The following is a 56,951-nucleotide window of genomic DNA, read 5'->3' as shown; positions in this document are numbered from 1 at the left end:
GGGGTGACCATGATCAACGACGTGTCGGGTGGGCGCGCCGACGCCGACATGGCCGCGGTGGTCGCCGAGGCAGGGGTGCCGTGGATCCTCATGCACTGGCGTCCCCTCGGCGAGTTCGTCCACGCGGGCGGTTCGACGCACTACGAGGACGTCGTCCGCGAGGTCCGCGACGAGCTGCTCACGCAGGTCGACATCGCGGTGGCCGCAGGCGTGGACTCCGACAAGATCGTGCTCGATCCCGGTTTGGGTTTCGTGAAGGAACCCGACCACAACTGGCAGTTGCTGCAGCGCCTGCCCGAACTCACCGAACTGGGTTTCCCGGTGCTCATCGGGGCGTCCCGGAAGCGATTCCTCGGATCGCTGCTCGCGGCGCCCGACGGCACGGTCCGCCCGCCCTCGGGTCGTGAGGTCGCCACGGCCGTCGTCTCGGCGCTCGCCGCCACACACGGCGCATGGGGCGTACGCGTCCACGACGTGCAGGCATCCCGCGACGCGCTCGCGGTGGTGCGTGCCTGGCAGCGCGGCAGCGCGGAAGGAGTGCACGCGTGAGCGACCGCATCGAACTACGGGGACTGACGGTCCGCGGCAACCACGGCGTCTTCGAGCACGAGAAGCGGGACGGTCAGGACTTCGTCGTCGACATCGTCGTGTGGCTCGATCTCGCGCCGGCCGCGGCATCCGACGAGCTGGCCGACACGCTGCACTACGGCGAACTCGCCGAGCGAGCCGCGGCGATCATCGCCGGTCCGGGCCGCGATCTCATCGAGACGGTCGCGGGGGAGATCGCCGACGAGGTGCTCACCGACCCGCGTGTCGCCCGGGTGGAGGTCACGCTCCACAAGCCGTCGGCGCCGATCCCGCTGACCTTCGGCGACGTCACCGTGGTGATCGACCGCTCCCGCAGCGATGTGACGGGGAGCGCCTGATGAGTCGTGCCGTGCTGTCCATCGGATCGAACATCGGCGACCGGCTCGCGCACCTGCGGTCGGTCGTCGACGCATTGGGCGAGCGGGCCATCGCCGTCTCGGCGGTGTACTCGACGGCACCGTGGGGCGGCGTCGAACAGGAGGATTTCCTGAACGCGGTCGTCGTCGCGGAGGATGCCGCCTTCGGTCCGCGCGACTGGCTGCGGTTCGGCCAGGAACTCGAGGAGGCCGCCGAACGCGTCCGGATCCAGCGCTGGGGTCCGCGCAGCCTCGACGTCGACGTCGTGACCTGCGTCAGCGGCGAGGGTGAGGTGCGCAGCGACGATCGGGAACTGATCCTGCCGCACCCGCGCGCATACCAGCGGGCGTTCGTGCTCGTCCCGTGGCTCGACGTCGAACCCGAGGCCGTGCTCACCGCCGAGGGCCGGCGGCTGGGCATCGGCGACTGGCTAGACGAACTCGACGCCGCCGAACGGGAAGGTGTGCACCGCACCGACCTGACGCTGGCCGGGCCGAAGACCCAGGGACACGCCGAGTGCTGAAACAGACCCGGATCCGAGATCTGCTGGCGCTGGCCGTGCTGGCAGCGATCGTCGCGTGGTTGCTCGTCCGCACAATGTACGGTTCGCTGCCGCCCATCCCCGTCTACGCGGGAGCCTCGCTGTATCCCGTCGCGGTCATCGAGGTGATCCTGGCGTTCATGATCCGGTCGCGGGTCGGCAAGCACGAGATCGGTGAGGGCCCCGGCAGGTTGCATCCCATCACCGCCGCCCGCGCGGTCGCGCTCGCCAAGGCGTCCGCACTGGTGGGTGCCGCGAGCGCCGGAGTGTGGGCCGGTTTCCTGCTGTATCTCGTACCGCAACGCGGCGTCGTGCAGGCCGCCACCGACGACACGTCGGGGGTGCTCGTCGGAGCCCTCGCCGGCATAGCGCTGGCGGCGGCCGCGTTGTGGCTCGAATACTGTTGCCGGACACCGGAAGACCCCGACGAACCGAACGAACCGGCGCTCTGACATCGGATTTCGGGGTGGGGAAGGGCGTGTCGTCCGGCTCCGATCCGAGGACCCACCCAAGTACCCTGATGGTCATGGCAACCTCGGCGCGACCAGACAGGAATCGCCGTCCGTGGCGCAGTACCGGCTCGATGATCGTGGCCGGTCTGCTCGCTCTGGCGATGATCGCCTCGCTGCTGTTGATCTTCAGTGAGAGCGTGCAATTGCTGCGTGTCGCGGTGGTCGTCGCCCTGTGGGCTGCCACTGTCGGAGCCATCGCGATGAACAAGTACCGCCGGGAATCGGCGCTCGATCGGGCGAAGGCCGACGACCTGAAGACGGTCTACGAACTGCAGTTGCAACGGGAGATCGCGGCGCGGCGCGAGTACGAGCTGACCGTCGAGGAGAAGGTCCGTGCCGATCTGAAGCTCGACGCCGGGGAGATGGCGGCCCTGCGCACCGAGCTGGCCACCCTGCGCCGCACGCTCGAGATGTTGTTCGACGGCCGGCTCCCCGACGATGTCGTCGCCCTCGAGGGCCAGGCGGAGAAGCTGCGTGGACTGAGCGAGGCGGCGCGGGTGTCCGCTCCGCGTCCGTCGGGACCGGCCTTCGCCTCTCCCGACGACGAGCCGGTCACCGCGGAGACCGAGTCGGTCGAGGCGGCCATGCGGGCGGCGGAGGCGTCGGAGAAGACGTCCGCGAAGGGTGATGTCGAAGAACCGCGTGCCGAGAAACAGGCGAAGGTTGATTCTGCGACGGGGAAGTCCGCTACCGGGAAGGTCACGGTCGAGAAGGCGACGGCTGGAAAAGCGGCCGCAGGACCGGACGTCGAGGACGCCGAGATCGAGGACGCGGAAGTCGAGGATCAGAAGGTCGGAGACACGAAGACGGGGGACCCGAAGACCGGGGACGCGAAGGTCGCGAGCGCCGAGAAGGCGGCGGACGGGAAGCCGGAGCCGCAGAAGCCCGGTAAGCACGAGCCCGGATCCGATCCCGACCCGCAAACGGACGCAGACGGGGCCGGAGCGAAGACGAAGGGCGATGACCCCGCGGAGGGGAAGGACACCGCCGCGAAGGCCGATGGAGCTGCGGAAACGACCCAGGAGGACGACGAGGACGACCACGAATCGTCCGGACGTCGCTCCCGGCGCCGTCGCGCCGACGGTGAGGGCCGGACGGTCGCGGAGATCCTCGCGTCGTTGTCGGCCGAGCGCTGATCGCGGGGCGATCGCGCGGCAGGTCGCACCCGCCCCACCTCGGACGATGAGGCGTAGATCACTCGGCCCGATCGTGGCGAGCCCCGGAAAACGCGCGCTATTGTCGAGCGGAACGTCCGGTACCCGCTGAGCGGGACTGGAACGAACGAGAGGACTCCCGTGAATTCCTTCGGGATCACCAACGCACCCGCGCCTGCGCGCCTGTCGGTAGGAATCGTGTCCGCCGGACGGGTCGGCACTGCACTCGGCGCAGCTTTCGAACGCGTTGGTCATGTCGTCGTGGCCTGCTCGGCCGTCTCCGACGTCTCGCGGCACCGTGCCGCCACGCGCCTGCCGGATTCGCAGATCCTGCCGGTCGACGAGGTTGCCGGCCGCTGCAATCTCCTTCTTCTCGCCGTTCCCGACACCGAACTGTCGTCCCTGGTCAAGGGCCTCGCAGCCACCGGTTCGGTCGCCGCCGGCACGATCGTCGTCCACGTCTCCGGTGCTCACGGCACCGCGATCCTCGAGCCGCTGACCGAGCAGGGCGCCGTGCCGCTCGCGATCCATCCCGCGATGACCTTCACCGGCCACGACGAGGACATCGACCGGCTCTCCTCGGCGTGCTTCGGCATCACGGCCGCCGACGAGATCGGCTACGCCATCGCGCAGTCCCTCGTCCTCGAGATCGGCGGCGAGCCGGTCCGCGTCCCCGAGTCCATGCGCATGACCTACCACGCTGCGCTCGCGCACGGCAGCAACCACCTGGTCACGCTGGTCGCCGACGCCGTCGAGGCCCTGCGCAGCGCCCTGCAGGGGGAGGAACTACTCGGCCAGCAACTCGTCGACGACGCCCCCGGTGGAGTCGCCGAACGGGTGTTGCAGCCGTTGCTCTCCGCAGCGCTCGACAACGTGCTGCGGCGCGGGCCCTCGGCCCTCACCGGGCCGGTCGCGCGCGGCGATGCCGACGCCGTGGCCGCGCACCTGCGTGCGCTCGAGGCCGTCGACCCGCTGATCGCCGCCGGGTACCGCGCGCTGTCGCTGCGATCGGCGCAACGGACCGGGTCGAAGCCGGAACTGATGGCAATTCTCGAAGGAGCTGAATACGGTGAGTGAAGCAGGACAGCGCGGATACGTGCGAGGTGAACTGACCGTTCACCACGATCCCGCAGGCCTGACCAAGGTCACCCGGGCTCTGCGCGGCGTCGGCCGCACCGTCGCACTCGTACCGACGATGGGTGCGCTGCACACCGGTCACCTCGAACTCGTGCGCCAGGCCAAGCTCACCGGGGCCGTCGTGGTCGTGTCGATCTTCGTCAACCCGCTGCAGTTCGGGAAGAACGAAGATCTCGACGCCTACCCGCGTACTCTCGACGCCGACTTCGAACTGCTCCGCGAAGCGGGCGTCGAACTCGCCTTCGTGCCGACGGTCTCGGCGATGTACCCGCAGGGCCCGCGCACCACGATCCACCCGGGTCCACTCGGGTCGGAGCTCGAAGGTGCTGCGCGTCCCGGTCATTTCGCGGGCATGCTGACGGTCGTCGCGAAGCTGTTCAACATCGTCGGTCCCAACACGGCGTTCTTCGGTGAGAAGGACTACCAGCAGCTCACCCTGATCCGTCAGATGGTCGCCGACCTGAATCTCGACATCCGCATCCTCGGCGTTCCCACCGTGCGCGAACAGGACGGGCTCGCGCTGTCCTCCCGCAACCGCTATCTCGACCCCGAGCAGCGCGAGATCGCGACCACGCTGTCTGCGGCGCTCGTCGCCGGCGCACACGCCGCAGCGGGCGGAGCCGAGGCGATCTTGTCCACGGCACGCGACGTGCTCGCGCAGAGTCCGCAGATCGAGGTGGACTATCTCGAGGTGCGCGGCGCCGATCTGGGGCCGGCACCCGAACGCGGCGACGGCCGACTGCTCGTCGCCGCACGACTCGGCTCCACACGCCTCATCGACAACGTCGGGGTCGCCGTCGGCACCGGCTTCCTCGAACGAGCCACCGGTCCGGTGGATCCCGACGCCGAAGACAACCTGACGAACCGCTGACCCACCGATCGAATTCGGAAACGAGAAAGAAACCGAGGACGAGCATGTTCCGCACCATGATGAAGTCGAAGATCCACCGCGCCACCGTCACCCACGCGGATCTGCATTATGTCGGTTCGGTGACCGTCGACCAGGATCTGATGGACGCCGCGGATCTGCTCGAGGGCGAGCAGGTCTGCATCGTCGACATCGACAACGGCGCCCGGCTCGAGACGTACGTCATCGCCGGTGAGCGTGGATCGGGCGTCATCGGGATCAACGGTGCCGCAGCACGTCTCGTCAGCCCCGGCGATCTCGTCATCCTAATCGCCTACGGCGTGATGAACGAGCAGGAGTGCAAGGACTACGACCCGCGCGTGGTGTTCGTCGACGCCGACAACCGCCAGGTCGAGCTCGGCAACGATCCCGCCCACGCTCCCGAGGGCTCGGGCCTGATCACGCCGCGGATGCTGTCGACTCTCGACTCCCCGTCCCTGGTCTAGAGGTGCTCCTCACCGTCGACGTCCGCAACACCAATATCGTCCTGGGGGTGTTCGCGGGCAGCGGCTCGCACGCGCGGCTGCTGCGCGACTGGCGCGTCCGTACCGACCCCAGGATGACCGCCGACGAGATCGCCCTGCTGTTCCGCGGTCTGCTCGGCGAATCCGCCGAGCAGGTCACCGGGGTGGCGGCGTTGTCGACCGTGCCGTCGGTGCTACGTGAGCTGCGCGTCATGCTCGACCGCTACTGGTCGTCGGTGCCGCACGTGGTGGTGGAGCCGGGGGTGCGCACGGGAGTGCCGCTGCTCGTGGACAACCCGAAGGAGGTCGGCGCCGACCGCATCGTCAACAGTCTGGCGGCCTACCACTTCTACGGATCCCCGTGCATCGTCGTGGATTTCGGGACCTCCACGTGCGTCGACGTCGTGTCGGGCAAGGGGGAGTTCCTCGGCGGGTCCATCGCTCCGGGTGTGGAGATCTCGATGGATGCGCTGGCGTCGCGGTCGGCGGCGCTGAGGAAGGTCGAATTGCTCCGTCCCCGAGGTGTTCTGGGAAAGAACACCGTCGAGTGCATGCAGTCGGGAGCCGTCTTCGGGTTCGCCGGGATGGTCGACGGCATCGTGCGGCGGATCTGCGCCGAGGTGCCCGGTTTCGACGGTGACGACGTGGCCGTCATCGGCACCGGCGACAGTGCGCCGCTGATCATGCCGGAGTCGCGCACTCTCGAGCACCACGAGCCGGATCTGACCCTCGAGGGACTGCGTCTGGTGTACGAGCGGAACCAGGTGAGACGAGCGGCACGCGGAACTGCGGGTTCCGCTGAGCGTCATTCTGTGTAAAGATGTTCCTCGTGATCCGTTGCATGAGCACCCAGGAGTGTTGTCGAGGCTGACCGCCGCCTCGACCGATAACACATTCCTGGGAGTTTTCTCATGCGCGCTGCGCTTCTTTCCACCACTTCTGTTTCCACCGCTGCTCCGGTTGCCACTATTGCTCCGGTCGCCTTCCACCGGCTCGCCGTCGAGCGCACGTACCCCACCGAACTGTCCGCAGCGGTCGCCCGCGGCGCCGTCGTCGTCGACATCCGCTCGAACGCCGAACGTGCCGCTCAGGGAACACTTCCCGGTGCACTGGCCATCTCCGCCGATCTCGTCGCCGAGCGACTCGATCCGAGCGGCCCGGGCCGTCTCGCCCTCGCCGTCGACCGCGACGTCGAATGGATCCTCGTCTCGTCCGACGGCGCGAGCTCGCACGGTGTGGTCACCGAACTGCACGCGCAGGGTCTGCGCCGGGTCACCCACCTCGTCGGAGGCTACGACGCCATCCGCGCGGCCCGCCTGATCGGCGCAGTCGCCGAGGCCCAGCACGTCGCGCAGGACGTGGCGCGGGTCACCGCTCACTGAAAGCGCGCATCTGCAGGAATAGTGACCTCGGGTGTCCGATAGTCTGGTTACCCGTGAGTGATGCCACCGTTCAGCAGCCCGACGACACCCCCGAGCAGATGCGGGTTCGCCGCGAGAAGCGCGAACGGCTCCTGGCACAGGGTTCGGAGGCCTATCCCGTCGAGATCCCGCGCACCCATACGCTCGCGGAGATCCGCGCCGAGTATCCCGACCTCGAGCCCGACACCGCCACCGGCACCGTCGTGGGCGTTGCCGGCCGCGTGATGTTCTCGCGCAACACCGGCAAGCTGTGCTTCGCGACGTTGCAGGAGGGCGACGGCACCCAGCTGCAGGTCATGCTCAGCCTCGCCGGCGTCGGCGAGGAGGTGCTCGCCGCCTGGAAGTCCGAGGTCGACCTCGGCGACATCGTGTTCGTGCACGGCGAGGTCATCAGCTCCCGTCGCGGTGAGCTCAGCGTCATGGCCGACTCGTGGACCATGGCGTCGAAGGCGCTGCGTCCGCTGCCGGTCGCGCACAAGGAGATGAACGAAGAGGCGCGGGTGCGTCAGCGCTACGTCGACCTCATCGTGCGTCCCGAAGCACGTCGCAATGCACGCATGCGTGTCGCGGTGGTGCGCGAGCTGCGCAACGCGCTCGAGCGTCGCGGCTTCCTCGAGGTCGAGACGCCCATGCTGCAGACCCTGCACGGCGGTGCGGCGGCCCGCCCGTTCGTGACGCACTCGAACGCACTCGACATCGATCTGTACCTGCGTATCGCGCCGGAACTGTTCCTCAAGCGCTGCGTCGTCGGCGGTATCGAGAAGGTCTTCGAGATCAACCGCAATTTCCGTAACGAGGGTGCCGACTCGACGCACTCGCCGGAATTCTCGATGCTCGAAACGTACGAGGCGTACGGAACCTACGATGATTCGGCGCGGATGATCCGCGAGATCATCCAGGAGGTCGCGTTCGGGGTCTTCGGCACCCATGTGGTGACGCTCGCCGACGGTACGGAATACGACTTCGGGGGTGAATGGAAAACTCTCGAAATGTATCCCTCGCTGTCCGAGGCGATCGGCACGGACGTGACCCCCGACACCACACTGGAGGAATTGACGGCTCTCGCGGATCGTGTCGGTCTGGAGATTCCCGAGGGCAAGGGCTGGGGTCACGGCAAGCTCGTCGAGGAGCTCTGGGAGCACATGTGCGGCGACCAGCTGCACGAGCCGACCTTCGTGCGTGATTTCCCCGTGGAGACGTCGCCGTTGACACGCGATCACCGCACGGTGCGCGGGGTCACCGAGAAATGGGATCTGTACGTCCGAGGTTTCGAACTCGCCACGGGTTACTCGGAACTCGTCGATCCGGTGATCCAGCGCGAGCGTTTCGTCGACCAGGCGCGTCTGGCCTCGGAAGGGGACGACGAGGCAATGGCTCTCGACGAGGACTTCCTCGCCGCGATGGAACAGGGAATGCCGCCGACCACCGGTACCGGAATGGGAATCGACCGTCTGTTGATGGCACTTACCGGTCTGGGAATCCGCGAAACAATCCTGTTCCCGATTGTTCGACCGAACACCCGTTAATCGGATTTCGCCGCTCCATATTGCGATGCGTTAATCGGCGGGTAGTGTGGTGCCCGTCCCGCGGGGGGAAGCGCATTTGAGAGGATTTACACCACATGGCGAAAAAAGTCACTGTCACCCTGATCGACGATGTGGATCAGGAGTCGGCGGCGGACGAATCGGTGGAGTTCGGTCTCGACGGAGTGACGTACGAGATCGACCTTTCCGAGGACAATGCGGCACGGCTGCGCGAGCAGTTGGAATTCTGGATCGAACACGCTCGTAAGGTCGGCGGCCGCAAGCGGAGCAAGACCGCTGCCGGAACTGCGCCGGCTGCGCGCAAGAGCGGATCCGGAAGTGCCGGTCGCGAACAGACGGCCGCTATCCGTGAATGGGCACGGAACAACGATCTGCCGGTGTCGGCCCGTGGCCGAATCTCTGCGGAGATCGTCGAGGCGTACAACAAAGCGCACTGACGAATCCTCGTCCGTGGGGCGTCGTCCATCAGTGGACGGCGCCCCACAGTCGTCGGTGGACGGGTTGGGTTGTGGCACAGTGGCGCCTGTCACACACGTCGATCGTGCGGACGACCCGGCACGATGCGGTCGGGGAGTAGCATCCGCTCATGGCCGAGACCGTGCTCGAACCAGGTTCCACCTGCTGGCGAATTGCGCGAGCGGAGAGGTTGACCTGCATAGTCGACGCCGCCGACTATTTCCGTCACGCCAAGGCGGCGATGCTCCGGGCGGAAAAACGCATCATGCTGATCGGGTGGGATTTCGACACCCGGATCAAGTTCGAACCCGAGGGTGCAACTCTCGAGGGACCGAACAAACTCGGTGAATTCCTCGAATGGCTTCCCGAACGTCGACCCGGTCTCGATATTTATCTGCTCAAGTGGAACATCGGTGCGTTCAGTGCCCTCGCACGCGGAATGACGCCGGTGTTCGTGCTCGATTGGCTCACCGACCCGAGCCTGCACTTCGAAATCGACGGGGCGCATCCCGTGGGCGCTGCGCACCATCAGAAAATTCTCGTCGTCGACGACAGCATCGCTTTCTGTGGCGGTATCGATATGACCGTCGACCGCTGGGACACCCCGGATCATCCGGACCGGAGCAAATACCGGCGGGAGCCGAGCGGTAAACGCTACGGACCGTGGCACGACGTGACGACCGCCGTCGACGGCGACGCCGCGCGGGCCCTCGGTGACCAGGCCCGCGCCCGGTGGAAGGCGGCCACGGGGGAGGAGCTCGATCCCGTGCCGGAGCCGGAGCCGATCTGGCCCGACGATCTCGAGCCGACCCTCCGCGGTGTGGACGTGGGCATCGCGCGCACGCTGCCCGCCTACGACGGGAAGGACGGCGTCCACGAGATCGAGGCGCTGTACCTGTCGGTGATCGAGAAGGCGCGGCACACTCTCTACCTCGAGAGCCAGTACCTCGCTTCGCGCAGGATCGCGGAGGCTCTCGCCGAGCGACTGCAGGAACCGGACGGCCCCGAGATCGTGGTGGTGATCCCACGCAACGCCGACGGCTGGCTCGAACGCAAGGCCATGGACGGTGCCCGGCGGGCCCTGCTGCACATGCTGTGGGAGGCCGACGTGCACGGCCGTTTCGCCGCCTACTATCCCGTCACCGCCGGCGGGGAGCCGATCTACGTGCACGCGAAGGTCGTCGTCATGGACGAGACGTTGCTGCGGATCGGGTCGTCGAACCTGAACAACCGTTCGATGGGCTTCGACACCGAATGCGACCTGGCCATCGAGTCCGCCGAACCCGGGGACGCGGTCGGCCGCGCCGCCGTCGAGCTGCGCAACATCCTGGTGGCGGAACATCTCGACGTCGACCCCGAGGTGATCGCGGAGGCCACGAAGGACGGTGGTTCGCTCATCTCCGCCATCGAACGGTTGCGCGGTCCGGGACGTTCGCTGCGGCCGTTCGAACCGGGTACGGTGTCGGACGAGGACAGTGTCCTCGCAGAAAGTGCTCTGGCCGATCCCGAACGCGCCTCGCGGAGCTTCGGACGCAGGATCGAGCGATTCTTCGCCCGTTGATCCCCCACAGCCTCTGTTCGCTTGTGGCGTACAGCTTGCGGAAACGTATCCGCCACGTGCAGCGTTGACTTCTGAAACCGGGTTTTCTCGCCGCCTTCCGAAGGGTAGAGGGAAAGCGAGTCGATACCACGGCCACTAGAGTGTGGAGTGGGAGCTTGGAACCTCTGAAAGGTTCCGACGAACGACTCGAGTGCCGGAGCTTAAGAGCGGCAGCAGGGTGCGGGACGATCGGCGTACCGGACCGGCGGCCGGAGAGTGTGAGGGAGTGCGATGTTCGAAAGGTTCACCGATCGCGCGCGGCGCGTCGTTGTCCTGGCTCAAGAAGAGGCCAGGATGCTCAACCACAACTACATCGGCACGGAGCACATCCTCCTCGGCCTCATCCACGAGGGTGAGGGTGTGGCGGCGAAGTCGCTCGAGTCGTTGGGTATCTCCCTCGAAGGTGTGCGCAGCCAGGTCGAAGAGATCATCGGCCAGGGTCAGCAGGCGCCCTCGGGGCACATTCCCTTCACTCCTCGTGCCAAGAAGGTCCTCGAGCTGAGCCTTCGCGAAGCGCTCCAGCTCGGACACAACTACATCGGTACCGAACACATCCTGCTCGGTCTCATCCGCGAGGGTGAGGGCGTGGCGGCGCAGGTGCTCGTCAAGCTCGGCGCCGACCTCAACCGGGTGCGTCAGCAGGTCATCCAGCTGCTGTCCGGTTACCAGGGCAAGGAGCCCGCAGAATCCGGCACGAGCCGTGGCGAGACCGGCACTCCGTCCACGTCGCTCGTCCTGGACCAGTTCGGCCGCAACCTCACGCAGGCAGCTCTCGAAGGCAAGCTCGACCCGGTCATCGGCCGGGCGAAGGAGATCGAGCGCGTCATGCAGGTGCTGTCGCGTCGTACGAAGAACAACCCGGTGCTCATCGGCGAGCCGGGTGTCGGCAAGACCGCCGTCGTCGAGGGCCTCGCGCAGGCCATCGTCAACGGTGAAGTCCCCGAGACCCTCAAGGACAAGCAGCTCTACACGCTCGACCTGGGCTCGCTCGTCGCCGGCAGCCGTTACCGCGGCGATTTCGAGGAACGCCTGAAGAAGGTCCTCAAGGAGATCAACAGCCGCGGCGACATCATCCTGTTCATCGACGAGCTGCACACGCTCGTCGGTGCCGGTGCTGCCGAGGGCGCGATCGACGCTGCGTCGATCCTCAAGCCCAAGCTCGCCCGCGGTGAGCTGCAGACCATCGGTGCGACGACCCTCGACGAGTACCGCAAGTACATCGAGAAGGACGCCGCTCTCGAGCGCCGCTTCCAGCCGGTGCAGGTCGGGGAGCCGACGGTGGAGCACACCATCGAGATCCTGAAGGGTCTGCGCGACCGCTACGAGGCGCACCACCGCGTCTCGATCACCGACAAGGCGCTCGTCGCGTCGGCCACTCTCGCCGACCGCTACATCAACGACCGCTTCCTGCCGGACAAGGCGATCGACCTCATCGACGAGGCCGGTGCCCGCATGCGCATCCGTCGCATGACCGCGCCGCCGGACCTGCGCGAGTTCGACGACAAGATCGCCGACGCCCGTCGCGAGAAGGAATCGGCGATCGACGCGCAGGACTTCGAGAAGGCCGCGAGCCTGCGCGACAAGGAGAAGCAGCTCGTCGCGCAGCGTGCCGAGCGCGAGAAGCAGTGGCGTGCGGGCGATCTCGACGTCATCGCCGAGGTCGACGAGGAGCAGATCGCCGAGGTCCTCGCCAACTGGACCGGTATCCCGGTGTTCAAGCTCACCGAGGAGGAGACCACGCGTCTGCTCCGCATGGAGGACGAGCTGCACAAGCGGATCATCGGCCAGGAGGACGCCGTCAAGGCCGTCGCCAAGGCGATCCGTCGTACGCGTGCCGGCCTGAAGGACCCGAAGCGTCCGTCCGGTTCGTTCATCTTCGCCGGCCCGTCCGGTGTGGGTAAGACGGAGCTGTCCAAGGCGCTCGCGAACTTCCTGTTCGGCGAGGACGACGCGCTCATCCAGATCGACATGGGCGAGTTCCACGACCGCTTCACCGCGTCGCGCCTGTTCGGTGCTCCTCCCGGCTACGTCGGCTACGAAGAGGGCGGCCAGCTCACCGAGAAGGTGCGCCGCAAGCCGTTCTCCGTGGTTCTGTTCGACGAGATCGAGAAGGCCCACCAGGAGATCTACAACACCCTCCTGCAGGTCCTCGAGGACGGTCGCCTCACCGATGGCCAGGGACGCACGGTCGACTTCAAGAACACCGTGCTGATCTTCACGTCGAACCTGGGCACCGCCGACATCTCGAAGGCTGTGGGGCTCGGCTTCTCGGCCGGAACGGGCGAGGCGTCGAACTACGAGCGGATGAAGAACAAGGTCCACGACGAGCTGAAGAAGCACTTCCGGCCCGAGTTCCTCAACCGTATCGACGACATCATCGTCTTCCACCAGCTCACGCAGGATCAGATCATCCAGATGGTCGACCTGATGGTCGGACGTGTGGAGACGCAGCTGAAGAACAAGGACATGGGTATCGAGCTCACCGAGAAGGCGAAGTCGCTGCTCGCCAAGCGCGGCTTCGACCCGGTGCTCGGCGCACGTCCGCTGCGTCGCACGATCCAGCGCGAGATCGAGGATCAGCTCTCCGAGAAGATCCTGTTCGGCGAGATCGGCGCAGGCCAGATCGTCCTCGTCGACGTCGAGGGCTGGGACGGCGAGGGCGCCGGCGAGAACGCGAAGTTCACGTTCACGCCGAGCGAGAAGCCGGCCGAGGTCCCGGACACCCCGGCGGTCGCGCTGGCCAAGTCCAGCGAGGGCGAGTCCGAAGCCGGATAAGCGTCCGCTGCCTGTGGGAGCGGGCACGTGTTGCTGCCTGTGAGAGCAGGCACCTGCTGTACCGAGAGGGGCGGCACCCGAGAGGGTGTCGCCCCTCTCGTCGTCCGACGCACTTGACCTTCAGTCGGCTCGAGGTTGCACGGTGGTGGTGACCGGACGACGACCAGGAGGTACCGCGATGCGGCAAGTACTGCCCGATCTGTGGGAGACGCAGGAGGACAATCCGTTCCCGGGGCTGAGGACGCACGCCTATCTGTGGACCGGGACGAACAACGTGCTCTTCTACTCGGTCGCGGGTGAGGCCGATTTCGACGAACTGGGCCGCCTCGGGGGGATCACCGACCAGTACCTGTCCCACCAGGACGAGGCCGGTCCGATGCTCGGCAAGATCGCCGAGCGCTTCGGGCCGAGACTCCACGCCGCAGCGGCGGAGGCCGACGTGGTCGGCCGGCACGCCCGCATCGACGTCCCGCTGACGGAATGTCATGTGGACGACAACGGGGTGGAGATCGTTCCGACACCCGGGCACACGGTGGGCAGCACCTGCTATCTGGTGCCCGGCGCGGACGGGACCCGCTACCTGTTCACCGGCGACACGCTGTATCGCGGTGCTTCGGGGACGTGGCGGGCCGGCTACATCGAGGGGATGAGCGACGCCCGTGTGCTCGCCGACAGTCTGCGCCTGCTGGCGAAGACGGAACCCGATGTGGTGGTCTCGAGTGCGTTCGCGGGGGAGGCGGGCGTGCATCGGATCGACGCCCGGGAGTGGCCCGCCCACGTCGACCAGGCTCTGAGCGGGTTGTCTGCCGCGGTGCAGGGCTGAGCAGAGATCTTCTTTCCGGCCGATCTGCCCTGCCGCGGGTCGCGGCCGACCTTGCCGCCTGCTTATCTGCCGATGGTCGGCATGTGCGCGGTGAGTGTCGACAGGGTGCTGGCGACGATCTCGGTGAGTTCGTCGGGACGGATGTCGAGCGTGCCGTCGAGCCAGCCGCGGACGAGCTCGACGGCGCCGGCCATGACGACCACCGCACGCAGTTCGGCCTGCCGGGAGTCGAGGCGGGTGCCCACCGCGTCGCTCTGCTTGGCGAGTTCGTCGGCGGCGGACCGGATGAACGCGCTCTTCCGCTCGGCGAGCGGGGGCGCGTCGGAGATGAGGAAGCGACCCTGCTGGGGGTTGCGTTCGACGGCGCCGACGATCGCTCCCACCGCGGCGCGTGCCTTGGCGTGCAGCTCGTCGGGGGCCGCCGCGATGGCGTCGACGGCGCGTTCGAGCAGGGTCGCGCCGAGCTCGTCGTAGGCGGTGGTGACGAGGTCGGTCATGTCGGTGAAGCTCTCGTAGAAGAAGCGCGGGCCGACTCCCGCGGTGGCCGCGACCTTCCGTACCGTCGTCGCCGACCAGCCCTCGTCGGCGACGACGTCGATCACCGCGTTCTGGAGACGCTTGCGGCGTTCGGCGCGCCGGTCGGCCGGGGCGACGCCGCGATACGCGCGGGTGGCTTCGGGCTCGGACACATCGTCGAGTGTGGCACAACACGACCAGACTTCCAGAATCGACCAATTCCGGAATCAAGTGTGTACTAATTGTGGAATCCTCGTCATGGTCGGTCCCCGAATCCGGACGAGGAGGAAACGTGACGATCGATGCATCGTCGATTGCCCACCTGCACGACCGAACCGATCGACTCGCACCGAAGCCGATCCTGCGAGAAGGCGGCCCGCGTCTGGCGATGTCGTTGCTCGTCGGCGACTCGGTGCGGCCCACCAGGGCCCAGTCCCGGGCGTTCGCCAAGTTCGCGCACACCTGCGATCCCGTGGCCGACGATCTGGTCGCCGCGATACGCCGCGACCGGCTCCGCATCCGCACGCAGTTCGAACAGGCACTCGAACACGGCATCGAGACCGTGGAGGATTCCGCGCCCGAGATGGCAGCGTTCATCGCCACCCTCGACGGCGTGCCGTTCCGGGTCGATTACGACAAGCTCGATCTTGCCGCGCGGGCGATCGTGCGGATGCCGATGAGCACCTTCATGGCGTTCACCACCGCCATCGCTTTCCCGGCCAGCTACCCTCTGCGTCTGATCTGGCTGGCGGTCTGGTCGGCGGTCGACCCCGACGACTCGTCCGCCGCTCTCACCGAGGCCGCGCTGAAGGCCGTTCCCTGCATCTACGGGGTCGACGGCCCGGGTGCGCAGAACCGCATCAGGAGCAGGGCGCGCTATCACTTCCACGCCGACCTGGCCCGCCTGTCGCTGGGCTCCGGATACGCCGACGTTGTGGGTGTTCCGCGACTGAACCCGATGGCGGCGCCGTACCCGGTGTGGTTCGCGCGCAACCTCCTACGCGACCGTCTGAATGTCCTGGTGCCCGGAGGCGCCGGACGCGCCGCCCGGCGGGGTCACGCCGAGCGTATGCGGGAGATCGCCGAGGTGAAGCGGCGGCTCGAGGCGCGGCCTTACGAACGGGACGGAGCCGTGCAGTCGATCCGTGAGCGCGACCGCGAACTCAGGGCGCGATCGGCCTGATCCGGACATCAGGAACGCTCTGGCGCGAACGGCCCTCGCCACCACGACGACTCTGCAAGTGTGGTTCGTGAAGCACTGTCTTCGTGAAGCACTGTCGCATGCAGTGCTGTCGCACCCAGAGAAGGAGAGGTCATGCCCACTCGTACCGCACGGACCGCATGGAACGGGGATCTGCAGAAGGGCTCCGGTCAGGTGGAGCTCACCAGCTCGGGCCGTGGCACGTTCGACGTGTCGTTCCCGAAACGCTCGGCGGAGAACGCGGACGGCACCACCAGCCCCGAGGAGCTCATCGCCGCCGCACACTCGTCGTGCTTCGCGATGCAGTTGTCCGCGCTGATCGCGGAGGCGGGCGGCACGCCGCAGAGCCTCGAGGTCACCGCCGACGTCTCGCTGGGGCCCGATCCGGCGGGCGGATTTCGACTCACCGGAATCCGGTTGAAGGTGCGGGGCGAGGTCGACGGCCTCGACGCCGACGGCTTCGTCAAGGCCGCGGAGGACGCGAAGGCCGGATGCCCTGTGAGCAAGGCACTCACCGGCGTCGAGATCTCCCTGGACGCCGCGCTCGAGAGCTGACGGGTTCGTGGACCGATCGGCCGGGAACAGAGCACGTCAGGGCCGGGTTGTAATCGAATATGAGCATGCCTGACGTACTTCTCCCCACCGCTCACATCGAGATCTGGTCCGACATCGCCTGCCCCTGGTGCTACATCGGCAAGCGGCGCTTCGCGGAGGCCCTCGAGTCCTTCGGCGACCGCGACCGGATCGAGGTCACCTGGAGGTCGTACCAGCTCTCGCCCGACACGCCGGTCGGGCGACGGGTCCCCGAGGTGGAGGCGCTCGTCGCGATGAAGGGGATGCCGGCCGAGCAGGTCAGGCAGATGTTCGCGCAGGTCTCGGACACCGCTGCCGACGTTGGACTCGAGATCGACTTCGACAACGTCGTCGCCGCCAACACCTTCGATGCGCACCGACTCGTGCATCTGGCGGGCGACAAGCGCGACGAGGTGCTCGAAGCGTTGTTCCGTGCGCATTTCGTCGACGGCGAGGTGATCGACGACGTGGATGTCCTCGTGAAGGTCGCCGCCGAGGTCGGGCTCGATCCGGAGTCGACGCGCGCGGCGCTCGACGGCGACGATCCCGCCGGTGAAGCGGCGGCCGACGCCGTGACCGCCGATCTCTTCGACGCGCGACGGATCGGCGTGCAGGGGGTGCCGTTCTTCGTGGCCAACCGCGCCGTCGCGGTGTCGGGTGCGCAGCCTGTGGACGTCTTCCGTCAGTTCCTGCGCAGGGCCGTCGACGATGTGACGGTCAAGCTGTGAGTGCCGCGAGATAACGTCGCGCGATCTGCTGCTGGAGCAGGTGCCCGACGGGACCGGCCAGCTTCGTGTACCAGCGGGCGGGGCGGGAGAACGCGAGCACCGTTCCCCGCACCCGTCCGTCCACGGTGCGCTCGACGACGAAGGTCTCCTCGCCGCTGGCGGGATGACCGGGGAGTGTGCCGTAGGTGAACCCGCGTATGTCCGGGGTGTCGACGATCTCGATCACGCGGCACCGCGCCGACGCGCGCACCGGTCCGAGACCGAAGCCGAGATCCACTTCGACGCCGGGTACTGCGAGGGGCGTGCCGGGCGGGATCCGTATGCCCGCGCCGCGGTGCATGTCCCACGAGAACAACTGGGCAGCGGCGACCTCGAACACGGTGTCGCCGCGGCCCAGTTCGCTCTCGACCCTCAGATGTCGATAACCGGAGGGGAGCGGTGCCTCGTCCCGGAAGGCACGCAGGCTCGCTCCCACCTCCGCATAGGTGAACTCACGCCCGGACCCGCCGGACGCGGACATCTCAGGACTTCTTGACGTCGAGGACGACCTCGAACTCGAGCAGCGATGCGCCGGTCGCGACGGGCTTCTTCGCCTCACCCGCGTGGGCAGCACGTGCGTCGCCGTCGCGCCACGCGGCGAAGTCCTCCTCGGACTCCCACTGAGTCACCACGAAGTACCGGTTCTCGCCCGCGGTGGGGCGGAGCAGCTGGAAGCCCAGGAAGCCGGGGGAGTTGTCGACGGTGTGCGCCCGATTGGCGAATCGCTTCTCCAGCTCGGGGCCGGCGCCTTCGGGAACTTCGATTGCGTTGATCTTCACGACTGCCATGCGCGAGAGCCTACTCCGCTAACTTGGTCGATTGTGTTGCACGACGAGGGCGGAACCGGACGACCCATCCTGCTGTTGCACGGTCTCATGGGCAGCGCCCGCACGTGGCGTCGTCACGTGCCGTGGCTGCGCGAACACGGACACGTGTACACCTTCGACGCCGCCGGTCACGGTCGTCCCGCTCCCGACGAACTCACCACCGAGGCGTTCGTCGCCGATCTCGAAACCCATCTCACCGGGATCACCGAACCGCTCGTCGTGATCGGGCATTCGATGGGTGCCCTGCACGCGTGGTGCTTCGCTGCGACCCATCCCGAGCGGGTCACCGCGCTGGTGCTCGAGGACATGGCGCCCGACTTCCGGGGACGCACGGCCGCGAACTGGGCGGCGATGATCGCGCAGTGGCCGCAACCGTTCCCCACCGGGGATGCGGTGTTCGACTTCTTCGGGCCCGTCGCGGGTCGCTACTTCCTCGACTCGTTCGTCCGCCGCGATGACGGCTGGTATCTGCACGGCGAGGTCGAGACCTTCCGCGACATCTCGGAAGAGTGGGGGTCGCGGCACTTCTGGGACGAGTGGAACTCGATCCGCGTGCCCGCGCTGCTGCTCGAAGGCGAGTTCACCATCACCCCCGAGGGGCAGATGCGGCGGATGGTGACGCGACCCGGCACCGACCACGTCCTCGTCGACGGCGCCGGGCATCTCGTGCACGACGACCGGCCCGACGAGTTCCGCACCGCAGTGGAACACTTCCTCACCGCGCACGCACTGTCGGCGAGCCGACTCGAGTAGCACTGTCGGCGAGCCGACTCGAGTAGCACTGTCGGTAAGCCGGATCTAGGAGGTCGATCCCTCGCCGGCGAGCGCGAAACGGCCGTCGTCGGTCTGCTCGACGAGACCGTCCACGAGCAGTGAATGCAGGGCGCGGTCGCGCTGGCCCGGATCCGTGGTCCACACGCTGTCGAGGACGGGACGCTCCACCGGGACGCTGCTCTCGCGCAGCACCGCCATCAACCGGCCGCGCACCTGCCGGTCGGTACCGGCGAACTTCTGCACCTTCCGGGGTGGTCCGTCGTGGGCGGGCCGCCCGGCCTGTACCCATGCGCACTCGGGCAGCGGGCAGCGTCCGCAGTCGGGCGTGCGAGCGGTGCACACGGTCGCACCGAGTTCCATCAGCGCCGCGGAGAAGGTCGCCGCACGTGCACGCTGACGCGGAAGGATAGCCTCGACGTCGGCGAGATCCCTTGTGGTCGAAGGGTTTCCCGGCTCCGCCCGACCGTGGACGGCGCGGGCGACGACACGACGCACGTTCGTGTCCGCCACCGGCACACGCTGTCCGTATGCGAAGCACGCCACGGCGCGGGCGGTGTAGGCGCCGACGCCGGGCAGGGTCAGCAGGACGTCGACGTCCTCGGGAACCCGGTCGTCGTGCTCGGCGGCGAGTACGCCGGCGCACTCGTGCAGGCGCAGCGCGCGGCGCGGATAGCCGAGCTTGCCCCACGCCCGCAGCACCTCGGCCTGGTTCGAGGCGGCCATCGCGGACGGCACGGGCCAGCGCCGCACCCACTCCTCCCAGATCGGAGCGACCCGGGCGACCGGCGTCTGCTGCAGCATGACCTCGGACATGAGGATCTGCCAGCCCGTCACCCCGTCGCGGCGCCACGGCAGGTCGCGCGCCTGCGCGGCATACCAGCGCAGCAACGACGGTGCGTCCACGGACATCTCGGGTCTCCTCCGGTCACGGGGTCGGGTGTGGGGATCCGCTGAGGAGATGTCGAACGAAATCGGACATGTGCGCAGGTGAATAATGTAGGCATGCCGAACTCCAATCCCATCTCCGCCTGGAAAGCCCTGACCGAGGGTAATCATCGTTTCGTCAGCGACACGCCGCTGCACCCGAGCCAGGGAATCGATCGTCGCGCCGAACTCGTCAACGGCCAGCACCCCACCGCCGTGCTGTTCGGCTGCGGAGACTCCCGCGTCGCCGCAGAGATCATCTTCGACCAGGGGCTCGGCGACATGTTCGTGGTCCGCACCGCGGGTCACGTCATCGACAGTTCCGTCCTCGGTTCCATCGAGTACGCAGTCGACATCCTCAACGTTCCGCTCATCGTCATCCTCGGTCACGACAGCTGTGGTGCCGTGGCGGCGACCATCGATGCCCTCGACAAGGGCACGGTGCCGGGCGGCCACATCCGCAGCCTCGTCGAGCGTGTCGCTCCCTCGATCCTCATGGGCAGGGCCGAGGGTCTGTCCACCGTCGACGAACTCGAGGGGCGCCACGTCGTCGAGACGGGCAAGCTGCTCACGGATCGTTCGCGGATCATCGCCGACCGCATCGCCGACGGCCGCTGCGCCATCGTGGGCGTCACCTACAAGCTCGAGGACGGCAAGGTGAGTCTGCGGGGCCACTTCGGAGACATCGGCGAGGTCTCCGACAACTGAAGGCGGGTGCACCTGCGGTCACAACGATGTGACTGCAGGTCACAGCGACACGCCGACGGCGGTGTAGCCGTGCGCAGCCTGTGGCACATACCGTGGGGGGCGTGCTTGAACCGACCGGTCCTCTGCCCCCCGAGATCTACTGGCGACGACGCATTCTCGCGATCGGAGTCTCGGTGGTCGTGCTGGCTCTGGTCATCTGGCTCGTAGTGGCGCTGACCGGCGGCGACGACCCCGATCAGAATCCCGAACCCGCAGCAGCGGAGGTGACGACCTCCGCCACCACGACGGCGGCCGATGCGTCCGCCGACGCGGCGTCCGCGAGCACCACCCGGAGCGGTGGATCCTCGGGTTCGTCCGGGACGCGTAGTGCAGGGGATTCGGCCTCGGAGGACGCGGACGACGAGGACAACACGTCCACGTCCGCCACCACCTCCGCTGCTCCGGTTCCGCCGGGGCAGTGCTCCGATCAGTCGCTCGCCGTGCGGGTGACGGCGGACGAGCCGAACTACAGGGTCGGTTCCGAACCCGATTTCACGATCGTCATCACCAACATCGGCACGTCGCAGTGCGAACGCGACCTCGGTGCGGGCCTTCAGCAGGTGCTCGTCTACAGCCTCGACGGCAACGAGCGACTCTGGGCGAACACCGACTGCTTCCCCGAATCGACCGCCGACATCCGGTCGCTCGCTCCGGGCGACCAGGCCGCCTATTCCGTCAAGTGGTCGGCGACGACCTCCGAGCCCGGCTGCCAGGCGCCGCGCGAACCGGTCGGTCCCGGCGCGTACACCGTGGTCGGGCAGCTCGGCGGCCTGCGCAGCGCGCCCGAGCCGTTCAATATCACGCCCTGACCTGCTGCTCGTCCGGTAGTTGTTCAGTCGTAGTGGTTGATCGCGGCTTCGGCGAGCCGCGACAGTCCCTCGCGGATGTACCGGGCCCACAGGGCGCCGACCCCGTCGACCGCCTGCAGATCGGCAGCGGTGGCCGCGAGCAGGCCCTGCAGTGTGCCGAACGCACCTACGAGCCGGTTGATCTGCCGGGCCTGCAGGCGCGGCACCCGATGGAGCACGCGATAACCGCGGGGACTCATCGAGGTGTCGAGGGCCTCGATGGTGCCCGAATAGCCGAAGGCGCGGGCGAGGCTCGTCAGGTCGAGCAGGTCGACGTCGGTCAGGTGTGCGAGACGCTCGAGCGCCTGCTCGACCTCCTGCTGGGTGGGGACGTGCTCGCCCGCAAGATAGTCCCGCACGATGAGCTGCCGGGCGAGCTGGTTGTCGCCGACGAGTTCTTCGAGCTGGAGGGCCAGCTGGCGACCGTCGGTCCCGAGTTCGAGCACGTCCTGCTCGATCTCCACGGACAGGCGGTGCATCATCTCGAGCCGCTGCGCCACGGTGAGCGCGTCGCGCAGCGTGACGATGTCCTCGATCTCGACCACGGACAACTGCCGGGTCACCTCGTCGAGGCGGGCCTTGTAGCGCTCGAGTGTCGCGACGGCCTGGTTGGCCCGGGACAGGATGGTCGCGGAGTCGTTGATGACGTGGCGGCGACCGTCGACGTACACGCTGACGATGCTCATCGACTGGCTGACCGAAACCACCGGATATCCGGTCTGGATTGCGGTGCGTTCCGCGGCGCGGTGCCGGGTGCCGGACTCCACGGTGGGGATGCTCGGATCGGGCACGAGTTGCACGTTGGCACGCACGATGCGCGAACCGTCGGTGGACACGACCACGGCGCCGTCCATCTTCGACAGCTCCCGAAGTCGGGTGGGGGCGAACTCGACGTCGAGTTCGAAACCGCCGTCGCACAGCTCGGCGACCTTGTCGTCGAAACCGAGGACGATCAGGCCGCCCGTGCGGCCGCGGAGGATGCGTTCGAGACCGTCGCGTAGCGCGGTGCCGGGCGCCAGACGAGCGATGGTGTCGCTCAGCGTCGATGCCGGCGCCGACTCGGTCATCTGGACTTCCTTCCCCTGTGCGGTCTGCGGTCGTCGTCACAATGCGCGGACTCGTGGATCGGCGCCCCGACCGCGCAACTACATTACTTGCTTATGCGCAGCACCTGGACTTTGCCCGACGACCTCGGCGTTCCCGATCTGCCGGAAGATCATCCCGGCCCGGGTGCGCCGGTACCGCAGCATTGGAACAAGTGCTTCGGGTGTGGTGACGACCAGCCCTCCGGCCTCGCGATGGAGTTCACGATCGGCGAAGGCCTCGAGGTGCTCGGCCGTCTCGACGTCGCCACGCGCTACCAGGGCGGACCGGGATTCATCCACGGCGGCATCCTCATGACGGCCTTCGACGAGGTCCAGGGAATGGCGTGCAACGCCGCCCTGCGGACCGCCGTCGTCACCGGGCACTTCGAGACGGACTTCGCCCGTCCCATCCCCCTGGGCTCGGTGCTCGAGTTCCGCGCCCGCGTCGACGGCTTGGTGCGGCGCAAGGTCTACACCAGTGCGGAGGCGCGCATCGTCGCCGGTCCGCCGGCCGATCCGGACGTCGTGGTGGCGTCGTCGGTCGGGTTGTTCGTCGTCGTCGGGCACGAGCACTTCGCGAAGGGCCGCGACTACGCCGACGGCATCCCGCAGAGTGAACACGACATCTCCGCCGTCTGACATCTCCGCCCTCCGGGTTTTCGCGTTCAGGTCTCCGGTCCGTCGGGGAGCAGCGGAACACCCGGCCGGTGGTCGCGTCCGAGCAACGCCGCGGAAGTGACCGCGCCCGCGCCGTAGCGGGAGTGCAGATCGTCCAGGACGGCATCGAGGGCATGCCGGTCGACGGCGCGGTGCTGCGTTCGCGTGTCTCCAGTACTGTCCCCGGCGGCCTCGACCGGCTCGTCGAACGGCAGCTCGAGTTGCTCGACGCCTTCACCGACGAGATTCGTCACCGCGATCCCGATGAGCGTGAGACCGCGCTCGGCGATGAGCGGTCGGGTCTGCTCGAGCAGGTCGTGCGCCGCCGCCGACAGCAGATCGGTGCGTGCGGTGGCCCCGGGCAGCGTGTGAGAGCGTGTCGCGCGGGTGTAGTCGGCGAAGCGCATCCGCAGGACCACCGTGCGGCCGAGGCGTCCGGCCCGGCGCATCCGCCGGCCCACGCGGTCGACGAGCAGTTGCAGCGTCTCGCCGACCGACTCGAGGCTGTGGGGTCCGCGGCCGAGCGCGTGCTGCGCGCCCATCGAACTGCGCCGCCGATGCCGGACCGGACGCGGATCGTGACCGATCGCGAGCGCGTGCAGGTGGCGTCCCGCCGTGCGTCCGAGCAGCGAGACGAGATCGGACTCGGAGTGGGCGGCGACATCGGCCACGGTCCGCAGACCGTGCGCGTGCAACTTCGCCGCCGTCACCTTGCCGACGCCCCACAACCGCTCCACCGGCAACGGATGGAGGAACTCGAGTTCGGCGTGCGGAGGGACGAGGAGCAGTCCGTCGGGCTTGGCCACCCCGCTCGCGACCTTGGCGAGGAACTTGGTGCGCGCGACACCGACGGTGATCGGCAGCCCCACCTCCTCGGCGACCGTGCGGCGCAGGCGTGCGGCGATGTCGACGGGTCTGCCGGCGATGCGCCCGAGACCGGAGACGTCGAGGAACGCCTCGTCGATGGAGATCCCCTCCACGATCGGTGTGGTGCGATCGAAGATCGCGAAGACGTCGCGCGAGGCCTGCGCATAGGCCTCCATGCGGGGAGGCACCGAGATCAGTCCCGGGCACAGGGCGCGGGCGGCTCGGCCCGACATCGCGGTGACGATGCCGTGAGCCTTGGCCTCATAGCTCGCCGCGAGTACGACGCCCCCGCCCACGACGATCGGTTTGGCGCGCAGCCACGGATCGTCGCGCTGCTCCACCGACGCGTAGAACGCGTCGAGATCGGCATGCAGCACCGTCGCATCGGACACGAACACATGTTCGCACCGGCCGCCGACACCTCGGCAGATCGGCGCTGCCGACATGTCCGCAGGTCAGCGTGTGAGGGTCGACAGTGCCTGCGCCACGTTGGACACCTCGAACTTCTTCATGCCCTTCGGGACACCCTCGACATCGCGCGGAACCACCCCGCGGTCGAAGCCGAGCCGGTTCGCCTCCGCGAGTCGGCGACCCGCACCGACGACACGACGGACCTCCCCGGCGAGACCGACCTCGCCGAGCAGCACGGTGCCGGCCGGGACGGGCTGGTCGCGTACGGCTGAGGCGACGGCGAGTGCGAGCGCGAGGTCGGCGGACGGATCGGTGATCCGCATACCGCCGACGGTGGAGGCGTAGACGTCGCAGTTACCGAGCCGGCCGAGCCCGCAGCGACGCTCGAGTACCGCGAGCACCATCGCCACCCGCGCCGAGTCGAGACCGCTCACGGCGCGTCGCGGTGAAGGATTGTGCGTGGGCACCACGAGCGCCTGGACCTCACCGAGGAGCGGGCGTTTGCCGTCCATCGTGACCGTGACGGCAGTGCCGGGCACGGCCTCGTCGCGGTGCTGCAGGAACAATCCCGACGGGTCGCTGACGCCGACGATCCCGTCCTCGGCAAGTTCGAAGCAGCCCACCTCGTCGGCGGCTCCGAACCGGTTCTTCACCCCGCGCACCATGCGCAGCGTGGAGTGCTTGTCGCCTTCGAAGTGCAGCACCACGTCGACGAGGTGCTCGAGGGAACGCGGACCGGCGACCGCGCCGTCCTTGGTGACGTGGCCGATGAGCAGCACCGGGATGCCGCTGGACTTCGCGAGGGAGGTCAGGGCGCTGGTGACTGCGCGGACCTGCGTGACACCGCCGGTCACGCCGTCGACGTCGGCGGCGAGCATCGTCTGGACGGAGTCGACGACCAGCAGCGTGGGCTTGACCTGCTCCACGTGCCCGAAGATCGTCGCGAGGTCGTTCTCGGCGGCAAGATAGACCCGGTCGTGCACGGCGCCGGTGCGGTCGGCGCGCAGGCGCACCTGACCGGCCGACTCCTCGCCGGTGACGTAGAGCGCGCGATCGGCTTCGCCGCGCAACGTCCAGCGGTGCACCACCTCGAGGAGCAGCGTGGACTTGCCGACACCGGGTTCGCCGGCGAGCAGGACGACCGAACCGGGTACGACACCGCCGCCGAGGACGCGGTCGAGCTCGGGGATGCCCGTGGGCTTCGCGTGGGTGGCCTTGCCGTCGATCTGCGACAGCGGGGTGGCCGGGGTGCTCGGCAGCACGGCGGCGGCACCGGCGCGGGCGAGCGAGGTACCCGACCGCGAGGCGACCGCGACCGGTTGGACGGGTGCTTCGTCCATCGACCCCCACGTTCCGCATTCGGGACAGCGCCCGACCCACTTCGCGACGGTGTGCGAGCAGTCGGAACAGCGGTAGAGGGTCTTGGTCTTTGCCACGGCCGGAGGATAGTCGGTCGCACCGACACCGGAGCGGATGCGAGGAGGGCCCGGCCGAGCTGTGCTCGACCGGGCCCTCCAGCAGGAAGTCCTAGTGTGCTTCGCCCACGATCGGCGAGAGCTCCGACTCGTCGCGGGGGAGCTCCGGGCCGGCGTCGATCGGCACGGACAGGGTCACGTCGCCGGCCTCGGCGAAGGTGAAGGTCACGGGGATGGTCAGGCCCGGGCGGACACCCTCGGAGAGGTTCACGAGCTCGACGTTGTTGACGACGCCTGCCGGGGCCGGGGAGGGGGTCTCCTCGGTGCTGTTCGGACGCGGCGACTCGTCGACCTCCTCGACGAGGGCGGCGTTCTCCTCGGAGACGCCGGCGACCACGGAGGACTGCGGAGGGACCTCGATGGGAGTGCCCGTGACCGAAGCCGCGAAATCGGTGGAGATACCGGTGAGGTTGTCGCCCACGTACGGGTCGAGGTTGACGATCGTGAAGCCGAGCTGGGCGGTGCCGCCGGGCTCGATGCTGTACTCCTCGGAGTTCGGGTAGATCACGTGCACGTTGCGCAGCGCGAGGCTGCCGGCGTCCACGTTGGAACCGTTGATGGCCGCGACCTGGGTCGAGGTCTGGGTGATCTGACCGGCGCTGCACGCGGACATCGTGAGCGCCGCTCCCGCGGCAAGGGCGAGAGCGGTCACGACTCGGCGAGTCGGCGCTTTGAGAGCAGTCACGGGTTCCTCCACTCGAGTAAGGCTCGCAATCCACTAGGCAGAGTAGTAGTTCCCGTGTGCGCTGTGTACGTCGGGGCCGGATCTCGTGTGGATTCGCGCGCGGAAGACGAGATCGACAGGCGCCCACGGGCGGGTGTGTCGGAGGTCACCCGATACACGGAAGCAACTGCCTGTCAAGCCCTACGCTCAGTGCTCGGTGCCCCTGACCTGCATCGTTGACGGGAGGGTGATGTGGTCACGTGTTAAACTGGGAGAATCGAAAGGGGCACGGGACACATGATTTTCAAGGTCGGAGACACCGTCGTATACCCCCACCACGGTGCGGCGCTGATCGAAGCAATCGAAACACGCACCATCAAGGGTGAGCAGAAGGAATATCTGGTTCTGAAAGTCGCGCAGGGCGACCTGACGGTCCGGGTACCTGCAGAGAACGCGGAGTACGTCGGAGTGCGCGACGTCGTCGGGCAGGAAGGCCTCGACAAGGTTTTCCAGGTGCTGCGCGCACCCCACACGGAAGAACCCACCAACTGGTCACGGCGGTACAAGGCCAACCTCGAGAAGCTGGCCTCCGGCGATGTCAACAAGGTCGCAGAAGTTGTGCGCGACCTGTGGCGCCGGGAGCAGGACCGCGGCCTGTCCGCAGGTGAGAAGCGGATGCTCGCCAAGGCACGTCAGATCCTCGTCGGTGAGCTCGCGCTCGCCGAGGGCACCGACGACGTCAAGGCGGAGACCATGCTCGACGAGGTTCTCGCCGCCGCTTCCTGACGCGCGAGACATCGGCAAACTGCACATGAGCGATCGCAACGGGCCGGTCGTCGGAATCCTTCCGGCGGCCGGCCGCGGTGTTCGCCTGGGAGAACCACTGCCCAAGGCGTTCGTGGAACTGGACGGCCGCACGATGCTCGACCGCTCGGTCGAGGCGATGCTCGCTTCAGCGGTCATCGATCGAGTGGTGATCGTCGCGCCGCCCGAACTGGCTGCGACGCCCGCGGACCGGCTCGTCGGCGAGTCGTTCGCCGACCGGGTCACCGTCGTCGCGGGTGGCGCCGAACGCGCCGACTCGGTGCGCGCCGGTCTTGCGGCGGCATCGGGCGCGCGGTTCGTGCTCGTCCACGACGCCGCGCGTGCGCTCACCCCGGCCGAGCTGTTCGTCCGGGTCGTCGACGCGTTGCGGGCCGGCAGCGACGCGGTGATCCCCGTCCTGCCCGTCGTCGACACCATCAAGAGTGTCGACAAGGACGGAGTCGTCACCGGGACTCCCGACCGGTCGACCCTCCGCGCGGTGCAGACGCCGCAGGGATTCGACGTCGAATTGCTCGAGCGGGCCAACCGCGACGCCGCCGACGCGACCGACGACGCGGGACTCGTCGAGCGGTTGGGGGAGCGGATCACCACCGTCGTGGGAGACCCTCTCGCTTTCAAGATCACCACCCCACTGGACCTGGTGCTGGCACGGACCGTGCTCGCGTCCGGCGTCCGCACCGAGAAGGAGATGTGAGCATCGTGCGTGTCGGCATCGGAACGGACGTGCATCCCGTGGAGGCCGGACGGCCGTGCTGGATGGCCGGTCTGCTGTTCGAGGGCGCCGACGGGTGCGCGGGTCACTCCGACGGGGACGTCGCTGCGCACGCGCTGTGCGATGCGGTGCTCTCGGCCGCCGGTCTCGGCGACCTCGGATCGGTCTTCGGCACGGGCCGACCGGAGATGGCCGGCGCCTCCGGTGTCGCGATGCTCGGCGAGGTACGTCGCCTGCTCGACGACGCCGGCTGGGTGGTGGGCAATGCCGCCGTCCAGGTGATCGGGAACCGCCCGAAGATCGGGCCGCGGCGCGAGGAGGCACAGGCGGTGCTGTCCGAGGCGCTCGGCGGTCCGGTCTCCGTGTCGGCGACCACCACGGACGGACTCGGGCTCACCGGCCGGGGAGAAGGTGTGGCGGCGGTTGCGACCGCACTGGTCCTGGCCCAGCAGGACGAGCGGTAGGATAGACGGTCGTGACCTTGCGCTTATACGACACCGAATCGCGGGCCGTGCGGGATTTCGAACCGCTGGTCCCCGGCCAGGCCTCGGTGTACCTGTGTGGGGCCACCGTCCAAGGCGAACCCCATATCGGGCACGTACGCAGCGGCGTTGCGTTCGACGTGCTCCGCCGGTGGCTCGCTACCAAGAGTCTCGATGTCTTGTTTGTGAGAAATGTCACAGACATCGAGGATAAGATCCTCCGCAAGGCGGCAGAGGCAGGTCGGCCGTGGTGGGAGTGGGCCGCGACCTACGAGCGGGCCTTCAACCGCGCCTACGATGCGCTCGGTGTGCTTCCTCCCTCGGTGGAACCTCGCGCGACCGGCCACATCACGCAGATGGTCGAACTCATCCAGCGCCTCATCGACGCCGGGCACGCCTACGCGGCCGACGGCGACGTCTACTTCGACGTGCTGAGCTACCCCGAATACGGTGCCCTCTCCGGACACCGCATCGAGGACGTCCACCAGGGTGAGAGCGCCGGACTCGGCAAGCGCGACCCCCGCGACTTCACGCTGTGGAAGGCCGAGAAGCCCGGTGAGCCGTCCTGGCCCACCCCGTGGGGACGTGGTCGCCCCGGCTGGCATCTCGAGTGCTCCGCGATGGCCGGCTTCTATCTCGGCGGCACCTTCGACATCCACTGCGGAGGCATGGACCTCGTCTTCCCGCACCACGAGAACGAGATGGCGCAGTCCCGCGCCGCCGGCGACGGCTTCGCCCGCTACTGGTTGCACAACGGCTGGGTGACGATGGGCGGCGAGAAGATGTCGAAGTCGCTCGGTAACGTGCTGTCGATCCCCAACGTGCTCGCCCGCGTCCGGCCGCAGGAACTGCGCTACTACCTGGGCAGCGCCCACTACCGTTCGATGCTCGAATACTCCGACGACGCGCTCGCCGAAGCGGCCGCAGCGTACCGGGGACTCGAGTCGTTCGTGCTCAAGACCCGCGACCGCGCGGGCGAGGTGCCCGTGGGCGAGTGGACCGAGGCCTTCGCCGAGGCACTCGACGACGATCTCGGTGTGCCCAAGGCGCTCGCGGAAATACACCGCAAGCGCAGCAAGGGCAACAAGGCGCTCGACAACGGCGATCTCGACACGGCCGTGCAGATCGCCTCGCAGGTCCGGAGCATGCTCGGCATCCTCGGTGTCGACCCGCTCGACGAGCACTGGTGCTCCACCGACGATTCAGGGTCGGCCGCACTCGCGGCACTCGACGTGCTGGTCGGCGCGGATCTCGAACGCCGCGCGACCGCCCGGGCCGAGAAGAACTGGGCGGTGGCCGACGAGGTGCGGGACCGCCTCACAGCCGCGGGGGTCGAAGTGACCGATACGCCCAACGGACCCGAGTGGTCTCTGAAAGCAGGACAGTGATGGCAGGCAATTCCCAGCGTCGCGGCGCTATTCGTAAGGGCGGCACGAAGAAGGGTCAGGTCGTCGGGTCCGGCGGGCAGCGGCGACGCGGGCTCGAAGCGCGTGGCGCTACCCCCAAGGCCGAGGACCGGCCCTACCACCCCGCCGCACGGCGTGCCCGGGCCGCGGCCAAGGCCGCCGACCCGCGCGGTGGCGGTCGTCGTCCCGCGGCCGGTCGCAAGGCCGAGGACGGGCCCGAGATGGTGCTCGGCCGCAATCCGGTCGTCGAGTGCCTACGTGCCGGTGTGCCCGCGACCGCTCTGTACGTCGCCCTCGGCGCCGAGGCCGACGAGCGGCTCAAGGAAGCCGTGCAGCGCTCGGCCGAGATGGGCATCTCGATCCTCGAGGTCTCGCGTTCCGAACTCGACCGTCTGTCGTCGAACGGGATGCACCAGGGCATCGGCCTGCAGGTGCCGCCGTACCGCTACGCGCACCCCGACGACCTGCTGGCCCGCGCCGCGGAGAACCACGAGCGTCCGCTGCTCGTGGCCCTCGACAACATCTCCGATCCGCGCAATCTCGGCGCGGTGATCCGTTCGGTCGCGGCCTTCGGCGGCCACGGTGTGGTCATCCCGCAGCGCCGTTCGGCGTCGGTGACGGCCGTGGCATGGCGCACGAGCGCCGGTGCCGCAGCGCGACTGCCCGTCGCGCGTGCCACCAACCTCACGCGCACGCTCAAGGACTGGCAGTCCCGCGGTGTCCGCGTCGTCGGTCTCGATGCCGGTGGCGACACCAACCTCGACGATTTCGACGGCACCGATCCCGTCGTCGTGGTCGTGGGGTCGGAGGGCAAGGGACTCTCGCGCCTGGTGCGGGAGACCTGCGACGCCGTTCTCTCCATCCCGATGGCCGGAGACGTCGAGTCGCTCAACGCCTCCGTCGCGGCGGGCGTGGTGCTCGCGGACATCGCGCGGCAGCGTCGGGTCTGATCGAGTCTGCCCGAGCTGCGGTCGCGAGGGCCTAGTCTGTCCTCGTGGTCGCATCCCTGCCGTTCCGTACGAAGGTGTTCGCCTTCCTCGAACGCTTCGCCGACAAGTCCATTGCCGACGCGTCCGTCGACGAGATCCCGGCACGTCGTGCTGCGCGCACGAAGCTCCTGTCGTCCCCGGTCGGACGGCTGATCTCGGGCCGGACGCATCCCGGCGTGCGGATCGAGGACCGATGGGTCGATCTCGAGCACGAGGTGATCGACGATCTCGCCCCCGAGGACTCCCCGGTCCGGACCCGTCTGCGGATCTATCGGCCCTCGGCGCGAACGAGCGGTCCGCTGCCGGTCGTGCTGCTGTTCCACGGCGGCGGGTGGGTGCTCGGCAATCCGGAGCAGAACGAGTGGTGGGCGAGCCACACCGCCGTGCGGACCCCGAGCGTCGTGGTGTCGGTGGACTACCGGCTCGCCCCCGAACATCCCTATCCCGCAGCGGTGCTGGACTGCTGGGCGGCGTTCCGGTGGGTCGTCGCACACGCTGCGGAACTCGACGGTGATCCGTCCCGCGTCGTGGTCGCCGGTGACAGTGCCGGAGGCAACCTCGCCGCGGTCGTCGCCGACGTGGCCGGCCGCTCGGGTGGTCCGCTGCCGGCCGGTCAGGTGCTGATCTATCCGGCGACGGAGATGGAGGAGGAGTTCCCGTCGGAGCGGCAGTTCGCGAACGCTCCCGTGCTCACCTCCCGCGGTATGCGGGCGTTCGTGCGCCTGTATCTGGCCGGAGCCGATCCGTATGCGCCGACCGCGGCTCCCCTGCGCGGCACGCTCGCCGGTGCCGCCGTACCGGCCCTCGTCCAGATCGCCGGGCACGACCCGTTGCGCGACAACGCCGTTCGATACGCCGAAGCATTGCGGGCCAAGGGCGGCGACGTCGCGGAGACCGATTATCCCGACACCGTGCACGGCTATCTCAGCCTGCCCGGCATCTCTCCGCCCGCGACACACGCACTCGACGAGGCGATCACCTTCGTACGTCGGGTGACGGCTACCGACCCGACCGACGAGGACGACACCTCCGTGCCGTCACGCGCCTGACGGTCACCCAGCAGCGATCACCGTACCGGCACGAACCGCACCCGCTGTCCGGGACGCAGTTGCGCCGCGACCGGCAGATCGGCGGCGACCGCCACCGCGGCCACCGGATAGCCGCCCGTGACGGGATGGTCGACGAGGAACAGCACCGGATGCCCGTCCGGCGGTATCTGCAGCGAGCCGGGAACCATGCCCTCGCTGGGCATCTCCTCGTGCCGTGCCCGGTGCAGTCGGCCGGGACCGTGGAACCTGATACCCACCCGGTCGAGTTCCGGTGTCACCGTCCACGTCTCGTGGAACAGCGCCCGCAGTGATCCGGGCGTGAACCAGTCGTCGCGCGGGCCGGACCGTACCCGGATCTCTACGGGGTCGTCCATCGGCGGTGGTGGTGGGAACTGCTCCTCGTCGGGCAGGTGACCCGACATCGCCCCGACGAGCAGACTGTCGCCGGCGCGAACGGGTGCCGGTCCGGTGTGCGACAGGATGTCGGTGGATCTACTGCCGAGCACCTCCCGCACGTCGATGCCGCCGCGTACCGCGAGGTAAATCCGCAGGCCTTCGTTCGGGACGCCGATCCGCAGCACGTCGTCGTTGCGGAGGGTGATGCGCGCCCAGTCGCCGACCGGCCGGTCGCACACGGTCACGTCGGCGCGGGCACCGGTCACGGCCACGATCGTCTCGCCGACGCTGCGGACGGCGAGACCACCGCCGGTCACCTCGAGTGTCGCCGCGTCCGGCTGGTTCCCCACGAGCCGGTTCGCGGCGTCGTGTGCGCGCCGGTCGGCGGCACCGGACCGGGTGAGGCCCGAGGAACCGTAACCGGGACGTCCGCGATCCTGGACCGTCGTGAGCATTCCGCCGGAGAGCACCTCGAACCACGCCACGATGTTCATTCTCACTCACCGGCTTCGATCGCACGTCCGCACTCCGGCCGAACGATCGCGTTAGGTTGAAGATCATGAGGAAGGAGGTGACGATCATGGATGAAGCAGACGTCCGGGCGGCGACGACGCGACTGATCGAGAAGGCCGTCGAGGCCGACGACCTTCAGGCCGCGCACGACGCTGTCGCGGAACTGAGCGTCGAACAGGTCGTCGACGTGCTCGAACGGCTCGGTCGGACGGATCGAGCAGTGCTCTACCGGTTGCTGCCCAAGGACCGGGCGATCGACGTCTTCGAACAGCTCGACCCGAGCATGCAGAGCGAACTGCTCCGCGGGTTGCGCGACGATCAGGTGGCCGCAATCTTCGCCGACCTCGAACCCGACGACCGGGTGGAACTGCTCGACGAACTGCCCGCGACGGTCGCGTCGACCCTCATGCGCGGCCTGCCGCCCGCCGACCGCGAGGTGACCGCCACGATCCTCGGCTATCCGCAGCGGTCGATCGGCCGGCGGATGAGCCCGGCCTTCGTGTCGCTGCGGCAGGACATGACCGTCGAGCAGGCGATGGACGCCGTGCGTCGTCGGCTCGACGACGCGGAGACGGTGTACACGCTGCCGGTGGTGGACGACGGTCGTGTGCTCGTCGGGGTGGTCGGTCTGCGCGAGCTGATGACTGCGGCGCCGGGAACGGTGCTCGCCGACATCATGAACGAGCCCTACTGGGCGCGCGTGACCGACGACGCCGAGGAGTCCGCGCGCCGCTGCGCCGAACTCAAACTGCTGGCGTTGATCGTCGTCGACAGCGAGACCAGGTTGGTGGGCATCCTGACCGTCGACGACGCCCTGCGGATCCTCGAAGCCGCCGACAGCGAGGACCAGGCGCGCATCGGCGGTACCGAGCCGCTGCGCCGGCCCTATCTCGCGACACCCGTCGGGCAGTTGGTGCGCTCGCGGGTGGTGTGGTTACTCTTCCTGGCACTCGGCGCGACCCTCACGGTCCAGGTCCTCGAGGTATTCGAGTCGACCCTCGATCAGGTGGTCACCCTGGCGCTGTTCGTGCCGCTGATCATCGGCACCGGGGGCAACACCGGAAACCAGGCCGCCACCACGGTCACCCGCGCATTGGCGCTCGACGACGTGACGCCACGCGACATCGGCGGGGTGATCGCCCGCGAGCTCCGGGTGGGTCTGTCCCTCGGTGTCCTGCTGGGCTCGGTCGCGTTCGTCCTGACGTCCCTGGTCTACGACTCGTCGGTGGGCGCGGTGATCGGGCTGACGCTGGTGAGCATCTGCACCCTCGCAGCCACCGTCGGTGGTGCGATGCCGTTGGTGGCCAAATCGATCCGCGCCGACCCCGCGGTCTTCTCCAATCCGTTCATCACGACCTTCGTCGACGCGACCGGCCTGGTGATCTATTTCCTCGTCGCGAAGGCCGTGCTCGGTATCTGAGCGCAGCGGCGCAGTGGATCCGGGGACGGTTCAGATCGCGACGAAGCGCACCGCACATCCCGGTCGCAGCAGCGCCGCAGGAGTCCGGTCCGGTTGCCACAGCGGGGCATCGGAGGTTCCGATGAGTTGCCATCCTCCGGGCGACTTCCGCGGGTAGACGCCCGAGAACTCACCCGCCAGTCCCACGGCGCCGGACGGGACGGAGGTGCGCGGTGAACTGCGACGCGGCACGTGCAATCGAGAATCCCCGCCGGTGAGATACGCGAAGCCGGGCGCGAACCCGCCGAAGGCGACCGTCCAGAGGCCGCCGGTGTGGGCGGCGATCACGCCGTCCGCGCCGAGGCCGGTCAACTCGCCGACCTCTTCGAGATCGACGCCGTTGTACCGGACTTCGAGCGTCACCTCCTCGATGTCGACGTCGTCCCCGGACACCGGTGGGGTGGTGGTGACCCACTTGTGCACGACCTGCGCGCCGGTCTCCGACGGATCGAAGCACACCAGCAGTGTCCGCGCCGCCGGCACGAGATCGACGACGCCACGCGGCCGCTCGCGGTCGAGTGCCCGGAAGTGGGCGAGAACCTCGTCGAGGGAATCGAATTCGGCGAGCAGGGCGCTGTCTCCGGCACGAAGGATTTTCATCGGTGGACCTCGCGATGTCGGGCGTTCACACGAACGCCCGGATGTCGATCTTCTCGGCGTCGAGCCGGCGGCGCACGGCGACGGCCATCGCCGTGGCGTCGGGGGAGTCGCCGTGGATGCACACCGACTGCGCGTTCACGCGTATGTCGCTGCCGTCGATGGCGGTGACCACCCCCTCGGTGACCATGCGCAGGACCCGCTCGGCGACCTCCTCCGGATCGTGCAGTACCGCACCGGGTTCGCGTCGGGAGACGAGCGTGCCCTCGGGGGTGTAGGCGCGGTCGGCGAACGCCTCGGCGACCACCTTCAGTCCGGCCCGTTCGGCCTCCTCGAGGAAGACGGAGCCGGGCAGTCCGAGGACGGGCAGCGAGGCGTCGTAGGCGCGTACCGCATCCACGACCGCACGGGCCTGTTCGCGGTGATGGACGATCGCGTTGTACAGCGCGCCGTGGGGTTTGACGTAGCTCGCCGACGAACCGGCCGCCCGGGCGAGACCGTCGAGCGCGCCGATCTGGTAGATGATCTCGGCGGTGAGATCCGCCGACGGCACCTCGATGAAGCGGCGGCCGAAACCGCCGATGTCGTTGTAGCCGACCTGGGCACCGATCCTTACCGCGCGCTTCGCGGCGCCGTGGCACGTGTGCAGCAGTGTCGCCGGGTCGCCGGCGTGGAATCCGCACGCCACGTTGGCGCTGGTGACGATGTCGAGCATGGTCTCGTCGTCGCCGAGACGCCACCGGCCGTAGCTCTCGCCGAGGTCGCTGTTGAGGTCGATGCGGGTCACGACCCGAGTCTATGCCCGCTCAGAAGACCGTTCCGACGTCGCGGACGACGATGTCGTCGAGGGCGCGTTCGACGACGGCGGCGATCGTCATCGACGGGTTGCACGCGGCGGTGTTGCCCGGCATGAGGGCTCCGTCGAGCACGTACAGCCCGCGCTGGCCGAACACCCGGCCCTCGAGATCGCACACCGTGCTCATGCTCGCGCCGCCGAGCGGGTGCCAGGTCGACGGGACGATCGAGTTGGTGTCGGTCAGGATGCTGCGTTCGCCGGCGATGCGGCGCACGGTGGGGTCGATGTGACCCGTCTGCAGCACCGCGTCCCCTTCGTGCGGCCAGCGCAGGACGGCGTCGTCGCGAGCGGCGTCGTAGACGAAGTGCCCGCGACCCTCACTGACGCCATAGCCCACCAGTACGGTGCTGCGCATGTCGATCCCGTAGAAGCCGGGAATGGAGGCCTGGATGACGGTGGACGCGGAGTTCGGGTCGTCCCAGTTCTTGCTGCCGTAGACGACGGGGCCGCCCTGCACCGCGCCGAACTCCTCTTCGAGGTTCGTCCAGAGGTAGATGCGGTCGGCGTTCGAACCCCAGCCATGTCCGACGCCGTCGGGCAGGTCGGAGATGAGATCCTTCGCGACGGTGACCAGACCGGTCGCCTCGGCCTCCGCGATGTAGGTGACGTCGACGGAGTGCTTGCCGCCGTTGTTGACACCAATCGCACCCGAACCGTCGGTGTAGGCCGGGGCCATCTCGTCGCGGAGTTCGGCGAGCGCGTAGTCCCAGTCGATCGGCATCGGGATCTTGTCGATCGGGAAGCCGGCCTTCCGCGCACGGTCGGCGAAGATGCGCGAGGTCGCGTAGTTGGGGCTGTCGACGAGTTCGTCGGGCGCCACGGCCAGGTGCAGCATCTGCGCGACGCGCGGGTAGTGGACGCGGTCCATGCGCGCCCAGTCGAGTTCGTTCGGGAAGTGGGCGTTGAACACCGCTTCGTCGGGTTGCAGCGTCATGCCCTGGTAGACGAGCGACCCGCCGCCGACACCGGCGGCGCACAGGGCCGTCATGTTCTCGCCGACGCACGCCTCGACCAGACCGGTGTAGGGCTCGAAGGCGAGGTGACGACCGAACACCTCGGGGTTCGACCGGTGCCACAGGAACCGCTTGTCGGGGTTGTCGATGCGAAGGAACGACGCGTGACGTGCTGCACTCTCCACCCCCGATGTCTGTGACGTCCCGTTACTGGAGCAACCTCGGGAAACTGGGCGGATGTCGAGGAGCGCGTCAAGATCACGTCCCGACGGGCCGTGAATCAGGCAGTTGCGGCGACCCGCCCGGAACCACGTCGGTTGCGGGCGGTGCCGATCACGCGGCAGATCATGTAGATGACGAACGCGATCGTCGTGATGAACGCCGAGACCGGCACGCCCGGCGCCAGCGCGAGCAGGATGCCGCCGACCGCCGAGATCTCCGCGAAGACCACAGACAGCACCGTGGCGGCGAGCGGCCCGCTGACCACCCGGGCCGCCGCGGCGGCCGGGGTGATGAGCAGTGCCATCACCAGCAGCGCGCCGACGATCTGCACACCGAGTGCGGCGGTGACACCGACGAGCACCGCGAACACGATCGACAATGCGCGCACCGGGACGCCGCGTGCAGCCGCGACCTCCGGGTCGGTGCTGGCGAACAGTAGCGGACGGTAGATCACCAGCAGCGTGAGGATCACGACGGCAGCGCACGCGGCGAGCAGGGCGATGCCGGTACCGCCGGGCGCCACGATCTGACCGGTGAGCAGCGAGAAGGCGGCGCCGGTGCGTCCGTCGTAGGCCCACAGCAGCAGGACGGCGAGACCGAGTCCGAAGGCCATCACCACGCCGATGACGGAGTCGCGTTCGCGGGCACGTGTCCCCAGGACCCCGAAGAGGATCGCGGCGATCACGGCACCCGCGACCGCACCGATCCCGACGGAGACCCCGATGATGAGCGCCGCCGCGGCACCGGTGAGCGACAGTTCGGAGGTGCCGTGGACGGAGAACGCCATCTGACGGCTGATGATCAGCGGGCCGATCACGCCGGCGAGCAGACCGAGGATCGCACCGGCGACGAGCGCCTGCTGCACGAAGTCGTACTGCAGGAGTTCGACGGTGGTCTCCACGTCGAACATCCGCCCGAGGGCGTCGGTGAACTTGCTGCTCATTCGTGATCCTCGTGATCGTGGTGGACGCCTTCCCCGGGGCGCAGTCCGCCGGCGCTGCCGAGCGCGTCGATGGCGTCGCCGGTGCCGACGACCACCAGGCGGCCGCGCATCTCGAGCACCTCGACGTCGGTGCGGTAGAGCTCGGAAAGCACCTGCGAGGTCATCACCTCGGCGGGGGTGCCGATGCGGAACTGGCCGTCGACGAGGTACAGCACGCGATCCACCAGCGGCAGGATCGGATTGATCTCGTGGGTGACGAACAGGACGGAGGTGTCGTGGTCGCGGCGGCGGCGGTCGATGAGCGCCGACACCAGGTGCTGGTTGGCGAGATCGAGACTGAGCAGCGGCTCGTCGCACAGGAGTACGCGCGGATCTCCCACGAGCGCCTGCGCGATACGCAGCCGCTGCTGCTCACCACCGGAGAGCGTGCCGATCGGGGCTCCGGCATAGGTCTCTGCGCCGACCTGAGCGATCGCGTCGTCGACCGCGACGCGGCGCCGCCGGCGCGTGCGCAGGCCGGTGCCCCAGCGATGTCCGTCCATGCCGAGGCCCACGAGATCGCGTCCCCGCAGCGGGACGCCCTCGTCGAGAGACTTCTGCTGCGGCACGTATCCGACGTGCGAGTTCCCGGTCCGGACGGCCTGCCCGGCGATGGTCGCGGTTCCGGAGGTGAGCGGGAGCTGGCCGAGCAGCACCTTGAGCAGCGATGTCTTGCCGGCACCGTTCGGTCCGAGCACCGCCAGGAACTCGCCGGGTTCGACGACGAGGTCGAGTCCGTCCCAGAGGACCCGATCGCCGAATGCCAGCCGGGCATCGCGGAGTTCGACTGTGGGCGTGCGGTCGGATGGAGGAGGTGTCACCGGAGTCCGTGTTCTCGATCGGATGGTCAGGAGGCGGTCTCGAGCGCGGCGGCGAGGGTCTCGGCGGTCCGGGCCTGCCACTGAATGTAGTCGACATCTTCGGGCAGGGTTTCGAAAACCTCGACCACGGGGACGCCCGACGACTCTGCTGCCGTGCGCATCTCGCGGCTGATCCGGTCCTCGGTCTGCGGGTTGTAGATCAGGACGCGAACCTGCTTGTCGACCAACAACTGCCGTGTCGCCGCGATCGCCGCCGGGGACGGATCGGTGCCGTTCTCGATGGCGTTGGTGAAGTCCGGGGGAGTGATGTCGTCGAGCGTCGCGGCCGAGACGAGGTAGTGGCCGATCGTCTCGGTCTGGGCGACGGGTGCGTCGCCGTGTGTGTCGGCGAGCTTGTCGACAACATCCGCGACGTAGTGCAGGTTCTCGTGGAAGCCCGCGGCGTTGGCCTCGTAGACGGCGGCGCCGTCGGGGTCGAGTTCGGCGAGCTGCTCGGCGACGGCGTGCGCGACGGCGTCGGCGGTCGCGAGGTCGTACCAGACGTGCTCGTTGATGCCGCCGTGGTCGTGACCCTCGTGCGAGTGCCCGTCGCCGGCGTCGGACACCTCACCGCTCTCGTGCGAGTGGTCCTCGGAAACGGTTGTCTCCGAGTCGCTCTCGATGGCGTCGTCGGTGCCGTCCTCGTCGCCGTGATCGTGTCCGGCGTGCAGATCCGAGTACGCGCCGGATTCGAACAGGGCGAAGGCCTCCACGACTGCAGGCTTGTCCCCGGTGGCGCCGAGGATGTCGTCGACGAATTGGTCGTAGCCACCGCCGTTGTAGACGACGAGCGAGGCGTCGGAGATCGCCGCGGCGTCGAGGGGGCTGGCCTCGTAGGAGTGCGGGTCGGCGTTCGGTTCGGTGATGAGCGAGCGGACCTCGATGCGGTCTCCGGCCACCGCCTGCGCGATCGACCCCCACACGTTCGTGGAGGCGACGACGCTGATCTCGTCGTCGTCGGCGCCGGAGGTATCGGTGCCGCACGCGGCGAGGGCGGTCGCGCAGGCTACGGCGGCGGCTGCGAGGGCCGTGCGGGAGGACAGTCGCACAGTTCTTCTCCTGAGGATCGGCGGTCTTCGACGAACGGGGTCCGGAACGACCGAGCGACCGACCCAAACGTTATTGGTAACCGTTACCGTTCCACTTTAGCGGACGACACCGAGCCCTCCTACCATCCCTGGGTGGTCGTGACCATGGACACAGGACTACGGTCCTCTCATGTCCAGGTCTCGTCAGCCGCGCCGACAGGCGACCCTGGCGTCGATTGCCGCCGAGTTGAAGATCTCCCGCACCACGGTCTCGAACGCGTACAACCGCCCCGACCAGTTGTCCGCCGAGCTACGCGAACGTGTCCTCGAAGTCGCCAAACGACGCGGATATGCCGGCCCGGATCCGATGGCGCGGTCGCTGCGCACCCGCAAGGCAGGAGCCGTGGGGGTCCTGCTCACCGAAGCGTTGAGCTATTCCTTCCGGGATCCCGCCGCCATGAGTTTCCTGTCGGGACTGTCCGAGGCCTGCGAAGCGGCCGGACAGGGACTACTGCTCATCCCCGCCGGACCGGGCCGGACCGACGACGAGGCCGCACAGGTCGTGCACCGCTCGTCCGTCGACGGCTTCGTCGTCTACTCGGTCCCCGCCGAGGACCCCTATCTCGCTGCCGTGCTCGAACGGCACCTCCCGATCGTCGCGTGCGACCAGCCGCGCGGGTTCGAGAACACCCCGGTGGTGGGCATCGACGACCGGCGGGCGATGCGCGATCTCGCCGCCCACCTCATCGAACTCGGCCACCGCCAGATCGGCATGTTGTCGATGCGCCTCGGCCGCGAACGGCACGACGGGGTCGTCGACCTGTCGACCCTCGAATCCGGCGCCTTCCACGTGCAGCGCGAACGCATCCGCGGCGTCCAGGACGCCATGAGCGCCGCAGGGCTGGCCCCCGAATCGCTCACCGTCGTCGAGCGCTACACCCACACCGCGGAGGACGGCCTGTCCGCCGCGGCGCAGATCATGCGCATGAACCCGCGGATCACCGCGCTCGTGTGCACCACCGACGTGCTCGCGCTCGGCGCTCTCGCCTGGGCCAATCAGATGGGTCTCGACGTGCCCGGCCACCTGTCGATCACCGGCTTCGACGGCATCGACGAAGCGATCCGCGAAGGCCTCACGACCGTGAGGCAACCGCAGAAGGACAAGGGGCGGCGCGCAGGCGAACTGCTCCTCGCCGCCCCCTCGCACTCCGGTGTGCCCGCGCTCGAGACCCTGGGGACCCAGCTGTGGTTCGGTGCCACCTCGGGTCGGGTCGAGAGCGAGTGGTACGCCGAGTGACCGAGCGGCCCCGCTCGTAGCTCAGTGCTGCCGGTCGCCCGTGGCCTTCGCGCCCGACAGCAGCTGGGCGCAGCGCAGCAGACCGATGTGACTGTACGCCTGCGGGTGGTTGCCCAGCGCACGCTCCGCGACGGGGTCGTACTCCTCGCTGAGCAGCCCGGTCGGTCCGGCCGCCGCGACCAGCTGCGCGAACAGCGCCTCGGCGTCGTTGCGCTGCCCGACCAGCAGGTAGGCCGCGACCAGCCACGCCGCGCACAGGTGGAAGCCGCCTTCGGCGCCCGGCAGGCCGTCGTCGCTGTGATAGCGGTAGACGGTCGCGCCGCTGCGCAACTCCCGTTCGGTGGCCTGCACGGTCGCCCGGAACCGCTCGTCCTGCGGGTCGACGAGTCCGGTGAGGCCGATGAACAGGGTGGCCGCGTCGAGATCGGTGCCGTCGTAGGCCGAGGTGAACGACTGGACCTCGTCGTTCCAGCCCTTCTCGGTGACCTCCTCGGCGATCTCGTCGCGCAGCGCCGCCCAGCCCTCGCCGGCGGTCCGGCCGAACTTCTCGGCGAGCGTCAGTGCCCGGTCGACGGTCAGCCACCCCATGACCTTCGAGTACACATGGTGGCGGGGTGCGTGGCGGATCTCCCAGATGCCGTGGTCCGGTTCGAACCAGCGCCGTTCGACCGCGGTGACCATCGAGCAGACGAGCTCCCAGTCCCGGTCGGTGAGGGCACGGTCGTGGGACACGCCGCGCGACTCGCGGCTGTGCGCGAGGTCGGCGATCAGGTCGACGATCGGGCCGAAGACGTCGAGTTGCACCTGCTGGTTCGCCGCGTTGCCGACCCGCACGGGCCGCGAACCGGCGTATCCGGGAAGTGAGTCGATCACGGCCTCGGGCGGCAGCGGTCCGCCGGCGAGCGTGTACAGCGGGTGCAGACGTTCGGGGCCCGGCACGTTCTCGAGGACGCGGTGGACCCAGTCGAGATAGTTCTCGGCCTCCTCGAGGGATCCGACCCGCACGAGCGCCTGCGCCGTGAGCGCGGCGTCGCGCAGCCAGCAGTAGCGGTAGTCCCAGTTGCGGACACCGCCGATCTCCTCGGGGAGCGAGGTGGTCGCCGCGGCGAGGATCGAGCCCGTCGGACCGTGGACCAGCCCCCGCAGGGTGAGCGCCGAACGCTTCATGAGATCGGGCTTGAGCGGCGGCAGCTCGAGCTGGGACGCCCACGTGTGCCAGTAGGCCTCGGACTGTGCCCGACGCTCGACCTCCGGCACCGGGTGCTCATCGAGATCGTCGGTGCCGCAGCGGAGTTCGAGGATGATGTCGTTCTCGGTGGGGTCGACCACGGCGTGGGCCGTCTGGTGCACGCCGTCCGTGGTGATGTCCCACCGCACGCCGGGGGAGCGCAGGACGTAGGGCTCGTTGAAGCCCATGACGCGGATGCCGTCGTCCTCGACCTCGAGGGTGACCTGTCCCTGTCCGAACTCCGGTCGCGGGGCGAAGGTCACCACCGCGCTCGCGCGCCCGGTGATCACGCGCGTGAGGTCGGTACGGCCGGCCTCGACGTCGTGCGGGAGGTAGTCGATCACCGCGAGCGACGCCCACCGGGTCACCACCGTCATCGTCGAGTCGACGTAGCGCTGGCTGAGCGGCAGTGCCTGGCGGGTCGGGCCGATGGTGAAGTGACCGGCTGCGTCACCGCCGAGGAGGTGGGCGAACACCGCCGCGGAATCGGGTTCGGGGTGGCACAGCCAGGTGATCGTGCCGTCGGGGGTGACGAGTGCCTTCGAGCGGGGGCTCGCGAGCATGGTCAGGCGTTCGATCGGCGCGACGTGGGCGCCGGACAACCAGGTGCGACGTTCCTCGAGCAGGAACGCGAGTGCGGCGATGACCTCTTCGCTGGTGCGGACGCGGTACTCGGCGGCGGTGTCGCCGTCGCCGATCTTCACCCCGACGTCCGGGCCCTGCAGCGAACGGAAGGCCTTCTCGTCGGTCACGTCGTCGCCGAAGAAGACCGCCGCGCTGGCGGCTTCCTGGTGGCGGATGACGTCGAGCGCCTTGCCCTTGTCGGTGGGCACCACGGACAACTCGATGACTGCCTTGCCCTCGGTGACCTGCACACCGGGCTGGAGCGCGAGGCCGCTGCGCACGAGATCGAGGGCCTGCTCGGCATCGGCGGGAGAGGCGTTGCGCACGTGCAGCGCGGCGCTCGCGGGCTTGGCCTCCACCTGCACGCCGTCGAACCGGGATGCCACCGAGTGCAGTCCCTCGACGATCGTGGCGAGGAGGTCCCTCGCGTCGGGATCGATCTCGTGGACGAATCCGATGTCGAACTCGGAGCCGTGGCTGCCGACGAGTTTGACCTCGACCGGCAGGCGCGACAGGGCGGCGAGATCCTTGAGAGCGCGTCCCGAGATGACGGCAGCGGCCGTCGACGGCAGAGCGGCGAGGCCCCGCAGCGCCCGCACCGCATCGTCGTGCGGGTAGGCCTTCTCGGGATCGCTCACGATGGGGGAGATGGTGCCGTCGTAGTCGGTCGCCACGAGCAGGCGGGGCGTCCGCGCGACAGCCACCAGAGCACGTCGAAGGTCAATCGGAAGATCGTGGGCACTCACCTGCTCCACGTTAGGTCAGAGTGGGGCACGAATCCGACCCGGTGGGTATCGCGACCACGTGTTTCCGGTTACAGGAAGCGGCGGATCGGACGTCGGGCTTCCGGCGCGAGCGCCGCGGGGCTTCGGACGCGAGCGCCGCGGGGCTTCGGACGCGAGCGCCGTCAGGCTTCCGACGCGACCGTCTTCGGCACGCGCGAGCCGTCGCCGAGCAGCAGCTCCACCGTCAGTTCGAGCCGGCGGGCGACATCGGTGGCCGACGAACGGCGCGTGAGCCAGGCGACGAGATTCGACAGCCACACGTCGCTGATGACGCGTGCGATGGCGAGTTCTTCCTCGGTGGGCTCGCCGTCGTTCATGGCCCGTGCGAACAGTCGGTCCATGAGGGTGCCCACCTGGTCGACCTCGGCGGCGGCGGAAGCGTCGGCGAACATGAACGCCCGTGTCATGGCCTCGGTGAGCAGGGGATCGCGCTGCATGGCCTTGGTGATCAGGCCCAGGATGAGGTGCATGCGCTCGAGGGGGCTGTGGCCGGGTGGGATCCGGCCCTTGCCTTCGATGCGGGCGAATTCACGGCCGAGGGCGGAGACCAGCAGGTGGACCTTGGACGGGAAGTATCGGTAGAGGGTGCCGACCGCGACGTCCGCGCGTTCTGCCACCGCCCGCATCTGCACGGCCTCGTAACCACCCTTCGACGCGAGCGCCAGGGTGGCGTCGAGAATCCGCTTGCGCCGTTCCTTCTGGGCATTGGAACTGAGATCGTCCTCGGTGAGGGCGGTCAGAGTTCCGTGTCCGTTGGCACGGGAGCGGGACGGGGTGGCCATAGATTCGTTTCCTCACGCCTTGACTCTGAATCGGTGCCATATTAGAACACGTTCTAGCAATGATGTCATTCGGAAGGGCGGAAACCGCTGTGAGTATCGCCACGACCGAGGAGCAGCGGGCCGTTCAGGCATCTGTCCAGGCCTGGTCACGTGCCGTAGACGCCATGTCGACGATACGTCGCGCAAGCGACGCGACGTGGCGCGACGGCTGGTCCTCCCTCGCAGAACTCGGAGTCTTCGGCGTCGCCGTCCCGGAGGAGGCGGGCGGCCTCGGCGCGACCACCGTGGACCTGGCCGTCATGCTCGAGCAGGCCGCCTACGAACTCGCACCGGGCCCGATCCTGACCACCGTCGTGGCCGCCCTCGTGTTCGGCCGTGCCGGTGAGACCGTCGCCAAGACGACGGAACGGCTCGCCGAGGGTGAGGTCCCCACCGCGCTCGCTCTCGACTCGGCCGTGACCGCGGAGCCGGCGGGTGACGGAGTCCTGCTGCGCGGTGAGGCCGGACCGGCCGTGGGTGCCGAAGCCGGGGTCGCCGTGCTCGTCCGTGTCGCGGGTGAAGGTGATCCGGCCGTCGAGAGCTGGGCGCTCGTCGAGGCCGATGATCCGGGTCTGCACATCGAACCGCTCGAGACCATCGACGCCTCCCGCGCGGTGGCCCGCGTCCGCCTCGACGACGCGACGGTCCCGGTCGATCGGGTCGCGACCGTCCCGGCCGGCTTCGTGCGCGACCTGACCGCCGGCCTCGCCGCCGCGGAGCTGGCCGGTCTCGCCGGCTGGGCGCTGACCACCGCCGTCGAGTACGCGAAGATCCGCGAACAGTTCGGAAAACCGATCGGTTCGTTCCAGGCCGTCAAACACATCTGCGCCGAAATGCTCTGCCGCACCGAGAAGATCCGGGCCGTGGCCTGGGATGCGGCGGTCACCGTCGACGCGCAGCCCGACGAACTGCCGATCGCGGCGGCGGCCGCCGCAGCGATCGCACTCGATGCCGCGGTGCAGACTGCCAAGGACGCGATCCAGGTGCTCGGCGGCATCGGGTTCACATGGGAACACGACGCACACTTCTATCTCCGCCGTGCGGTCGCCACCCGCCAGGTGCTCGGCGGTTCCACCGCGTGGCGCTCGCGGCTGACGACCCTGGTCCGCGACGGCGCGCGCCGTCATCTCGGTATCGACCTGTCCGATCACGAGGAGAAACGCGCGCGGATCCGTGCGGAGGTCGAGAAGATCGCCGCCGCACCCGAATCCGAGCGCCGTGTCGCCCTCGCCGAGTCGGGCCTGCTCGCGCCGCACTGGCCGCCGCCCTACGGTCGCGGAGCCGGCGCCGCCGAACAGCTCGTCGTTCAGGAGGAGCTCGCCGCCGCCGGCATCGAACGTCCCGACCTCGTGATCGGCTGGTGGGCGATTCCGACCGTCCTCGCACACGGAACACTCGGGCAGATCGAGCGTTTCGTGATGCCCACCCTGCGCGGCGACGTGGTCTGGTGTCAGCTGTTCTCCGAACCCGGCGCCGGCTCGGACCTCGCGTCGCTGCGCACGAGTGCCGAGAAGGCCGACGGCGGATGGGTGCTGCGCGGACAGAAGGTGTGGACCTCGCTCGCACAGCAGGCGGACTGGGCGATCTGTCTCGCCCGCACCGACCGCGACGTCCCCAAGCACAAGGGCATCACCTACTTCCTCGTCGACATGAAGTCGGCGGGCATCACGATCTCGCCGCTGCGCGAGATCACCGGCGACGCGTTGTTCAACGAGGTCTTCCTCGATTCGGTCTTCGTGCCGGACGACTGCGTGGTGGGCAATCTCGGCGACGGCTGGAAGCTGGCCCGCACGACCCTCGCCAACGAACGCGTCGCAATGGGGGGCAAATCGTCGCTGGGGCCGCGCATCGAGGAACTGCTCGAACTGTCGACCCCCGGCGATCCCGTCGCCGAGGACCGCATCGCGACGCAGATCGGGGAGGCGACGGTCGGTTCGCTCCTCGATCTGCGGGCGACCCTCGCGCAGCTCGAAGGGCAGGATCCGGGCGCCGCGTCCAGCGTCCGCAAGCTCATCGGTGTGCGGCAGCGGCAGGACACCGCCGAGCTCGCCATGGATCTCGCGGGCGAGGCCGGCTGGGTGGAAGGTCCGCTCACCCGGGAGTTCCTCAACACCCGGTGCCTGACGATCGCCGGCGGAACCGAGCAGATCCTGCTCACCATGGCGGCCGAGCGACTCCTGGGCCTGCCGCGCGATTGAGCGGTCCTTCCGCAGGGCGCCGGGGAGTGCTACAACTGGAACACGTTCTATTCGAAGGTGGGTGACCGTGGACTTCGCACGTGACGAGACACAGGAGGAAATCGCCGGTGTGGCGGCCGGTCTCCTGAAACGCGGCCTCACCGACGACGCGTTGTGGGCCGCGCTGGCCGACGCCGACCTGCTCTCGCTCGCTCTGCCGGAGCGTCTCGGCGGGTCGGGCCTCGGGCTCGGCGAGGTCGCCACCGTGCTCACCGAGATCGGACGCGGAGCCGCGCAGACCCCGGCCCTGGCCACCCTCGGCCTGGGCGTGCTGCCGATCCTCGCGCTCGCCTCCGAACAGCAACAGGACGACCTGCTCGCCGGCGTCGCCGAAGGAGCCGTGCTCACGGCCGCGCTCGGCGAACCGGGGCGCGCCTTCCCGGAGCAACCGGCCGCCACGGCGGTCGCCACCGACGGGGGCCACGCGGTCACCGGTTCGTTCGTCGCCGTGCCCTACGCCGATCGGGCACGCGTGGTGCTGCTGCCCACCGACGCAGGCGTGGTCGCGGTGGCTCCCGACGCCGTGGGCATGACCCTGCGTTCGAGCCCCACCTCGACCGGCTCTCCCGAGTTCTCGGTGCGCGCCGACGGCCCCGTGGGTGTCCTGCTCGCCGAATCCGGCACCGACGCTGTGGCGATGCTCCACCGGATCGCGCTCGCCGCCGTGGCGGCCTTCGCCGACGGACTGCTCTCCGGGGCAACCGAACTCACGGCGAAGCACGTCAGCGAGCGGCACCAGTTCGGCAAGCCGCTCGCGACCTTCCAGGCCGTCGCACAGCAGATCGCCGACGTCTACGTCACCGCCCGCACCCTGCACGTCGCGGCGCTGTCGTCGGTCTGGCGCCTGGCCGAAGGTCTCGACGCCGCGGACGATCTCGACATCACCGCCTACTGGATCGCCGCCGAACTGCCGCCGGCCATGCGGGTGCTGCACCACCTGCACGGCGGCGTGGGTGTGGACGAGACCTATCCGCTGCACAAGTACTCGTCGACCGCCAAGGACCTCGCCCGGTTGCTCGGCGGCGCCTCGTACCGACTCGACCTCGTGGGGGCCCGGTGTTCATCGATCTGACCGACGACCAGCGCGCACTGCAAGCCGAACTGCGGCGCTACTTCAGCAGCCTCGTCTCACCCGAGGAGGCTGCGATCATGCGCACGGAGCGGCACGGCCCCACCTATCGCGAGGTCGTGCGTCGCATGGGCAAGGACGGTTGGCTCGGCGTAGGCTGGCCCGTCGAGTTCGGCGGCCGCGGCTTCGGCGACGTGGAACAGCAGATCTTCGCCAACGAGGCCGTCCGCGCCGACGTGCCGTTGCCGAGCGTCACCCTGCAGACCGTCGGCCCGACCCTGCAGGTCTACGGGACCGACGAACAGAAGCGAAAGTTCCTGCCCGCCATCCTCGCCGGCGAGGTGCACTTCGCCATCGGCTACTCCGAACCCGAGGCCGGTACCGACCTCGCCGCCCTGCGCACCACCGCCGTCCGCGACGGCGACCACTACATCGTCAACGGACAGAAGATCTTCACCACCGGCGGGCACGACGCCGACTACATCTGGCTCGCCGTCCGCACCGGCCCCGCCGACTCGCGTCACCGCGGCATCTCCGTGCTCATCGTCGACACCAAGGATCCCGGCTTCAGCTGGACGCCGATCATCACGTGCGACGGTGCCCACCACGTCAACGCCACCTACTACAGCGACGTACGCGTTCCCGTCGAGATGCTCGTCGGCGAGGAGAACAAGGGCTGGAAGCTCATCACCACCCAACTCAACCACGAACGCGTCATGCTCGGCCCGGCCGGTCGCGTCGCCGGCATCTACGACCGGCTCGTCGAATGGGTCCGCGCCCACGAACTCCGGGACCGCCCCGAGGTGCGACGCGCACTCGGCGAGATCCACGCGACCTGGCGACTCAACGAACTGCTCAACTGGCAGGTCGCGGCGAGCAGCAACGACGCCGTCGACATCGCCGATGCCTCGGCGACCAAGGTGTTCGCCACCGAGCGGATCCAGCGCGTCGGGCGCCTCGCCGAGGAGATCGTCGGTGCCTTCGGCGATCCGGCCGACGACGACACCGCCGATCTGCTCCGCTGGCTCGACATGATGGCCAAACGCAATGTCGTCATCACCTTCGGCGGTGGCGTCAACGAGGTGATGCGCGAACTGATCGCCACCGCCGGTCTGGGCATGCCGCGGGTCCCGCGGTGAGGCAGGAGAATTCGGTGACACGAGATTCGGTGACACAAGGTTCGGTGACACGAGATGCTCGGGGGAGGATCCCCGAGGAGATCCGGCAGGCGGCCGAGAAGGTCCGCGGCGACGGCCCGTCCGCGCCGCGACCCGGCCGCGATCCGGTGAACATGCCGATGATCCGCAACTGGCTCGAGGCGATCGGCGACGACAACCCGATCTACACCGACGAGACCGCGGCGATCGCAGCCGGTCACGGTGGTCTCGTGGCCCCGCCCGCGATGGCGCAGGTGTGGACGATGCGCGGCCTCGGCGCCGAACGCGAGAAGGACGACCCGCTCGGCCGGATGACGCAGATCCTCGACGACGCCGGCTACACCTCGGTGGTCGCCACCAACTGCGACCAGATCTACCACCGCTACCTGCGCCACGGCGAGCAGGTGACGATCGAATCCACCCTCGAGGACGTCGTCGGCCCGAAGCGGACCGGGCTCGGAGAGGGATGGTTCTTCACCACCCGCAACCTGTGGAAGGTCGGCGACGAGGTCGTCGCCGAGATGCTATTCCGCATCCTGAAGTTCGCACCGCCGTCGAAGGACGAGCGCGCGGAGACGTCGGAAGACCGGCCCACATCCGCGGTACCCGACGATCTCGACCCCACGCGGATGCTCCGCCCGTCCGTCTCCCGCGACACGCAATTCTTCTGGGACGGCGTGGCCACCCACGAACTGCGCATCCAGCGACGCCCCGACGGCACCCTGCAGCACCCACCCGTCCCGGCGCTCTGGCTCGACAAGTCGGAAACCACCGACTACGTCGTATCCTCCGGTCGCGGAACGGTGTTCAGCTTCGTCGTCCACCACGCGCCCAAGGTGCCGGGGCGGCAGGTGCCCTTCGTCGTCGCGCTCGTCGAACTCGACGAGGGTGTCCGGATGCTCGGTGAACTCCGCGACGTCGACCCTGGACAGGTACGCATCGGGATGCCGGTCGAGGTCACCTTCCTCGACTTCCCCGGCGACGACGAGACCGGCGGGCAGCCGTGGACGCTGTACGCCTGGAAGCCCCTCGAGGAGGACGTGTGAGCACCCCGACCGTCACGACGGGCGAGAGCCTGCCCTCCCTCGAGATCCACGCCGATCCCACCTTCATCGTGTCGACGGCCCTGGCCACACGCGACTTCCAGGACGTGCACCACGACCGCGACAAGGCACAGCAGCGCGGATCGAAGGACATCTTCGTCAACATCCTCACCGACACCGGCCTCGTGCAGCGCTACGTCACCGACTGGGCCGGCCCCCGCGCGGTGGTGAAGTCGATCTCGCTGAGACTGGGTGTGCCCTGGTACGCCTACGACACCCTGACCCTCTCGGGTACCGTCGCGTCCGTCGAGGACGGACTGGTCACCGTCGACATCACCGGCACCAACAGTCTGGGCAAACACATCACGGCCACAGCCACTGTCGTGATCGGAGGCACCGCATGAGCGGCCTGTCGGGTGCAGCGGCGATCGTCGGCATCGGCGCGACCGACTTCTCGAAGGACTCCGGCCGCAGCGAACTCCGCCTCGCGGCCGAAGCGGTGTGCGCCGCCCTCGACGACGCGGGACTGACCCCGGCCGACGTCGACGGTCTGGTCTCGTTCACGATGGACACCAACACCGAAGTGGCCGTGGCCCGTTCGGTGGGCATTCCCCACCTGAAGTTCTTCTCCCGCATCCACTACGGCGGCGGTGCGGCGTGCGCGACGGTGCAGCAGGCGGCGATGGCCGTCGCGACCGGCGTGGCCGACGTGGTGGTCGCGTACCGGGCGTTCAACGAGCGGTCCGGCGCGCGGTACGGGCAGGTCAACATTGACCTTGCCGCACAGGTGAATTCGTCGGGAACCGACAACGCGTTCTCCTACCCGCACGGGCTGAGCACACCGGCCTCGTTCGTCGCGATGGTCGCGCAACGCTACATGCACGTCTCCGGTGCGACGAGCGCCGACTTCGGCGCCGTGGCGGTCGCGGATCGGGCGCACGCCGCCACGAACCCGAAGGCGTTCTTCCACGGCAAGCCGATCACGCTCGAGGACCACCAGAACTCGCGGTGGATCGCCGAGCCGCTGCACCTGCTCGACTGCTGCCAGGAATCGGACGGCGGCGTCGCGATCGTCGTCACCAGCGCCGCGCGGGCGAAGGACCTGAAGCAGACCCCAGCGATGATCGCGGCCGCGGCGCAGGGGAGCGGACCCGATCAGTACATCATGACCAGCTACTACCGGGACGGGCTCACAGGCCTGCCGGAGATGGGCATCGTCGGCGACCAGTTGTGGGAGCAGGCGGGCATCGGGCCGCAGGACATCGCCACGGCCGTGCTCTACGACCACTTCACCCCGTACGTGCTCATGCAGCTCGAAGAACTCGGTTTCTGCGGCCGCGGTGAGGGCAAGGACTTCGTCGCCGACGGCATCCAGGTGGGCGGACGGCTACCGATCAACACGCACGGCGGTCAGCTGGGCGAGGCCTACATCCACGGCATGAACGGCATCGCGGAGGGCGTACGGCAGATCCGCGGCACGGCCGTCAACCAGGTCGACGACGTCGACCACGTCCTGGTCACGGCAGGAACAGGAGTTCCGACCTCAGGGCTGGTGCTGTCGCGGTCCTGACGCCGTTTCCCTCCCAGGGGACCGCAGGCCTGCCTACTATGAAGGCCCACACTCCGGTGGTATCCCCGTGGGAGGACCCATGTCGGCCACGGACGGACATGTCGTGCATCCGACTCGCGAACAGCGGGTCCAGAACGGTCTCGCCGCTCGGAGGGGCACTCCCGTCGAGTCGCTGGCCGATCTCGGGGAGTCGTCCCGGGATCCGATCGCGCTGCTCGAGAGTCAGGCGCAGTCGCGCGTCCCCCAGCTCGTTCCGGTCCGGTACGGCCGCATGGCGACGTCGGCGTTCGCGTTCTTCCGCGGTGCTGCACTGGTGATGGCCGACGATCTGTCGCGCGCATCCGACAGTGGTCTGCACACACAGCTGTGCGGCGACGCCCACGCGAGCAATTTCGGCCTGTTCGCGACTCCGGAACGGAGAACGGCCTTCGACGTCAACGACTTCGACGAAACCTATCCGGGGCCGTTCGAATGGGACGTCAAGCGCCTGGTCGCAAGCCTCGAGATCGCCGGTCGCGACAACGGGTTCACCGCGAAGGAACGCCGGAAGATCACCCGGGCATGTGCCGCAGAGTACCGCGAGACGATCTGTAGGCAAGCGCAACTCGGAAATCTGGCCGTGCGGTACTCCCACCTCGATCCCACGACCGAGATAGCGGGGTTGGGTGGCCTGCTGGATGCGAAGATGGAGAAACGCACGCGGAAAGCGCTCGACAAGGCCTCGCGCCGCGACAGCCTCCAGGCACTGGAGAAGCTGACCACCATCATCGACGGTCACCGCCGGATCATCAGCGATCCGCCGCTCATCGTGCCCGTCGAAGAGGTCTTCGCCGACCTCGACGCCGAGGCGATCTACGACGAGTTGTACGGCCGTGTCCGTTCGTACCGGGCGACACTACAGTGGGACCGCCGAGTCCTCCTCGAACAGTTCGAACTGGTCCAGGCCGCGCGGAAGGTCGTCGGAGTGGGCAGTGTCGGCACGCGGGCGTGGATCCTCCTGCTGCGCGGTGCGGACGACGACGATCCGTTGTTCCTGCAGGCGAAGGAGGCCCAGCGTTCGGTGCTGTCGTACTACGTCGACGGTCCGACCTTCCGGAACGAGGGCGAACGGGTCGTCAACGGTCAGCGGCTGATGCAGTCGGCGAGCGACATCTTCCTCGGCTGGCAGCAGGGCGCCGGGGCCGACGGGGTGAACCGGGATTTCTATATCCGTCAGCTCCGCGACGGCAAGGGTTCGGCGGTGATCGAGGAGATGGTGCCCAAGGGCCTGAAGCTCTACGGCCGACTCTGCGGCCGAGTCCTCGCCTTCGCCCATGCGCGGGCCGGCGACCGGATCGCACTGGCGGCCTATCTCGGCACGGACGAGGAGTTCGACGAGGCGGTCTCGTCGTTCGCGGTGGCCTACGCGGACCGCAACGAACGCGACCTGCAGGCGCTGCACGACGCCATCGAACAGGGACGGGTGAAGGCCCGGACCGGGCTCTGATCCCCGTCTGATTCGTGCCTGCTCCCCGGGCATGTCCGCTGTCCGGGAATCACCCATCCGTCCTTTCGCTCGGCGCGGTACAAGGGAGGTGATCACGCGCCGACGGAAGGACGTCATGATGGGTTTCGAGGGCAAGGTCGCATTCGTGACGGGAGCGGCGCGGGGCCAAGGACGCTCGCACGCCGTCGCATTCGCCGAGGCAGGCGCCGACGTGGTCGTCTGCGACCGGTGTTCCGACTCACCGGTGGTGGGATATCCGCTGGCGACCGAGGAGGACCTCGCGGAGACGGTGCAACTCGTCGAGGCGACCGGTCGCCGCGCCGTCTCTGCGACACTCGACACCGCCGACCGTCCGGCGATGGACGCGCTGGTGGCTCGTGCCCACGCCGAACTCGGGCGGATCGACATCGCGGTCGCCAATGCCGGGGTGTCGGTCGCGGCACCGGTGTACCGCATGCCGCAGGAGATGTGGGACGAAGCGATCGCGTCCAATCTCACCGGGGTGTTCAACACCGTCGCCGCGGTCACGCCGGGGATGATCGAACGCGGCTACGGTCGTATCGTCACGGTGTCGTCGATGCTTGGCCGAGCGGGCAACACCAACATGGCCGCGTATGCGGCGTCGAAGTGGGGCGTGATCGGCCTGACGAAGAGCGCCGCCCTGGACCTCGCGCAGAACGGCATCACCGTCAACGCCGTCGCCCCGGGCAACATCTCCACGCCGATGATCCACAACGACGCGCTCTACGGGATGCTGCGGCCCGACCTCGAACATCCGACCGCCGACGATGTCGCTCCGGTGTTCACCTCCCTGCACGCACAACCGGTGCCGTGGCTCGACCCGGCCGAGGTCACCCGTGCGGTTCTGTTCTTCGCCGACGAGGCGTCCGCACACATCTCCGGCACCGTGCTGCCGATCGACGCCGGCAACGCCGCCCGGGTGACGGGCTGAGCGATCCTCCCGGCGGAGCGATGAGAAAACCCGTCGAACCGTGTCGGTCTCTTCGTGCACACTGTGCTCACCACCACAGTCAGGGGAGAAACTGATGGCCGACGCCATAGTTGCAGAAGGACTGATCAAGACATACGGGCAGCTCAGAGCGCTCGACGGGGTAGATCTGCGAGTGCCGGAGGGGACGGTCACCGCGCTGCTCGGGCCCAATGGGGCCGGAAAGACCACCACGGTGCGGGTGTTGACGACACTGCTCGTCCCCGATGCCGGTCGCGCCGAAGTGGCGGGATACGACGTCCTCACCGAGGCGCGAAAGCTCCGCTCCAGGATCGGAGCATCGGGGCAGTACGCGGCGGTCGACGAATATCTCACAGGCTTCGAGAACCTCGAGATGGTCGGCCGGCTGTACCACCTCGGCGCCAAACGCAGTCGCCTCCGGGCACGCGAGTTGCTCGAACAGTTCGATCTCGAAGAAGCGGGCGATCGCCCGGTCAAGGGTTATTCGGGCGGTATGCGACGCCGCCTCGACCTCGCCGGTGCGCTCGTCGCCGATCCTCCGGTGCTGTTCCTCGACGAACCCACGACGGGTCTCGATCCGCGGGCCCGCCTCGGGTTGTGGGACGTCATCGACACCCTCGTGCAACGCGGCACGACGCTGCTGCTGACGACGCAGTACATGGACGAGGCCGAACGCCTCGCCGACGACATCGTCGTGATCGATCGGGGCACGGTCATCGCCCGCGGCACGGCCGACGAGCTCAAGAGCCGCGTCGGTGGCGAACGCATCGAACTCGCCGTGACCGACACCGATCAGCGCGACCGCGCGGTTCGCGAGCTCGAATCGGTGGCGTCCGGGGAGGTCAGGGTCGAGCGCAGTACCGGCCGCATCACCGTGCCGGTCAGCGGCGACTCGGGCGGCGGAACCGACGGGCTCGTGATGGCGCTCGGGAAGCTGTCGGCCGCGGGCATCCGGGTCTCCGACGTCGCACTGCGGAAACCGACCCTCGACGACGTGTTCCTCACGCTCACCGGTCGCGGCACGGACGAGAAGGTCGAGGAGGCGGTGTCGTGAACACACTCGAGATGGTCGCATCCGACGGCCTGACCATTGCCAAGCGCAACATGATCAAGATCAAGCGTGTGCCGGATCTGCTGGTCTTCACGACGCTGTCGCCGATCATGTTCGTGCTGCTCTTCGCATACGTCTTCGGCAGCGCGATCGACGTTCCCGGCGTCTCGTACCGGGAGTTCCTCATCGCAGGCATCTTCACCCAGACGGTCATCTTCGGATCCACCTGGACGGGCCTCGGGATGGTCGAAGACCTGCAGAAGGGCATCATCGACCGGTTCCGGTCGCTGCCGATGGCCCCGTCCGCGGTGCTCATCGGACGCACCAGCACCGACGTGCTGATCAATGTGCTCAGCCTCGTGGTGATGTCGTTGACCGGTCTTCTCGTGGGGTGGCGGATCAACACCTCGGTCGGTGAGGCGCTCGCCGGCTACCTGTTGCTGTTGTTGTTCGCCTACGCCCTGTCGTGGGTGATGGCCGTGATCGGCATGTGGATCCGCACACCCGAGGTCTTCAACAACGCGAGCTTCATGGTGATCTTCCCGCTGTCGTTCATCGCCAACACGTTCGTCGACCCGTCGTCGATGCCGACGGTGCTGCGCGTCATCGCCGAATGGAATCCCATCTCGGCCGTCACGCAGGCGGTCCGCGAACTGTTCGGCAACACCAATCCCATGGTGCCGCCCCCCGACGTGTGGCCCCTGCAGAATCCGGTCCTCGCGTCGCTGATGTGGACAGCGTTGATGCTGATCGTGTTCGTGCCATTCGCGATCCGCAGGTACCAGAAGGCCGTCAGTCGCTGACCGTCGGCGTTCGGCCGGCGGGTGGGTTCATCCCGGGTAGGGCGCGTACTGGCGCTGACGCAACAGCGTCGCCAGGTGTACGGCGTTGCGGGCGACGGATTCGGTGGTCGAGCGCACCGCTTCGGGGATCTCGTCGAGATCCTTGAAGTCGGTGCCTGACATCGCCTCGCCGTTCCAGTAGGTCGAGCTCTGCGCAGGGATCGAGAAACCGATGTCGTTGAGGCTCTGGAACAGGTCGGCGACGATCTTGTGCGCGCCGTCCTCGTTGCCGACGACTGCGGCGATCCCGACCTTGCCCACCATGCGTGGACGGTTCTCGTCGTCGGTGTTCGACAGTTCGGCATCGAGCCGCTCGAGGACGCGCTGGGCGACGCTCGACATGTGTCCCACCCAGGTCGGTGTGGCGACGAGCAGGATGTCGGCCGAGACGATGCGCTCGACGATCTCCGGCCATTGATCCCCATCGCCCATGTCGGCTTCGACACCGGGCTTGACGTCGAAGTCGACGACCCGGACGGTTTCGACGCTGACGTCGTGCTTCGACAGTGCGTCGAACACGTGCGCCACCATCTTGTCGGTGCTGGACTCGGCGGGGGACGGCTTGAGCGTGCAGTTCAGGGCCACGGCGTGCAGTGCTGTCATGTGCCCGGGATACCCGAGTTACACCACGACAATCACCTACAACACGACAGTCAGCGACCGCGTGCGGCCGCCCAACTGTCGATCGCCGCCGAGAACTCGAACGAGGTGGGCAGCAGCGCCACCTGGTCGGCCGGGCCGGGCTGCAGCGGGCCGAGTTCCTCGAGACTGTGGTTGGCGGTGGTGAAGTGCTCGAACTGCAGGTCGGTGTGGGCGAGGGCGTTTCG

58 protein-coding genes and 1 pseudogene (2 of these 59 running past the window's edge) are annotated in these 56,951 nt (G+C 68.5%); 40 read left to right on the top strand and 19 right to left on the bottom strand.

Annotation, left to right across the window (positions count from 1 at the left end; all coding sequences use genetic code 11):
- The 15 genes from folP to BLV31_RS23385 all read left to right on the top strand — a co-directional run.
- Positions 1–549: the 3' portion of a dihydropteroate synthase gene (gene folP, locus BLV31_RS23455; protein ID WP_170318478.1), read on the top strand. The gene continues 273 nt to the left of window position 1, outside the view; 549 of the gene's 822 nt are visible here — the last part of the coding sequence; the start codon falls outside the window, past its left edge; its stop codon occupies positions 547–549.
- Positions 546–926 (top strand): dihydroneopterin aldolase, encoded by a 381-nt coding sequence (gene folB / locus BLV31_RS23450; protein ID WP_064061082.1) that lies wholly within the window; start codon positions 546–548, stop codon positions 924–926. The genes folP and folB overlap by 4 nt, the downstream gene beginning before the upstream one ends.
- Positions 926–1,468: a 2-amino-4-hydroxy-6-hydroxymethyldihydropteridine diphosphokinase gene (gene folK / locus BLV31_RS23445; protein ID WP_064061081.1), complete on the top strand. Its 543-nt coding sequence runs from the start codon at positions 926–928 to the stop codon at positions 1,466–1,468. Before folB ends, folK begins: the two co-directional genes overlap by 1 nt.
- On the top strand, positions 1,462–1,938 hold the full coding sequence (locus BLV31_RS23440) for a DUF3180 domain-containing protein (protein ID WP_019290198.1): 477 nt from the start codon (positions 1,462–1,464) through the stop codon (positions 1,936–1,938). The genes folK and BLV31_RS23440 overlap by 7 nt, the downstream gene beginning before the upstream one ends.
- A gap of 74 nt (positions 1,939–2,012) precedes the next feature.
- Positions 2,013–3,134 carry a DUF6779 domain-containing protein gene (locus BLV31_RS23435; RefSeq protein WP_248846256.1) on the top strand — a complete coding sequence of 374 codons (1,122 nt, stop codon included), beginning with the start codon at positions 2,013–2,015 and terminating at the stop codon, positions 3,132–3,134.
- A 159-nt stretch (positions 3,135–3,293) separates the two neighbouring features.
- Entirely contained in the window at positions 3,294–4,229 is a 936-nt protein-coding gene (locus BLV31_RS23430; protein WP_024102843.1) for a Rossmann-like and DUF2520 domain-containing protein, read from the top strand.
- Entirely contained in the window at positions 4,222–5,160 is a 939-nt protein-coding gene (panC, locus tag BLV31_RS23425; RefSeq protein ID WP_006550511.1) for a pantoate--beta-alanine ligase, read from the top strand. The genes BLV31_RS23430 and panC overlap by 8 nt, the downstream gene beginning before the upstream one ends.
- A 44-nt stretch (positions 5,161–5,204) precedes the next feature.
- Positions 5,205–5,642: an aspartate 1-decarboxylase gene (gene panD, locus BLV31_RS23420; RefSeq protein WP_006550510.1), complete on the top strand. Its 438-nt coding sequence runs from the start codon at positions 5,205–5,207 to the stop codon at positions 5,640–5,642.
- Between the two features lie 2 nt (positions 5,643–5,644).
- Positions 5,645–6,478 (top strand): type III pantothenate kinase, encoded by an 834-nt coding sequence (locus BLV31_RS23415; protein WP_006550509.1) that lies wholly within the window; start codon positions 5,645–5,647, stop codon positions 6,476–6,478.
- A 93-nt stretch (positions 6,479–6,571) separates the two neighbouring features.
- On the top strand, positions 6,572–7,042 hold the full coding sequence (locus tag BLV31_RS23410; protein WP_006550507.1) for a rhodanese-like domain-containing protein: 471 nt from the start codon (positions 6,572–6,574) through the stop codon (positions 7,040–7,042).
- A 98-nt stretch (positions 7,043–7,140) separates the two neighbouring features.
- Positions 7,141–8,607 carry a lysine--tRNA ligase gene (gene lysS, locus BLV31_RS23405; protein WP_230826494.1) on the top strand — a complete coding sequence of 489 codons (1,467 nt, stop codon included), beginning with the start codon at positions 7,141–7,143 and terminating at the stop codon, positions 8,605–8,607.
- A gap of 95 nt (positions 8,608–8,702) precedes the next feature.
- Positions 8,703–9,062 carry a histone-like nucleoid-structuring protein Lsr2 gene (locus tag BLV31_RS23400; protein ID WP_006550504.1) on the top strand — a complete coding sequence of 120 codons (360 nt, stop codon included), beginning with the start codon at positions 8,703–8,705 and terminating at the stop codon, positions 9,060–9,062.
- Between the two features lie 149 nt (positions 9,063–9,211).
- Positions 9,212–10,642 (top strand): phospholipase D-like domain-containing protein, encoded by a 1,431-nt coding sequence (locus BLV31_RS23395; RefSeq protein ID WP_039584532.1) that lies wholly within the window; start codon positions 9,212–9,214, stop codon positions 10,640–10,642.
- Positions 10,643–10,912: 270 nt separating this feature from the next.
- Entirely contained in the window at positions 10,913–13,456 is a 2,544-nt protein-coding gene (locus BLV31_RS23390; protein ID WP_006550502.1) for an ATP-dependent Clp protease ATP-binding subunit, read from the top strand.
- Positions 13,457–13,634: 178 nt separating this feature from the next.
- Entirely contained in the window at positions 13,635–14,279 is a 645-nt protein-coding gene (locus tag BLV31_RS23385; RefSeq protein ID WP_064061079.1) for an MBL fold metallo-hydrolase, read from the top strand.
- A gap of 62 nt (positions 14,280–14,341) precedes the next feature.
- On the opposite strand, the gene BLV31_RS23380 is transcribed toward BLV31_RS23385, so the two are convergent.
- Positions 14,342–14,968 carry a TetR/AcrR family transcriptional regulator gene (locus BLV31_RS23380; protein ID WP_024102849.1) on the bottom strand — a complete coding sequence of 209 codons (627 nt, stop codon included), beginning with the start codon at positions 14,966–14,968 and terminating at the stop codon, positions 14,342–14,344.
- 119 nt (positions 14,969–15,087) lie between these two features.
- Here BLV31_RS23380 and BLV31_RS23375 point away from each other — a divergent pair, with 119 nt between their 5' ends.
- From BLV31_RS23375 to BLV31_RS23365, 3 genes are all read left to right on the top strand, one after another.
- Positions 15,088–15,978 carry a hypothetical protein gene (locus BLV31_RS23375; protein ID WP_064061078.1) on the top strand — a complete coding sequence of 297 codons (891 nt, stop codon included), beginning with the start codon at positions 15,088–15,090 and terminating at the stop codon, positions 15,976–15,978.
- Positions 15,979–16,110: 132 nt separating this feature from the next.
- The gene (locus BLV31_RS23370) at positions 16,111–16,551 is read left to right on the top strand and encodes an OsmC family protein (protein ID WP_006550498.1); all 441 of its coding nucleotides are present in this window, start codon (positions 16,111–16,113) and stop codon (positions 16,549–16,551) included.
- A gap of 59 nt (positions 16,552–16,610) precedes the next feature.
- Positions 16,611–17,297: a DsbA family oxidoreductase gene (locus BLV31_RS23365; protein ID WP_064061077.1), complete on the top strand. Its 687-nt coding sequence runs from the start codon at positions 16,611–16,613 to the stop codon at positions 17,295–17,297.
- Here BLV31_RS23365 and BLV31_RS23360 read toward each other — a convergent pair.
- Together BLV31_RS23360 and BLV31_RS23355 are read right to left on the bottom strand one after the other, a co-directional pair.
- On the bottom strand, positions 17,287–17,817 hold the full coding sequence (locus BLV31_RS23360) for a DUF1990 domain-containing protein (protein ID WP_006550496.1): 531 nt from the start codon (positions 17,815–17,817) through the stop codon (positions 17,287–17,289). The genes BLV31_RS23365 and BLV31_RS23360 overlap by 11 nt on opposite strands.
- A gap of 1 nt (position 17,818) precedes the next feature.
- A complete protein-coding gene (locus BLV31_RS23355; RefSeq protein WP_006550495.1) occupies positions 17,819–18,124 on the bottom strand; it encodes an antibiotic biosynthesis monooxygenase family protein in 306 nt (101 codons plus the stop codon).
- Between the two features lie 33 nt (positions 18,125–18,157).
- Between BLV31_RS23355 and BLV31_RS23350 the strand changes: the two genes are divergently transcribed.
- Positions 18,158–18,916, top strand: coding sequence for an alpha/beta fold hydrolase (locus BLV31_RS23350; protein ID WP_006550494.1), 759 nt, complete (start codon positions 18,158–18,160; stop codon positions 18,914–18,916).
- Positions 18,917–18,961: 45 nt separating this feature from the next.
- On the opposite strand, the gene BLV31_RS23345 is transcribed toward BLV31_RS23350, so the two are convergent.
- Entirely contained in the window at positions 18,962–19,846 is an 885-nt protein-coding gene (locus BLV31_RS23345; protein ID WP_064061076.1) for an HhH-GPD family protein, read from the bottom strand.
- Between the two features lie 93 nt (positions 19,847–19,939).
- Between BLV31_RS23345 and BLV31_RS23340 the strand changes: the two genes are divergently transcribed.
- Both BLV31_RS23340 and BLV31_RS23335 read left to right on the top strand, forming a co-directional pair.
- Entirely contained in the window at positions 19,940–20,569 is a 630-nt protein-coding gene (locus BLV31_RS23340; RefSeq protein WP_019290184.1) for a carbonic anhydrase, read from the top strand.
- Between the two features lie 101 nt (positions 20,570–20,670).
- Complete coding sequence (locus tag BLV31_RS23335; RefSeq protein ID WP_006550491.1) at positions 20,671–21,417, top strand: hypothetical protein; 747 nt, start codon at positions 20,671–20,673, stop codon at positions 21,415–21,417.
- Positions 21,418–21,440: 23 nt separating this feature from the next.
- On the opposite strand, the gene disA is transcribed toward BLV31_RS23335, so the two are convergent.
- The gene (gene disA / locus BLV31_RS23330) at positions 21,441–22,523 is read right to left on the bottom strand and encodes a DNA integrity scanning diadenylate cyclase DisA (RefSeq protein ID WP_006550490.1); all 1,083 of its coding nucleotides are present in this window, start codon (positions 22,521–22,523) and stop codon (positions 21,441–21,443) included.
- A gap of 93 nt (positions 22,524–22,616) precedes the next feature.
- On the opposite strand from disA, the gene BLV31_RS23325 reads away from it, so the two are divergent.
- Complete coding sequence (locus tag BLV31_RS23325; RefSeq protein WP_064061075.1) at positions 22,617–23,180, top strand: PaaI family thioesterase; 564 nt, start codon at positions 22,617–22,619, stop codon at positions 23,178–23,180.
- A 26-nt stretch (positions 23,181–23,206) separates the two neighbouring features.
- Here the strand turns inward: BLV31_RS23325 and dinB are convergent, their stop codons facing one another.
- From dinB to BLV31_RS23310, 3 genes are all read right to left on the bottom strand, one after another.
- Positions 23,207–24,463, bottom strand: coding sequence for a DNA polymerase IV (gene dinB, locus BLV31_RS23320; protein WP_006550488.1), 1,257 nt, complete (start codon positions 24,461–24,463; stop codon positions 23,207–23,209).
- A gap of 57 nt (positions 24,464–24,520) precedes the next feature.
- On the bottom strand, positions 24,521–25,912 hold the full coding sequence (radA, locus tag BLV31_RS23315; protein WP_064061074.1) for a DNA repair protein RadA: 1,392 nt from the start codon (positions 25,910–25,912) through the stop codon (positions 24,521–24,523).
- A 91-nt stretch (positions 25,913–26,003) separates the two neighbouring features.
- Positions 26,004–26,636 (bottom strand): copper chaperone PCu(A)C domain-containing protein, encoded by a 633-nt coding sequence (locus BLV31_RS23310; protein ID WP_064061089.1) that lies wholly within the window; start codon positions 26,634–26,636, stop codon positions 26,004–26,006.
- Positions 26,637–26,912: 276 nt separating this feature from the next.
- On the opposite strand from BLV31_RS23310, the gene carD reads away from it, so the two are divergent.
- Genes carD through BLV31_RS23280 form a run of 6 tightly spaced genes read left to right on the top strand, consistent with a single transcriptional unit; the run spans position 26,913 to position 32,078 of the window.
- Positions 26,913–27,401 (top strand): RNA polymerase-binding transcription factor CarD, encoded by a 489-nt coding sequence (gene carD / locus BLV31_RS23305; RefSeq protein ID WP_006550486.1) that lies wholly within the window; start codon positions 26,913–26,915, stop codon positions 27,399–27,401.
- Positions 27,402–27,426: 25 nt separating this feature from the next.
- Positions 27,427–28,134 carry a 2-C-methyl-D-erythritol 4-phosphate cytidylyltransferase gene (ispD, locus tag BLV31_RS23300; protein WP_039583832.1) on the top strand — a complete coding sequence of 236 codons (708 nt, stop codon included), beginning with the start codon at positions 27,427–27,429 and terminating at the stop codon, positions 28,132–28,134.
- A 5-nt stretch (positions 28,135–28,139) separates the two neighbouring features.
- Positions 28,140–28,616 (top strand): 2-C-methyl-D-erythritol 2,4-cyclodiphosphate synthase, encoded by a 477-nt coding sequence (gene ispF / locus BLV31_RS23295; RefSeq protein WP_037217226.1) that lies wholly within the window; start codon positions 28,140–28,142, stop codon positions 28,614–28,616.
- An 11-nt stretch (positions 28,617–28,627) separates the two neighbouring features.
- Positions 28,628–30,022: a cysteine--tRNA ligase gene (gene cysS, locus BLV31_RS23290; protein ID WP_064061073.1), complete on the top strand. Its 1,395-nt coding sequence runs from the start codon at positions 28,628–28,630 to the stop codon at positions 30,020–30,022.
- Complete coding sequence (rlmB, locus tag BLV31_RS23285) at positions 30,022–30,990, top strand: 23S rRNA (guanosine(2251)-2'-O)-methyltransferase RlmB (RefSeq protein ID WP_006550482.1); 969 nt, start codon at positions 30,022–30,024, stop codon at positions 30,988–30,990. The genes cysS and rlmB overlap by 1 nt, the downstream gene beginning before the upstream one ends.
- 44 nt (positions 30,991–31,034) lie before the next feature.
- The gene (locus tag BLV31_RS23280) at positions 31,035–32,078 is read left to right on the top strand and encodes an alpha/beta hydrolase (protein WP_064061072.1); all 1,044 of its coding nucleotides are present in this window, start codon (positions 31,035–31,037) and stop codon (positions 32,076–32,078) included.
- A 17-nt stretch (positions 32,079–32,095) separates the two neighbouring features.
- Here BLV31_RS23280 and BLV31_RS23275 read toward each other — a convergent pair whose 3' ends face one another.
- Positions 32,096–32,968: a 5-oxoprolinase subunit C family protein gene (locus tag BLV31_RS23275; RefSeq protein WP_064061071.1), complete on the bottom strand. Its 873-nt coding sequence runs from the start codon at positions 32,966–32,968 to the stop codon at positions 32,096–32,098.
- Between the two features lie 86 nt (positions 32,969–33,054).
- Between BLV31_RS23275 and mgtE the strand changes: the two genes are divergently transcribed.
- Entirely contained in the window at positions 33,055–34,407 is a 1,353-nt protein-coding gene (gene mgtE, locus BLV31_RS23270; protein WP_024102862.1) for a magnesium transporter, read from the top strand.
- Between the two features lie 30 nt (positions 34,408–34,437).
- Here mgtE and BLV31_RS23265 read toward each other — a convergent pair whose 3' ends face one another.
- From BLV31_RS23265 to BLV31_RS23240, 6 genes and pseudogenes are all read right to left on the bottom strand, one after another.
- Positions 34,438–35,046: a 5-oxoprolinase subunit B family protein gene (locus tag BLV31_RS23265; protein ID WP_064061070.1), complete on the bottom strand. Its 609-nt coding sequence runs from the start codon at positions 35,044–35,046 to the stop codon at positions 34,438–34,440.
- Positions 35,047–35,071: 25 nt separating this feature from the next.
- On the bottom strand, positions 35,072–35,830 hold the full coding sequence (locus BLV31_RS23260) for a LamB/YcsF family protein (RefSeq protein WP_039583839.1): 759 nt from the start codon (positions 35,828–35,830) through the stop codon (positions 35,072–35,074).
- Between the two features lie 19 nt (positions 35,831–35,849).
- Positions 35,850–37,013, bottom strand: a pseudogene (locus BLV31_RS23255) (GMC oxidoreductase); the annotation flags it as partial.
- 119 nt (positions 37,014–37,132) lie between these two features.
- Positions 37,133–38,017, bottom strand: a complete 885-nt coding sequence (locus BLV31_RS23250) for a metal ABC transporter permease (protein ID WP_006550474.1) — start codon at positions 38,015–38,017, stop codon at positions 37,133–37,135.
- On the bottom strand, positions 38,014–38,877 hold the full coding sequence (locus tag BLV31_RS23245) for a metal ABC transporter ATP-binding protein (protein ID WP_006550472.1): 864 nt from the start codon (positions 38,875–38,877) through the stop codon (positions 38,014–38,016). Before BLV31_RS23245 ends, BLV31_RS23250 begins: the two co-directional genes overlap by 4 nt.
- A 26-nt stretch (positions 38,878–38,903) precedes the next feature.
- Entirely contained in the window at positions 38,904–39,965 is a 1,062-nt protein-coding gene (locus BLV31_RS23240; protein ID WP_064061069.1) for a metal ABC transporter solute-binding protein, Zn/Mn family, read from the bottom strand.
- Positions 39,966–40,134: 169 nt separating this feature from the next.
- On the opposite strand from BLV31_RS23240, the gene BLV31_RS23235 reads away from it, so the two are divergent.
- Positions 40,135–41,241, top strand: coding sequence for a LacI family DNA-binding transcriptional regulator (locus BLV31_RS23235; RefSeq protein WP_064061068.1), 1,107 nt, complete (start codon positions 40,135–40,137; stop codon positions 41,239–41,241).
- 21 nt (positions 41,242–41,262) lie between these two features.
- Here the strand turns inward: BLV31_RS23235 and otsB are convergent, their stop codons facing one another.
- Positions 41,263–43,839 carry a trehalose-phosphatase gene (otsB, locus tag BLV31_RS23230; RefSeq protein ID WP_064061088.1) on the bottom strand — a complete coding sequence of 859 codons (2,577 nt, stop codon included), beginning with the start codon at positions 43,837–43,839 and terminating at the stop codon, positions 41,263–41,265.
- Positions 43,840–44,000: 161 nt separating this feature from the next.
- Positions 44,001–44,660 carry a cholesterol catabolism transcriptional regulator KstR gene (gene kstR / locus BLV31_RS23225; protein ID WP_006550468.1) on the bottom strand — a complete coding sequence of 220 codons (660 nt, stop codon included), beginning with the start codon at positions 44,658–44,660 and terminating at the stop codon, positions 44,001–44,003.
- A gap of 89 nt (positions 44,661–44,749) precedes the next feature.
- Between kstR and BLV31_RS23220 the strand changes: the two genes are divergently transcribed.
- The 10 genes from BLV31_RS23220 (at position 44,750) to BLV31_RS23175 (ending at position 56,085) form a co-directional block, all read left to right on the top strand.
- Positions 44,750–46,897 (top strand): acyl-CoA dehydrogenase family protein, encoded by a 2,148-nt coding sequence (locus BLV31_RS23220; protein WP_064061067.1) that lies wholly within the window; start codon positions 44,750–44,752, stop codon positions 46,895–46,897.
- Positions 46,898–46,964: 67 nt separating this feature from the next.
- Positions 46,965–48,008, top strand: a complete 1,044-nt coding sequence (locus tag BLV31_RS23215) for an acyl-CoA dehydrogenase family protein (RefSeq protein WP_064061087.1) — start codon at positions 46,965–46,967, stop codon at positions 48,006–48,008.
- The gene (locus BLV31_RS23210; protein ID WP_006550465.1) at positions 47,993–49,144 is read left to right on the top strand and encodes an acyl-CoA dehydrogenase family protein; all 1,152 of its coding nucleotides are present in this window, start codon (positions 47,993–47,995) and stop codon (positions 49,142–49,144) included. Before BLV31_RS23215 ends, BLV31_RS23210 begins: the two co-directional genes overlap by 16 nt.
- Positions 49,145–49,188: 44 nt before the next feature.
- Complete coding sequence (locus BLV31_RS23205; protein ID WP_006550464.1) at positions 49,189–50,208, top strand: bifunctional MaoC family dehydratase N-terminal/OB-fold nucleic acid binding domain-containing protein; 1,020 nt, start codon at positions 49,189–49,191, stop codon at positions 50,206–50,208.
- Complete coding sequence (locus tag BLV31_RS23200; protein ID WP_019290167.1) at positions 50,205–50,609, top strand: MaoC family dehydratase; 405 nt, start codon at positions 50,205–50,207, stop codon at positions 50,607–50,609. Before BLV31_RS23205 ends, BLV31_RS23200 begins: the two co-directional genes overlap by 4 nt.
- Complete coding sequence (locus tag BLV31_RS23195; protein ID WP_064061660.1) at positions 50,606–51,775, top strand: lipid-transfer protein; 1,170 nt, start codon at positions 50,606–50,608, stop codon at positions 51,773–51,775. The genes BLV31_RS23200 and BLV31_RS23195 overlap by 4 nt, the downstream gene beginning before the upstream one ends.
- A gap of 79 nt (positions 51,776–51,854) precedes the next feature.
- Entirely contained in the window at positions 51,855–53,261 is a 1,407-nt protein-coding gene (locus BLV31_RS23190) for a DUF2252 domain-containing protein (RefSeq protein ID WP_064061661.1), read from the top strand.
- Positions 53,262–53,376: 115 nt separating this feature from the next.
- On the top strand, positions 53,377–54,213 hold the full coding sequence (locus tag BLV31_RS23185; protein ID WP_174556294.1) for a mycofactocin-coupled SDR family oxidoreductase: 837 nt from the start codon (positions 53,377–53,379) through the stop codon (positions 54,211–54,213).
- Between the two features lie 94 nt (positions 54,214–54,307).
- Positions 54,308–55,285: a daunorubicin resistance protein DrrA family ABC transporter ATP-binding protein gene (locus tag BLV31_RS23180; RefSeq protein ID WP_033096913.1), complete on the top strand. Its 978-nt coding sequence runs from the start codon at positions 54,308–54,310 to the stop codon at positions 55,283–55,285.
- Between the two features lie 11 nt (positions 55,286–55,296).
- Positions 55,297–56,085, top strand: coding sequence for an ABC transporter permease (locus BLV31_RS23175; protein ID WP_170318477.1), 789 nt, complete (start codon positions 55,297–55,299; stop codon positions 56,083–56,085).
- 27 nt (positions 56,086–56,112) lie between these two features.
- Here the strand turns inward: BLV31_RS23175 and BLV31_RS23170 are convergent, their stop codons facing one another.
- Together BLV31_RS23170 and BLV31_RS23165 are read right to left on the bottom strand one after the other, a co-directional pair.
- Complete coding sequence (locus tag BLV31_RS23170; protein ID WP_006550457.1) at positions 56,113–56,727, bottom strand: flavodoxin family protein; 615 nt, start codon at positions 56,725–56,727, stop codon at positions 56,113–56,115.
- A 50-nt stretch (positions 56,728–56,777) separates the two neighbouring features.
- Positions 56,778–56,951, bottom strand: partial view of an alpha/beta hydrolase family protein gene (locus BLV31_RS23165; RefSeq protein ID WP_248846300.1) — the final stretch only. It continues 885 nt past the right edge of the window; 174 of the gene's 1,059 nt are visible here — the last part of the coding sequence; its start codon lies beyond the right edge, outside the window; the stop codon is at positions 56,778–56,780.

The sequence above is a fragment of the Rhodococcus pyridinivorans genome (assembly GCF_900105195.1).
In the GTDB taxonomy this organism is placed as follows: domain Bacteria; phylum Actinomycetota; class Actinomycetes; order Mycobacteriales; family Mycobacteriaceae; genus Rhodococcus; species Rhodococcus pyridinivorans.
The sequence above is the reverse complement of the archived record's forward strand: the minus strand, read 5'-3'. Positions and strand labels throughout refer to the sequence as shown.

Excerpts from the sequence above, each read along its gene's own strand:
- disA (WP_006550490.1), bottom strand. The coding sequence starts at position 22,523 with ATGACCGAGTCGGCGCCGGCATCGACGCTGAGCGACACCATCGCTCGT.
- BLV31_RS23195 (WP_064061660.1), top strand. The coding sequence starts at position 50,606 with ATGAGCGGCCTGTCGGGTGCAGCGGCGATCGTCGGCATCGGCGCGACC.
- BLV31_RS23235 (WP_064061068.1), top strand. The coding sequence starts at position 40,135 with ATGTCCAGGTCTCGTCAGCCGCGCCGACAGGCGACCCTGGCGTCGATT.
- BLV31_RS23250 (WP_006550474.1), bottom strand. The coding sequence starts at position 38,017 with ATGAGCAGCAAGTTCACCGACGCCCTCGGGCGGATGTTCGACGTGGAG.
- BLV31_RS23175 (WP_170318477.1), top strand. The coding sequence starts at position 55,297 with ATGGTCGCATCCGACGGCCTGACCATTGCCAAGCGCAACATGATCAAG.
- BLV31_RS23185 (WP_174556294.1), top strand. The coding sequence starts at position 53,377 with ATGATGGGTTTCGAGGGCAAGGTCGCATTCGTGACGGGAGCGGCGCGG.
- BLV31_RS23365 (WP_064061077.1), top strand. The coding sequence starts at position 16,611 with ATGAGCATGCCTGACGTACTTCTCCCCACCGCTCACATCGAGATCTGG.
- mgtE (WP_024102862.1), top strand. The coding sequence starts at position 33,055 with ATGGATGAAGCAGACGTCCGGGCGGCGACGACGCGACTGATCGAGAAG.
- kstR (WP_006550468.1), bottom strand. The coding sequence starts at position 44,660 with ATGGCCACCCCGTCCCGCTCCCGTGCCAACGGACACGGAACTCTGACC.
- BLV31_RS23325 (WP_064061075.1), top strand. The coding sequence starts at position 22,617 with ATGCGCAGCACCTGGACTTTGCCCGACGACCTCGGCGTTCCCGATCTG.
- rlmB (WP_006550482.1), top strand. The coding sequence starts at position 30,022 with ATGGCAGGCAATTCCCAGCGTCGCGGCGCTATTCGTAAGGGCGGCACG.
- BLV31_RS23385 (WP_064061079.1), top strand. The coding sequence starts at position 13,635 with ATGCGGCAAGTACTGCCCGATCTGTGGGAGACGCAGGAGGACAATCCG.
- BLV31_RS23435 (WP_248846256.1), top strand. The coding sequence starts at position 2,013 with ATGGCAACCTCGGCGCGACCAGACAGGAATCGCCGTCCGTGGCGCAGT.
- BLV31_RS23345 (WP_064061076.1), bottom strand. The coding sequence starts at position 19,846 with ATGTCCGTGGACGCACCGTCGTTGCTGCGCTGGTATGCCGCGCAGGCG.
- BLV31_RS23400 (WP_006550504.1), top strand. The coding sequence starts at position 8,703 with ATGGCGAAAAAAGTCACTGTCACCCTGATCGACGATGTGGATCAGGAG.
- carD (WP_006550486.1), top strand. The coding sequence starts at position 26,913 with ATGATTTTCAAGGTCGGAGACACCGTCGTATACCCCCACCACGGTGCG.
- folK (WP_064061081.1), top strand. The coding sequence starts at position 926 with ATGAGTCGTGCCGTGCTGTCCATCGGATCGAACATCGGCGACCGGCTC.
- panD (WP_006550510.1), top strand. The coding sequence starts at position 5,205 with ATGTTCCGCACCATGATGAAGTCGAAGATCCACCGCGCCACCGTCACC.
- BLV31_RS23275 (WP_064061071.1), bottom strand. The coding sequence starts at position 32,968 with ATGAACATCGTGGCGTGGTTCGAGGTGCTCTCCGGCGGAATGCTCACG.
- BLV31_RS23395 (WP_039584532.1), top strand. The coding sequence starts at position 9,212 with ATGGCCGAGACCGTGCTCGAACCAGGTTCCACCTGCTGGCGAATTGCG.
- BLV31_RS23410 (WP_006550507.1), top strand. The coding sequence starts at position 6,572 with ATGCGCGCTGCGCTTCTTTCCACCACTTCTGTTTCCACCGCTGCTCCG.
- BLV31_RS23340 (WP_019290184.1), top strand. The coding sequence starts at position 19,940 with ATGCCGAACTCCAATCCCATCTCCGCCTGGAAAGCCCTGACCGAGGGT.
- BLV31_RS23265 (WP_064061070.1), bottom strand. The coding sequence starts at position 35,046 with ATGAAAATCCTTCGTGCCGGAGACAGCGCCCTGCTCGCCGAATTCGAT.
- BLV31_RS23355 (WP_006550495.1), bottom strand. The coding sequence starts at position 18,124 with ATGGCAGTCGTGAAGATCAACGCAATCGAAGTTCCCGAAGGCGCCGGC.
- BLV31_RS23390 (WP_006550502.1), top strand. The coding sequence starts at position 10,913 with ATGTTCGAAAGGTTCACCGATCGCGCGCGGCGCGTCGTTGTCCTGGCT.
- BLV31_RS23170 (WP_006550457.1), bottom strand. The coding sequence starts at position 56,727 with ATGACAGCACTGCACGCCGTGGCCCTGAACTGCACGCTCAAGCCGTCC.
- BLV31_RS23360 (WP_006550496.1), bottom strand. The coding sequence starts at position 17,817 with ATGTCCGCGTCCGGCGGGTCCGGGCGTGAGTTCACCTATGCGGAGGTG.
- BLV31_RS23370 (WP_006550498.1), top strand. The coding sequence starts at position 16,111 with ATGCCCACTCGTACCGCACGGACCGCATGGAACGGGGATCTGCAGAAG.
- ispD (WP_039583832.1), top strand. The coding sequence starts at position 27,427 with ATGAGCGATCGCAACGGGCCGGTCGTCGGAATCCTTCCGGCGGCCGGC.
- BLV31_RS23190 (WP_064061661.1), top strand. The coding sequence starts at position 51,855 with ATGTCGGCCACGGACGGACATGTCGTGCATCCGACTCGCGAACAGCGG.
- BLV31_RS23180 (WP_033096913.1), top strand. The coding sequence starts at position 54,308 with ATGGCCGACGCCATAGTTGCAGAAGGACTGATCAAGACATACGGGCAG.
- lysS (WP_230826494.1), top strand. The coding sequence starts at position 7,141 with ATGCGGGTTCGCCGCGAGAAGCGCGAACGGCTCCTGGCACAGGGTTCG.